The 57,671-nt window shown below is 37.5% G+C and carries 49 protein-coding genes and 1 tRNA gene (1 of these 50 running past the window's edge); 36 read left to right on the top strand and 14 right to left on the bottom strand.

Annotation, left to right across the window (positions count from 1 at the left end):
• The 12 genes from HCG49_RS18515 to HCG49_RS01705 form a co-directional block, all read left to right on the top strand.
• Window positions 1-578 carry the 3' portion of a M56 family metallopeptidase gene (locus HCG49_RS18515; RefSeq protein ID WP_240938610.1) on the top strand. 1,786 nt of this gene lie to the left of the window's left edge, so the window shows 578 of its 2,364 coding nt (coding positions 1,787-2,364); its start codon lies beyond the left edge, outside the window; its stop codon occupies window positions 576-578.
• Between the two features lie 15 nt (window positions 579-593).
• Entirely contained in the window at window positions 594-1,754 is a 1,161-nt protein-coding gene (locus HCG49_RS01755) for a tetratricopeptide repeat protein (RefSeq protein ID WP_168467853.1), read from the top strand.
• Window positions 1,755-1,797: 43 nt separating this feature from the next.
• Window positions 1,798-2,274: a hypothetical protein gene (locus tag HCG49_RS01750; RefSeq protein WP_168467852.1), complete on the top strand. Its 477-nt coding sequence runs from the start codon at window positions 1,798-1,800 to the stop codon at window positions 2,272-2,274.
• Window positions 2,275-2,458: 184 nt separating this feature from the next.
• Window positions 2,459-3,013 (top strand): crossover junction endodeoxyribonuclease RuvC, encoded by a 555-nt coding sequence (gene ruvC, locus HCG49_RS01745; RefSeq protein ID WP_168467851.1) that lies wholly within the window; start codon window positions 2,459-2,461, stop codon window positions 3,011-3,013.
• A 43-nt stretch (window positions 3,014-3,056) separates the two neighbouring features.
• Entirely contained in the window at window positions 3,057-3,422 is a 366-nt protein-coding gene (locus HCG49_RS01740) for a four helix bundle protein (protein WP_168467850.1), read from the top strand.
• Between the two features lie 269 nt (window positions 3,423-3,691).
• Window positions 3,692-4,819, top strand: coding sequence for a radical SAM family heme chaperone HemW (gene hemW / locus HCG49_RS01735; RefSeq protein WP_168467849.1), 1,128 nt, complete (start codon window positions 3,692-3,694; stop codon window positions 4,817-4,819).
• Between the two features lie 359 nt (window positions 4,820-5,178).
• Window positions 5,179-5,928: a cyclase family protein gene (locus HCG49_RS01730; RefSeq protein WP_168467848.1), complete on the top strand. Its 750-nt coding sequence runs from the start codon at window positions 5,179-5,181 to the stop codon at window positions 5,926-5,928.
• Between the two features lie 142 nt (window positions 5,929-6,070).
• On the top strand, window positions 6,071-6,694 hold the full coding sequence (locus HCG49_RS01725; RefSeq protein ID WP_168467847.1) for a DUF4230 domain-containing protein: 624 nt from the start codon (window positions 6,071-6,073) through the stop codon (window positions 6,692-6,694).
• 40 nt (window positions 6,695-6,734) lie between these two features.
• Entirely contained in the window at window positions 6,735-7,130 is a 396-nt protein-coding gene (locus HCG49_RS01720) for a Dabb family protein (protein ID WP_072764934.1), read from the top strand.
• 53 nt (window positions 7,131-7,183) lie between these two features.
• Window positions 7,184-7,540, top strand: a complete 357-nt coding sequence (locus HCG49_RS01715) for an MmcQ/YjbR family DNA-binding protein (protein WP_168467846.1) — start codon at window positions 7,184-7,186, stop codon at window positions 7,538-7,540.
• A gap of 42 nt (window positions 7,541-7,582) precedes the next feature.
• The gene (locus HCG49_RS01710) at window positions 7,583-9,355 is read left to right on the top strand and encodes a MutS-related protein (protein WP_168467845.1); all 1,773 of its coding nucleotides are present in this window, start codon (window positions 7,583-7,585) and stop codon (window positions 9,353-9,355) included.
• 85 nt (window positions 9,356-9,440) lie between these two features.
• Window positions 9,441-10,442: a metal-dependent hydrolase gene (locus tag HCG49_RS01705; protein WP_168467844.1), complete on the top strand. Its 1,002-nt coding sequence runs from the start codon at window positions 9,441-9,443 to the stop codon at window positions 10,440-10,442.
• Window positions 10,443-10,539: 97 nt separating this feature from the next.
• Here HCG49_RS01705 and HCG49_RS01700 read toward each other — a convergent pair whose 3' ends face one another.
• The 3 genes from HCG49_RS01700 to HCG49_RS01690 all read right to left on the bottom strand — a co-directional run bounded on the left by HCG49_RS01700 (window position 10,540) and on the right by HCG49_RS01690 (window position 14,952).
• On the bottom strand, window positions 10,540-12,486 hold the full coding sequence (locus HCG49_RS01700) for a M56 family metallopeptidase (RefSeq protein ID WP_168467843.1): 1,947 nt from the start codon (window positions 12,484-12,486) through the stop codon (window positions 10,540-10,542).
• 2 nt (window positions 12,487-12,488) lie between these two features.
• Entirely contained in the window at window positions 12,489-12,854 is a 366-nt protein-coding gene (locus tag HCG49_RS01695; RefSeq protein WP_168467842.1) for a BlaI/MecI/CopY family transcriptional regulator, read from the bottom strand.
• A gap of 709 nt (window positions 12,855-13,563) precedes the next feature.
• Entirely contained in the window at window positions 13,564-14,952 is a 1,389-nt protein-coding gene (locus HCG49_RS01690; protein WP_168467841.1) for a dipeptidase, read from the bottom strand.
• Window positions 14,953-15,051: 99 nt separating this feature from the next.
• On the opposite strand from HCG49_RS01690, the gene HCG49_RS01685 reads away from it, so the two are divergent.
• The 7 genes from HCG49_RS01685 (at window position 15,052) to HCG49_RS01655 (ending at window position 25,869) form a co-directional block, all read left to right on the top strand.
• Window positions 15,052-15,133, top strand: a tRNA-Leu gene (locus HCG49_RS01685).
• Between the two features lie 387 nt (window positions 15,134-15,520).
• On the top strand, window positions 15,521-16,120 hold the full coding sequence (locus tag HCG49_RS01680; RefSeq protein ID WP_168467840.1) for an RNA polymerase sigma factor: 600 nt from the start codon (window positions 15,521-15,523) through the stop codon (window positions 16,118-16,120).
• A 252-nt stretch (window positions 16,121-16,372) separates the two neighbouring features.
• Entirely contained in the window at window positions 16,373-17,572 is a 1,200-nt protein-coding gene (locus tag HCG49_RS01675) for a FecR family protein (protein ID WP_168467839.1), read from the top strand.
• A 174-nt stretch (window positions 17,573-17,746) separates the two neighbouring features.
• Window positions 17,747-21,115: a SusC/RagA family TonB-linked outer membrane protein gene (locus HCG49_RS01670; RefSeq protein ID WP_205764322.1), complete on the top strand. Its 3,369-nt coding sequence runs from the start codon at window positions 17,747-17,749 to the stop codon at window positions 21,113-21,115.
• An 11-nt stretch (window positions 21,116-21,126) separates the two neighbouring features.
• Window positions 21,127-22,749, top strand: a complete 1,623-nt coding sequence (locus HCG49_RS01665) for a RagB/SusD family nutrient uptake outer membrane protein (protein ID WP_168467837.1) — start codon at window positions 21,127-21,129, stop codon at window positions 22,747-22,749.
• 17 nt (window positions 22,750-22,766) lie between these two features.
• Window positions 22,767-23,138: a hypothetical protein gene (locus HCG49_RS01660; protein ID WP_168467836.1), complete on the top strand. Its 372-nt coding sequence runs from the start codon at window positions 22,767-22,769 to the stop codon at window positions 23,136-23,138.
• A 910-nt stretch (window positions 23,139-24,048) separates the two neighbouring features.
• Entirely contained in the window at window positions 24,049-25,869 is a 1,821-nt protein-coding gene (locus HCG49_RS01655) for an endonuclease/exonuclease/phosphatase family protein (protein WP_168467835.1), read from the top strand.
• A gap of 4 nt (window positions 25,870-25,873) precedes the next feature.
• Here HCG49_RS01655 and HCG49_RS01650 read toward each other — a convergent pair whose 3' ends face one another.
• Entirely contained in the window at window positions 25,874-26,296 is a 423-nt protein-coding gene (locus tag HCG49_RS01650) for a hypothetical protein (RefSeq protein ID WP_168467834.1), read from the bottom strand.
• 818 nt (window positions 26,297-27,114) lie between these two features.
• Here HCG49_RS01650 and mobC point away from each other — a divergent pair.
• Both mobC and HCG49_RS01640 read left to right on the top strand, forming a co-directional pair.
• Window positions 27,115-27,504: a plasmid mobilization relaxosome protein MobC gene (gene mobC / locus HCG49_RS01645; RefSeq protein WP_168467833.1), complete on the top strand. Its 390-nt coding sequence runs from the start codon at window positions 27,115-27,117 to the stop codon at window positions 27,502-27,504.
• Window positions 27,501-29,786: a relaxase/mobilization nuclease domain-containing protein gene (locus HCG49_RS01640; protein ID WP_168467832.1), complete on the top strand. Its 2,286-nt coding sequence runs from the start codon at window positions 27,501-27,503 to the stop codon at window positions 29,784-29,786. Before mobC ends, HCG49_RS01640 begins: the two co-directional genes overlap by 4 nt.
• Before the next feature lie 241 nt (window positions 29,787-30,027).
• Here the strand turns inward: HCG49_RS01640 and HCG49_RS01635 are convergent, their stop codons facing one another.
• From HCG49_RS01635 to HCG49_RS01600, 8 genes are all read right to left on the bottom strand, one after another.
• On the bottom strand, window positions 30,028-30,885 hold the full coding sequence (locus HCG49_RS01635) for a hypothetical protein (protein WP_168467831.1): 858 nt from the start codon (window positions 30,883-30,885) through the stop codon (window positions 30,028-30,030).
• Window positions 30,860-31,861 (bottom strand): type IV toxin-antitoxin system AbiEi family antitoxin, encoded by a 1,002-nt coding sequence (locus tag HCG49_RS01630; protein WP_168467830.1) that lies wholly within the window; start codon window positions 31,859-31,861, stop codon window positions 30,860-30,862. The genes HCG49_RS01635 and HCG49_RS01630 overlap by 26 nt, the downstream gene beginning before the upstream one ends.
• A gap of 146 nt (window positions 31,862-32,007) precedes the next feature.
• Complete coding sequence (locus HCG49_RS01625) at window positions 32,008-33,231, bottom strand: site-specific integrase (RefSeq protein WP_168467829.1); 1,224 nt, start codon at window positions 33,229-33,231, stop codon at window positions 32,008-32,010.
• A gap of 461 nt (window positions 33,232-33,692) precedes the next feature.
• Window positions 33,693-34,172, bottom strand: coding sequence for a DUF4625 domain-containing protein (locus tag HCG49_RS01620; protein WP_168467828.1), 480 nt, complete (start codon window positions 34,170-34,172; stop codon window positions 33,693-33,695).
• 54 nt (window positions 34,173-34,226) lie between these two features.
• Window positions 34,227-35,000, bottom strand: a complete 774-nt coding sequence (locus tag HCG49_RS01615) for a DUF4625 domain-containing protein (RefSeq protein WP_168467827.1) — start codon at window positions 34,998-35,000, stop codon at window positions 34,227-34,229.
• Window positions 35,001-35,027: 27 nt separating this feature from the next.
• A complete protein-coding gene (locus HCG49_RS01610) occupies window positions 35,028-37,355 on the bottom strand; it encodes a TonB-dependent receptor (protein WP_240938609.1) in 2,328 nt (775 codons plus the stop codon).
• Window positions 37,356-37,673: 318 nt separating this feature from the next.
• Window positions 37,674-37,916, bottom strand: a complete 243-nt coding sequence (locus tag HCG49_RS01605) for a hypothetical protein (RefSeq protein WP_168467826.1) — start codon at window positions 37,914-37,916, stop codon at window positions 37,674-37,676.
• A gap of 708 nt (window positions 37,917-38,624) precedes the next feature.
• Window positions 38,625-39,350: a class I SAM-dependent methyltransferase gene (locus HCG49_RS01600; protein ID WP_168467825.1), complete on the bottom strand. Its 726-nt coding sequence runs from the start codon at window positions 39,348-39,350 to the stop codon at window positions 38,625-38,627.
• A 365-nt stretch (window positions 39,351-39,715) separates the two neighbouring features.
• Between HCG49_RS01600 and HCG49_RS01595 the strand changes: the two genes are divergently transcribed.
• Window positions 39,716-39,880, top strand: coding sequence for a hypothetical protein (locus HCG49_RS01595; RefSeq protein ID WP_168467824.1), 165 nt, complete (start codon window positions 39,716-39,718; stop codon window positions 39,878-39,880).
• A gap of 443 nt (window positions 39,881-40,323) precedes the next feature.
• Here HCG49_RS01595 and HCG49_RS01590 read toward each other — a convergent pair whose 3' ends face one another.
• Window positions 40,324-40,740 carry a hypothetical protein gene (locus HCG49_RS01590; RefSeq protein WP_168467823.1) on the bottom strand — a complete coding sequence of 139 codons (417 nt, stop codon included), beginning with the start codon at window positions 40,738-40,740 and terminating at the stop codon, window positions 40,324-40,326.
• 81 nt (window positions 40,741-40,821) lie between these two features.
• On the opposite strand from HCG49_RS01590, the gene HCG49_RS01585 reads away from it, so the two are divergent.
• From HCG49_RS01585 to HCG49_RS01565, 5 genes are all read left to right on the top strand, one after another.
• Window positions 40,822-41,997 carry a tyrosine-type recombinase/integrase gene (locus tag HCG49_RS01585; RefSeq protein ID WP_168467822.1) on the top strand — a complete coding sequence of 392 codons (1,176 nt, stop codon included), beginning with the start codon at window positions 40,822-40,824 and terminating at the stop codon, window positions 41,995-41,997.
• An 800-nt stretch (window positions 41,998-42,797) separates the two neighbouring features.
• The gene (locus HCG49_RS01580; RefSeq protein ID WP_168467821.1) at window positions 42,798-43,274 is read left to right on the top strand and encodes a hypothetical protein; all 477 of its coding nucleotides are present in this window, start codon (window positions 42,798-42,800) and stop codon (window positions 43,272-43,274) included.
• A gap of 823 nt (window positions 43,275-44,097) precedes the next feature.
• Window positions 44,098-44,652, top strand: coding sequence for an ASCH domain-containing protein (locus tag HCG49_RS01575; RefSeq protein ID WP_168467820.1), 555 nt, complete (start codon window positions 44,098-44,100; stop codon window positions 44,650-44,652).
• A 192-nt stretch (window positions 44,653-44,844) separates the two neighbouring features.
• Window positions 44,845-45,489, top strand: a complete 645-nt coding sequence (locus HCG49_RS01570) for a hypothetical protein (RefSeq protein ID WP_168467819.1) — start codon at window positions 44,845-44,847, stop codon at window positions 45,487-45,489.
• Between the two features lie 220 nt (window positions 45,490-45,709).
• On the top strand, window positions 45,710-46,807 hold the full coding sequence (locus HCG49_RS01565) for a toll/interleukin-1 receptor domain-containing protein (protein ID WP_168467818.1): 1,098 nt from the start codon (window positions 45,710-45,712) through the stop codon (window positions 46,805-46,807).
• A 352-nt stretch (window positions 46,808-47,159) separates the two neighbouring features.
• Here HCG49_RS01565 and HCG49_RS01560 read toward each other — a convergent pair whose 3' ends face one another.
• Window positions 47,160-48,215 (bottom strand): IS110 family transposase, encoded by a 1,056-nt coding sequence (locus HCG49_RS01560; protein WP_026810350.1) that lies wholly within the window; start codon window positions 48,213-48,215, stop codon window positions 47,160-47,162.
• Between the two features lie 195 nt (window positions 48,216-48,410).
• Here HCG49_RS01560 and HCG49_RS01555 point away from each other — a divergent pair, with 195 nt between their 5' ends.
• From HCG49_RS01555 to HCG49_RS01515, 9 genes are all read left to right on the top strand, one after another.
• Window positions 48,411-50,714, top strand: a complete 2,304-nt coding sequence (locus tag HCG49_RS01555) for an ATPase (RefSeq protein WP_168467817.1) — start codon at window positions 48,411-48,413, stop codon at window positions 50,712-50,714.
• A complete protein-coding gene (locus tag HCG49_RS01550) occupies window positions 50,714-50,965 on the top strand; it encodes a hypothetical protein (RefSeq protein ID WP_168467816.1) in 252 nt (83 codons plus the stop codon). The genes HCG49_RS01555 and HCG49_RS01550 overlap by 1 nt, the downstream gene beginning before the upstream one ends.
• 144 nt (window positions 50,966-51,109) lie before the next feature.
• Window positions 51,110-51,757 carry a hypothetical protein gene (locus tag HCG49_RS01545; RefSeq protein ID WP_168467815.1) on the top strand — a complete coding sequence of 216 codons (648 nt, stop codon included), beginning with the start codon at window positions 51,110-51,112 and terminating at the stop codon, window positions 51,755-51,757.
• 136 nt (window positions 51,758-51,893) lie between these two features.
• Window positions 51,894-53,363, top strand: a complete 1,470-nt coding sequence (locus tag HCG49_RS01540) for a TlpA family protein disulfide reductase (protein WP_168467814.1) — start codon at window positions 51,894-51,896, stop codon at window positions 53,361-53,363.
• Window positions 53,364-53,600: 237 nt separating this feature from the next.
• On the top strand, window positions 53,601-54,068 hold the full coding sequence (locus HCG49_RS01535; protein WP_168467813.1) for a DUF423 domain-containing protein: 468 nt from the start codon (window positions 53,601-53,603) through the stop codon (window positions 54,066-54,068).
• Between the two features lie 72 nt (window positions 54,069-54,140).
• Window positions 54,141-54,743 carry a hypothetical protein gene (locus tag HCG49_RS01530; protein ID WP_168467812.1) on the top strand — a complete coding sequence of 201 codons (603 nt, stop codon included), beginning with the start codon at window positions 54,141-54,143 and terminating at the stop codon, window positions 54,741-54,743.
• A gap of 147 nt (window positions 54,744-54,890) precedes the next feature.
• Window positions 54,891-55,697, top strand: coding sequence for a hypothetical protein (locus HCG49_RS01525; protein ID WP_168467811.1), 807 nt, complete (start codon window positions 54,891-54,893; stop codon window positions 55,695-55,697).
• Between the two features lie 271 nt (window positions 55,698-55,968).
• A complete protein-coding gene (locus HCG49_RS01520; protein ID WP_168467810.1) occupies window positions 55,969-56,724 on the top strand; it encodes an NERD domain-containing protein in 756 nt (251 codons plus the stop codon).
• Window positions 56,725-57,106: 382 nt separating this feature from the next.
• On the top strand, window positions 57,107-57,580 hold the full coding sequence (locus tag HCG49_RS01515) for an alpha/beta fold hydrolase (RefSeq protein WP_240938608.1): 474 nt from the start codon (window positions 57,107-57,109) through the stop codon (window positions 57,578-57,580).
• Window positions 57,581-57,671: the final 91 nt, after the last annotated feature.

Below are 57,671 nucleotides of genomic sequence, written 5' to 3'. Positions count from 1 at the left end.
TTAGTGTTATGTTTATCATTGGTGAAGACGGTTCTATCGGAAATGTTAAGATGCGGGGCCCGGATAAGCTCTTGGAGGACGAGGCAGCCCGTATCATCTCCCTTTTGCCTAAGATGACTCCAGGGGAGCATGGCGGCAAAGCTGTACGTGTGCCCTTTTCCATTCCGATCACTTTTAAATTGGAGGGAGAGAACAAAGAATCGTCTAGAACTATGGAAAATCAGGAAGATATTGACATTCCCTTTGCCGTAGTAGAAAAGGTGCCTGTTTTTCCAGGTTGTGAGAATGCGGAGGATAAAAGGGTATGTTTTAATGAAAAGCTGCAGTTACACATTGCCGAAAATTTTAAATATCCCGAAGAAGCTCATAAAAAGGGCATACAAGGTAGGGTTAACATTGTATTCTTAATTCAAAAAGATGGGAGTATAGGAGGTATACGCATGCGCGGTCCAGATAAAATATTGGAAGAAGAGGCAGCTAGGATTATATCCCTTTTACCAAAGATGACCCCAGGGGAATACAGAGGAAACAAAGTTAGTGTGCCGTATGTCATTCCGATTACGTTTAATCTTCAATAAGCGTCGAAAAGTCTAATGAATCAATCCATTTTGTTGAAAAAAGCATTCCTAATTTTATTCTTGATAGTTTTCCTTGCTAAGGGAAATGCCCAATCCATTTCTATGGCGGTTCCCGATAGTCTATATGCTACCGGGAACTATACCTTGGCTATAAATGAATATGCCAAAGTAGGTTCTTCCAATGCTCAATTGCAAATTGCACGGGCCTATAATGCCATAGGGAACTACGATAAGGCTTTGCTACAATATGAAAGCCTAGTGCAGAAAAATCAATCCTTAGAAATGGCTAAATATGAATTGGGCAGGTTATATCTTAAACTTAAAAAATACCCAAAGGCCAAAGAAGTGTTTTCCCAACTGACCGAAAAAAACAAGCTTAATCCAGAATATTTTTACTATTTGGGAGAGTCTTTAAAGAGCTTGGATATTTTCCCCGAAAGTATAATAGCGTATAAAAAATCGATAAAAATTGATAGCACCCATTTGAGAAGCCTGTTTCAATTGGGGAAATACTATGTATTACAAAGGGAGCGGGACTCGGTAGTTAAATATGTAGATCAAGGACTGCGTTTTTATGAGGATGATGTTAGTCTTATTAATCTAAAAGCACTGGCCTATTACAATGACCATTTGCTATGGTGGGCCATACCCTTGTTTGAAAGATTGGTGGAATTGGGAGAAGATAAAGAGTATATCCATGAAAAAATGGGGCTAGCTTATTTATCCTCAGGTAAGTTTAAGGAGTCTAAAGAGTCCTATTTTAAGCTACTGCAATTTGATGAAGATAATCCAAAGGCTCTCTACGGACTAGGGACAGCTTATTGGAAATTACAGGAACGCGACAGTGCCGAGGCCTACATTAAAAAATCTATAGAAGTACAAAAGGTGGTATTGGATAAAGAATATAATGCCTTGGCGCGATTGGCCATGGAGCAAAACGATTTAAAATTGGCCATAAAATATTATAAAAAAGCGTATCAAGAAGACCCGACTGCTTACCTATATAAGTACGAAGAATGTTTATTAACGGACCAATACTATAAAGATCCCAAAATGTCCTTACAATGCTATAAGGCCTATCAAGAAAAGTTTGGTTCTCAAAACGACTATTTTTCAGAATTTGTAGCTAAAAGATTATCTGAAATCAAGGAGGAAATTCATATGAAGACGTACTAAATTGATCAAAATATCGTATTTTCCGCTCAGTAACCCAATATAAATGAGGAAAGCTACGGTTTTATTGTGTTTTTGTCTCTTCGTTTCCTGTGATTGGTTTTTTTCCAAGGAAGAAAAAACCCAACAATTGGTACAAGAGGAAATGCGCAGCATTAATTTTAATGAGGTAGACCGGTACCCATTGTTTAGCGACTGTGACGAAATGTTGGAGAAAACCGCGCAATTAGAGTGTTTTCAGACCATTTTGATCGCCCATTTTTCCGAAACCCTACAGGAGTTCGAGTTCCATTTTGTTTCGGAAAGTAGTATTACCATTTATGTAGATTTCCTAGTAGATAACCAGGGGCAGATTTCTGTTTTAGAGGTAGAAAAAAACACCTTGTTAGATCAGCAGATTCCCGAGTTCAGTACTATTATTACCCAAAGCCTTAAAGGCTTGCCCAAATTATCCCCGGCCCTGAAAAGAGGGGTTCCGGTGACGGCAAAATTTAGAATTCCCATCATCCTAAACGCCATTTAATTTCCTTGGGGATGCCTGCCTTCTTGGCGTTGGCATTTTTATAGCTTATTTTTGAGGCCATAACCGTAAAGTTTTGGGATAGCAGGGCTACTCTAGAAACTTTATGGCACTAGGATCCCAAAAAGACATTGTCGTCTTGGGCAAGCATAAAAACTAATTTATAAATATTCAAACCGTCTCTCCTTTGTCCAACGAAAAGATCATCTTGGGTATAGATCCAGGAACTACAATTATGGGCTTTGGCCTTATAAAGGTGGTCAATAAAAAAATGGAATTTGTTCAGATGAACGAATTGCTACTCAATAAATATACGGACCCTTATATTAAACTAAGGCTAATTTTTGAGCGCACCATAGAACTTATAGACACCTACCATCCCGATGAGATAGCTATAGAGGCGCCCTTTTTTGGAAAAAATGTACAGTCCATGCTAAAGTTGGGGCGTGCCCAGGGAGTGGCCATGGCAGCCGGACTATCGCGACAAATACCGATTACCGAATACCTGCCCAAGAAAATAAAAATGGCTATTACCGGCAATGGAAATGCCAGTAAAGAGCAAGTAGCCAAAATGCTGCAAAGTGTATTGGGTCTAAAAACTCTGCCTAAAAACCTAGATAGTACCGATGGCCTGGCAGCAGCCGTGTGCCATTTTTATAACGAAGGCCGAATAGAAATAGGCAAAAGCTATAGCGGTTGGGATGCTTTTATCAAGCAAAATGAAAATAGGGTGAAAAAATAGTATGGGACAATTAGCAATAAACAATAATCAATAAACAATAAATATGGGTAGTCAAAATAACCCTCTATCTGATAAATCATATGCTTTTGCGTTGAAAGTGATTGATTTATATAAAGATATTGTGAAAACAGAAAAAGAGTTTGTATTATCCAAACAACTGTTGAAAGCCGGAACATCTATAGGGGCTAATATTGCTGAAGCTAATGGTGCAATTTCGAAACCCGATTTCTCATCCAAGATATCAATAGCATACAAAGAAAGCTTAGAAACTAAATATTGGCTTAAATTATTGAGAGACTCCCATTTTATCCCTGTAAACACAGCGGATAAATTAATTTCGGATGCCGATGAGCTATCAAAAATAATGTTCTCCATTCTAAAGACCACTAGAATCGATTCTGGAAAATAATTGGTTATTGATAACTGTTGTTTAGTAATGCAAACACCTATTACTGGCTCAAATATATGAGCTATCAAAACTAATGTTCTCCATTCTAAAGACCACTAGAATCGATACTGGAAATTAATTGGTTATTGATAACTGTTGTTTAGTAATGCAGACACCTATTACTGGCTCAAAGAAATGAGTTGTCAAAAATCATGTATTTCAACCTTAAGTTCACTACAATAAACAATGAAATAATTGTTTATTGTTAATTGATAACTGTTAATTGTATTATGAGCGGCATATACATACATATTCCTTTTTGCAAGCAAGCATGTCATTATTGCGACTTTCATTTCTCCACTCAAATGGGGAAGAAGGAAGCCATGGTATTGGCCTTACAAAAAGAGCTGGAGCTACGAAAAGATTCTTTTGCAGAAGAGACGGTACAGACCATCTATTTTGGAGGGGGTACTCCTTCTGTGCTCGAGACCGAGGAAATAAACGCTTTGATCGCTACGGTCTATGCCCATTATATGGTGGCAGCGAATCCGGAAATTACCCTAGAAGCCAATCCGGACGATTTGTCCAAGGCCAAAATTGAACAATTGGCGGCAACGCCAATAAACCGTTTAAGTATTGGGATTCAGTCGTTTTTTGAAGACGATCTAAAACTGATGAACAGGGCCCATAATGCGGAAGAGGCCGAAGCTTGTATTACTATGGCAAGGACCTATTTTGATAATATTTCTATCGATTTAATTTATGGGGTCCCGGGAATGACCAAGGAACGCTGGATATCGAATATAGAAAAAGCCTTGGCCTTTCAAATTCCGCATATTTCTAGCTATGCCCTGACCGTAGAGCCAAAAACGGCCCTGAAAAAATTTATTGATAAGGGACTTATTGGCCCTGTAGATGATGCCCTGGCCCAGGAGCACCATCATATTTTATGTGAAAGGCTACAAACGGCCGGCTTTATCAATTACGAGTTCTCCAATTTTGGGAAAGAAGGCTACTTCTCCCAAAACAATACTGCCTACTGGCTAGGAAAGAAATATTTGGGTATCGGGCCCTCTGCGCATTCTTATGACGGTGTACAGAGAGGGTGGAATATTAATAACAATCCCCAATATATCAAGGCCATCAACCAAGGCCAACTCCCTATGGAAGTAGAAGAGCTTTCTAAAACAGACCGTTATAACGAGTATATAATGACTGGGCTCCGCACCATTTGGGGGGTGTCCTTAGAAAGAATCAAGGAAGAATTTGGGGCAGAATTCTATGACTACCTGCTAGAGGAGGCAAACAATAAAATTTCGAAAGGACTGCTCATTATAGAACAAGGCCACTTATTGGTATCGAAAAAAGGCAAGTTTTTAAGCGATGGGATTGCTGCCGACCTTTTTCGGGTGAATTGATCCTATCTTTAGTTTGATGTAGTACCTACCCGCTTTTTAAAGCCGAGGGGTGTTTCTTGTTGCCTATAAGTTGGTGTTCCTAAAAACACCCTTAACTAGACAAAATTTTCTAAAATAAAGATAGTATCAAGGTGTTTAAAGAAATCGTATTTGAAAATTTTGATGTATTTTTAAAGATTTGAGGCTGTTTGAAAGGGTTTTTGCCATTAAATTGTTAAAAAATAGCGAAGAATGGCTATAAACGGAATTTGGTCACTGAAATAAATGCAGCGAAAAAGTAAATCATAAAATCATATACAATACCCTGCTGAAACGGCTTTGGCATAATTAGGAAAAATACTGTAATAAGAAAAACATACATGATCACAACGATAAAAATAAACACCAAAAACTACAAGATTGACCTTTCCAAACCTTTGGATATCTCCATGCCGTTACAAGGCAAGGACTCCAATGTAAATGCCTGGTACGTTGGTCCGCCTACGATAGAACCACATAAGGAAGGAGAGTTTGTAGGGAAAGTATCGGAAGGGGCATCGATAAATTTTAACAATATACATTTTAACCCACATGCCCATGGCACCCATACCGAATGTGTGGGGCATATCACGGAAGAATTTTATTCGGTGAATAAGAGCCTGTCCAAATTTTTCTTTTTTGCTGAGTTAATTACGGTTGCTCCGGAGAAAAAGGGAGACGATTTTGTGATTTCTAAAAAGCAGTTGCAATATGCCTTGGGGAATAAAAAGAGAGAGGCGGTAGTCATTAGAACCATGCCCAATCTGAGTGATAAGAAGTCGCGTCAGTACTCCCATACGAATCCGCCCTATCTCTTAGAAGAAGCGGCACAATTCCTGGTCAATAAAGGGGTAGAGCATGTATTGATTGACCTTCCTTCCGTAGATAAGGAAAAGGACGAAGGGGAGCTATTGGCCCATAAGGCCTTCTGGAATTTTAATGGGAAACTAAGGGAGCAGGCTACTATTACCGAATTTATCTATGTGGCCAATACTATTGCCGATGGTCGCTACTTTTTAAATATACAGCTCGCTCCTTTTGAGAACGATGCCAGTCCGAGTAGACCAGTGTTGTATAAAATTGAGGATTAATTCCGGCAAGATTAGGACATGCAAGTGTAGGGGAAAAGCCACTACAAAATGCTTCTTAGGGGTATGAAGTTCTTGGCAGACCTAAGTGTCACCAAAGCAGTGAGTTTTTTATACCTTTATAGAGAAGCAATAGCTAAAACGTATGAATGATATCATAGATCTTTTTCTGGGGCTTGTTTTAGGGGCTGTAACCATGTACTGGTTATTTTCTTTTTTTAGGAAAAAGAAAAACAAAGAGCTTACCGAACAACAATCGACTATTTTGCTCGATAAAATAAAACGGGTCTGTAAACTTATTTCCGTCGAAGGCGATTTTGCGGAAATCTATAGATACGAAAATACCAGGGAACATTTTCTGAGTTTGGTGAGCAGCAAAAAAAAGGCACTTATTATCATTAATGCCAAGGCACATATAGGGTTCGATTTAAAGAAAGTCCATATCCATGCCGATAACGAAAAGAAAAAAATCATCCTATCGAATTTTCCCCGGCCCGAAATTCTGTCGATAGAGCCAGAACTACAGTTCTACGATATTAAAAACGGATTGTTCAATACCTTTAACCCAACCGACCTTACTTCTCTGAACAGGGAGGCCAAAGAACATATTAGGGATAAAATTCCCCAAAGTGGATTGATGGAAACGGCTAATAAAGAAGCCTTGGAGGCGGTTCTATTAATAGAAACAATAGTGGAAACCATAGGCTGGAAGTTAGATTATACGGCCTTGGAACTAAGTGAACGCACCAAATCGTTAATGGAAGACTAATGTTTTATATTTACATGAGATTTAAATTATATTGCAGAGAATGAAAAAAACACTTTTAAGTATCCTATTTTTAGCCCTGACCGTATCTAGTTATGGCCAACAAGAGAAAGACATGAAAAACTTTGACCCTAATTTTGTGCATACCGTATATTTCTGGCTTAAAAATCCGGATAGCGACACCGATAGAAAGGCCTTTGAAACGTCCTTGAAGAAATTTTTAAAGGATTCCAAATATGCAAAAACCAATTTTATCGGCTTTCCGCCGCAAGCGAGTCGCGATGTGGTAGATGGTTCTTTCACCTATTCTTTGGTGGTAACTTTTGATTCTGCCGAAACGCAGCAAAAATACCAGGATGAAAAAGCACATAAAATATTCATAGAGGAATCTAGCGAACTATGGACCAAGGTTATTGTGTATGATTCTACCAGTATTTAGGATTGGTGCATGATTACTTATAAGAATGCCTAGCATCTGGTTAAAAGAAGAACATGAATATAGAGGCGTTTAGGGAGTATTGTATTGCAAAAAAGGGGGTGACAGAAGAATTTCCCTTTGATGCGCAAACCTTGGTGTTTAAGGTGATGGGGAAAATGTTTGCCCTGGCCGCCTTAGAAAGATTACCTTCCCAGGCCAATTTAAAATGCGATCCGCAGCGCGCTATTGAACTAAGGGAAACCTATGATGGTACCATTATTCCTGGCTACCATATGAGTAAAGTGCATTGGAATACCCTATATCTAGAAAATTTATCGCCTGCATTGGTACGGGAATTGATAGACCATTCCTATGCCTTGGTGGTAGCAGGACTCACAAAAAAGCTACAGGCCGAACTGAATGCCCTTTAAAACCACCTATAAAAATAACGAATACCCCTTTTAAATATCCCCATGGATCATCTACTATCATTTTATAAAAACCGGCTAGCAACACAAAATGTCTTGCTCCAAAAGGTTAAGAAAGAATTACTATTATCGAGTATTTTAAGGCTGGTCGTTTTTGCCGTTGCATCTTTAAGTGTGTATTTGTTGATAGGGAACACCCAATTGGTGTTTGGCCTCATTATCGTGGCTATCGCCTTGTTTTTGTTTTTAGTAAGCAAACACACCGACCTACAATACAAAAGGGATAAGATTTTGGCCCTTATTGCTATTAACACTACCGAAATAGAAGTGTTGGAACGAAAATTCCACCACTTGCCAGACGGCAATGCGTTTAAAGACCCCTCCCATGGTTTTAGTCAGGATATAGATTTGTTTGGGAAAGGTTCCTTCTTTCAATACAGCAACCGTACGGCTTTGCCACAGGGGAGTCGGGCCTTGGCCGATATTTTGACCGAAAATGCCATAGACGGTATAGAAGGAAAACAAGAGGCTATTGAAGAACTCTCTCAAATGACCGATTGGCGACAAGAGTTTTCGGCTATTGCCACTTTGGTAAAGGCCGATGCTTCTACGAAGGCCATTGGGGTATGGTTAAAGGAGTATGTACCTTATGTTCCTAAGGTGATGCGCTATGTTCCCAATGTGTTTTCTTTAATATCAGTGGCCCTTATAGCGGGTTATTTAACCGGCCTATTACCAGGGTTTCCTATATTTATCACCCTTTTTGTAGGGCTGGTGATCAGTGGGGTTTATATTAAAAATACCGGTAAACTGGCCGCCGATACAAGTACCCTACAAAGTACCTTTCAGCAATATCAGAAACTCATCTTAAAAATTGAGGAGGTTACTTTTAAGTCGCAGCTTCTTAGTGAAAAAAGAGACGCTGTAGTTTCCAAAGATCAAAAGGCCTCTAAGGTACTCAAAGAATTTTCTAGGATATTAGGAGCTTTGGATCAGCGCAGCAATATGATTTTTGGTCTTTTAGGAAATGGTTTTTTCCTGTGGGACCTGCGCCAAGGGTATAAATTAGAAAAGTGGATCGCCGATTACGGTACCAAGGTATCGCCCTGGTTTAATACCATCGCCTTTTTTGATGCCTACAACAGTTTAGGGAATTTTGCTCACAACCATCCAAATTATAGCTATCCCAAGATAGTCAATGAAAACATTGTATTAAACTCTGCTAAGGCCTCGCACCCTTTGTTAGACCCTAAGAAAGCCGTGCCTAATGATATCGATATCTTAAACGAACAGTTCTTTATTGTTACCGGGGCCAATATGGCCGGAAAAAGTACTTTTTTAAGAACCGTCTCCCTACAGATTGTAATGGCCAATGTGGGGCTTCCAGTGTGTGCCGCCGAGGTGTCTTACAATCCCATAAAACTAATTACCAGTATGCGTACTACCGATTCCCTTACAGACGATGAATCGTATTTCTTTTCTGAATTGAAACGCTTAAAATATATAGTGGATGAAATTCAAAAAGACCGTTATTTTATTGTCTTGGACGAAATTTTAAAGGGTACAAATAGTATGGATAAGGCCATTGGCTCTAGAAAGTTTGTAGAGAAATTGGTGGGCTCTGGGGCAACAGGTATTATTGCGACCCACGATTTAAGTTTGTGTGAGGCTTCGGATGATTTACCACAGATACGGAACCATTATTTTGATGCCGAGATCATAGACAATGAACTGCATTTTGATTATACTTTTAAGGATGGGATTTGCCAGAATATGAATGCCTCCTTTTTATTAAAGAAAATGGAAATTGTAGAATAAGGCACACCCCTTTGGTTAAAGCGATGAATAAAATTGAAGCAGTTACTACGATAGGTAGTTTTTTACTTTTGCATATAGATTAAAAATGGATTCTTTAACACAAATAGTACTCGGTGCCGCGGTAGGCGAGGCCGTTTTAGGAAGGAAAGTAGGTAATAAGGCCATGTTATACGGGGCTATTGCCGGGACTATCCCAGATTTGGATGTGATGGCCAAACATTTTACCGATAGTGTTTCGGCGATTGAATGGCATAGGGGCATTACCCATTCTATTTTCTTTTCCGTTCTTTTTGCGCCCCTTTTTGGTTGGTTGATCTCCAAATTGGAAAGAAAACTGCCCGCGACTTGGAAAGACTGGTCTTGGCTTATGTTTTGGGGATTGTTTACACATCCTATTTTAGATGCATTTACCACTTGGGGAACACAGCTTTTTTGGCCTTTCGATCTAAGGTTGGCATTTCAGAATATCTTTGTTATCGATCCTTTGTACACCCTGCCATTTCTCGTTTTTCTTATATTGGCCATGCGGCAAAAACGCGATTCGCCCAAGCGATGGCGATATAATGCCATGGGCTTAGTTGTGAGTAGTTTGTATATGGGGCTGACGCTAGTGTTAAAGGGTGTGGCCTATATGAAAATTACCGATAGTTTAGAGGAGCAGGGGATAGCATACCAACAAATGGATATCAGGCCTGCCCCTTTTAATACCATTCTATGGTCGGCCAATATAGATGCCGGGGATTTCTACCTCATAGGGAACTATTCCTTTTTTGATACATCGCCCATGGAATTTGTCCGCTATCCTAAGAACCATCACTTACTAGGCGCCTTGGATGGAAACGAAAAGGTAGAACGCTTAAAAAAGATTACGGGCGGCTGGTTTACCATCAGTGAAAAAGAGGGGCAGTTGTATTTTAACGATCTTCGTTTTGGGTTAATGAGTTTGGAAGCTAATGAGGAACAGTTTGCCTTTAATTATAAGCTACTCCCAAACAATGGCGATTTACTCGTAGAAGAAACCCCCAAATTGAAAAGAGACGGAAAACGACTTTTATCGGCTCTTTGGGAACGAATGTGGGGAATATAAGCACTAATCTCGTAGAGATTTTTTATAACAAAAATAACCTTCTAAATGAAGGTTATTTTTGTTTTCAATAGGTTATTTCTTTTAACCATTGCGAGGCTTAGTTTTTCTGTTTTATAGGTTTAGTAGAGAGTTTTACCGTGGGTTGGTTCCCGTTGGTTTCCTTTACCTCTATATTGAGGTGCTTGTTCTCCTTTAAAATTTTAAGGGCCTCTTCATAGGAGATGGCTTTATTGTCCTTATAGAATTTAGCGCCTTTTTGGTGCAGTTCTTTAAAATGCTCCGTAGGGGAAACCATTGGAGGTGGGGGTGGTGGTATACGGTTGTCGCCATCGATCACGATGACCTCATACATATTTCCATCCTCGTCTTGTTTCTTTATTACTTTTGCGTCCTTGCCTTTCTCATAGTTTTCTATGGCTATTTCGTACTCCCTTATTTCTTCTTTAGTAGCATTGGCCGGAATAGGAGGTGGTGGAGGGAGTAGGACATGTTTTCTAAGGGTGGGATGCTCCCCTTTTATTTTTGGGGCATGGCGATCTTTGTTTATAATAATAACCTCTTTGGTCATTTTCTGGCCATGATTTCTTTCTATATGCTTTTCATATTCTACGGATTCTTCTTCCAGGGCAATGGCAGGTAACGATGGTGGCGGCGGTGGAAAATTAGGATAAGGTTCTGCTTTCTTTTTTTGTGCCTTGCTCATGATGCTATAGATATACTCCATCCGATCGACTTCTTTTTTAAGGATGAAGAAATTGCCCTTTGATTGTGCCTTGTATTTTTTAGCGAGTGTATTAAATTCCTTGATTTCACTCTTTGTGGCCTCTCTTTGTTGTTTATACTCTTCAATATCAATGGTCGCTACGCCATAGTCTAGTAATATAGCTTCTACTTTTTTAATGATATTGACTGGAGTTTCTTTATCAACCTGGATTCTGGATTTGACGAGTTGACTCCTTTGTTTCTTGCTAAGGTTCTGGTTATACCTTAGTAAGTGCGATGTTAAATCTTCAATCTTAACCAGATCATTTTTGATCAACAGCTGTCCATTTTTATTTATTAATATTAAGATTTCGTGTTCTGTGGTATTTTGGGCAATGAAATCATTAATTGTTTCCTGAGCAGACTGTTGTGCTTTTAAGGTATCGGGAAAAAGAACTTCCTCCCTAAGCTGTTTAATTTCTTCAATCTCTTTAGTACTAAAACTATACAGTAAAAGGGCTAATAAAGGCAATAGCAATAAGCTTTTTAGCCAGATGGCTTTTTGTGATGTTTGTGTTTTCATGATGACGATTCGTTTTTTGATTGATGAATAATGAATGGCATTTGCCAAGGATGGTGTTATAGCATTTGATGAGAATGCCAACACTAAATTTTGATAGGTAGGGACAATTGCCCCTTTGTTTAATACGGCTTGATCTGCTAAAAACTCGTGGTTGAGCTTTACCAAATGTTTAGCCCAATACACTAAGGGGTGAAACCATAGCACTATTTGAAGCAGTTCTAAAAGCAATATATCCAAGCTATGTTTTTGCCGGGCATGGGTTTCCTCGTGCCAAAACACTTCTTGTGGAATTTCATTGTTCTCATAATTTCTTTTGTTAAAAAAGATATAGTTGAAAAAGGTATGGGGCGCAATGGGTTCTGTTAAAAGTACATGAAGTATACTGCCTGTCCTTTGCTTGGGGTTATTGTGGATACTGCCGATGAGGTTTTTTAGGTTTAGGAGAAATTTAATGGCGAAAATCGCTGCTCCCAAACCATAAAATCCCCATAAAATAATAGGCAGTAGATTGGTCTCTTCCGGAGTTGCTAGCTGTTGTAGCGTCCCGTAATGGTCTATAAGCGGTTGATTCGCCATTGGCTGTGCTACTACGGTGATGTATTGGGTAAACGTAATTAACGGAATGCCCATGGCGATAACAAAGGCCGCTAATAGGTAATACCTTTTAAAATGATGGATATGCACCTTTTCTAAAACCAATTTGTAGAAGAGGAGTAGGAGGGCCAAACATGCGCTAAATTTTAAAAGATATTCCCACATGGCTATTTATTTTTAATTTCGCTATCGATTAAGGATCTTAATTCTTCTAGTTCTTCCTTGCTAAGGTCTGTTTCTTGGGCAAAGAAGGAGGCAAATTGGGAGGCGCTATTGTTAAAAAAGTTTTTGATGAGTCCGTTCAGGTGTTTGGAGAAATAATCTTTCTTTTTTACTAAGGGAAAATATTCCCGTGCATTGCCCAAAAGCTTGTATCCTACAAATCCTTTGTCTGCCATACGCTTTAATAAGGTAGCCACGGTGGTGGTCGCTGGTTTGGGCTCTGGGTAGACTTCCAAAAGATCCTTCATAAAAGCCTTTTCTAACTTCCAAAGGTGGTTCATTAATTCTTCCTCGGTTTTTGATAGTTTCATGGGAGCGGTATAAGATATTGTTCTACAAACATAGAACAATAATTTTAATTCTACAAACATAGAGTTGTTTTTTTTAGGTTGAGTATAAAGTTATAGGATTAGGGGTGAGGTTGTTAAAATAGCTATTTGAGGGGTGAAGAGAAAAATAGGACATACTCACGGCCAGATAACTCGGTAACAGGATAACAAGATAACTTCCTTACTGGTTACCGTTTACTGATTACTTTGTTTTAGCAGGGCTTGTTTAAAAACTGGTCCCTAAAGTAAAATCATCCAGATTCCCCCTTTGAAGGGGGAGTAAGGGGGATGTTGGAATGTCTCAATAAGAAATCAGGTTCATGAAATACTATAGAATTCCATATAACCTTAATCAAGGTTTTTTCTGTTTACTTGTTACCGTTTACTGATTACTTTGTTTTAGCAGGGCTTGGTTATAGGGTGTTCTTTTTTATCTCATTGTTCATTGAGAATGACTGCAGCCTTGGCCAACGCGCCGTCTGGCTCCTCGCTCCAAATGCAAATCGTTGCATTTTCCGTTCGGCCCTCTTTCATCTCAATGGTAATTGTTCACTGAATCCCGCGTTAGCTATTGCAGCGGCATCCTTTTTTAGGGGCTGGTGCGCCTAAAAAAGATATAGCGGAAAGAGCGACCCGATAGGGGAACGCCCAAAAAAAAAATCCGCTCTAAAAAGAACGGATTTTAAAAATTTTATTTGGACAATTCCGTAAAATGCTGATAGAAATACGGGATGGTTTCTATGCCTTTTAGGTAGTTCCATACGCCAAAGTGCTCGTTGGGCGAGTGAATGGCATCGCTATCTAGGCCAAAGCCCATAAGGATGGTTTTGCTCTGGAGTTCTTTTTCGAATAGGGCCACGATAGGGATGCTACCGCCACTGCGCTGTGGAATAGGCGTTTTTCCAAAGGTGGTCTGATAGGCCTTTTCTGCAGCCTTGTACCCATTATTATCTATCGGCGTTACATAACCTTGGCCACCGTGATGTGGTTTAACCACTACTGTAACCCCTGCTGGGGCAATACTTTCGAAATGGGTTTTAAAGAGTTGGGTAATTTCTTCCCACTCTTGGTGCGGTACCAAACGCATGGAAATTTTGGCATAGGCTTTACTGGCAATTACCGTTTTGGCACCTGCTCCGATATAACCGCCCCAAATTCCGTTTACATCCAAGGTAGGACGTATAGAGTTGCGCTCGTTGGTGGTATAGCCTTTTTCGCCATACACATCATTGATGTCCAGTGCTTTTTTATAGTTTTCCAAATTAAAGGGCGCTTTTGCCATGGCAGCACGCTCTTCTTGGGACAATTCTTCTACCTTGTCGTAAAATCCAGGAATCGTAATATGGTTGTTCTCGTCGTGCAGGGAGGCAATCATTTTTGTCAACACATTGATAGGGTTGGCAACGGCACCCCCATAGAGACCAGAATGAAGGTCGCGATTGGGGCCGGTAACTTCTACTTCTACATAACTAAGACCGCGTAAACCGGTGGTGATAGAAGGCACGTCTTTGGCAATCATGCCGGTATCGGAAATAAGGATAATGTCATTGGCGAGTTTTTCCCTGTTATTGGCGACAAACTCGCCCAGGTTTTCGCTACCTACTTCTTCTTCCCCTTCGATCATGAACTTTACGTTGCAGGGCAATTGGTTGGTCTTGATCATAAGTTCAAAGGCCTTTACGTGCATGTACATTTGGCCTTTGTCATCACAGGCCCCACGGGCAAATATGGCGCCTTCGGGGTGGATTTCAGTGTTTTTGATCACCGGTTCAAAGGGCGGAGAATCCCACAGGTCTATAGGATCGGCCGGTTGTACATCGTAATGGCCATAGACCAATACGGTAGGCAGGCTAGGATCTATAATCTTTTCGCCGTATACAATAGGATACCCTTTGGTCTCGCAAATCTCTACGGTATCGCAACCGGCCTCTAAAAGCGCGGTCTTTACGGCTTCGGCGGTATTAAGGACATCTTGGGAGAAGGCAGGGTCTGCACTTACGGAAGGAATTTTAAGGAGTTCTATCAATTCATTGATGAATCTGTCCTTGTTTTTGTTCAGGTAATCAGTTACTTGTTGCATAGTTTTATTTGTACAAAGGATAAATTTACAAAAAAAATAAACTTTTTTGCCAAGAAGTCTTTTCGTTTTAAAATAAAGGTATATATTTGCACTCGAATTGCAGGCGTGGTGGAATTGGTAGACACGCTAGACTTAGGATCTAGTGCCGCGAGGTGTGAGAGTTCGAGTCTCTCCGCCTGTACAAAGGGAAAGCCGACTTTTAGGAGTCGGCTTTTTTCGTTTAGGTACAACATAGGTACAACATTTTTGGGAGTTGAGATTCTTGGCCACGCGATCCATTTTCCAGATAATTTAAACTATCTCCCTCCCTTAATCCTCGACATCTAAAGAGCTATCCCCATTGTAGGGATACACCGGACCCGGTTCAGTCAGCACCTTATTCAGCCCTGGCCTATCGACTGGTCAGATAATTCATCACCTATTTCTCTCATGCTTCAAAAAACTTAACAATTAAGTTCCTAAAATAATTTGTAGATTTCGCACATTATTTAAATCGACGCATAAAATACCAATAACAAAGCCCGGAATTCTATAAAATTTGGCGAATTTTTCAATAAGGAATAGGACAATGACTAATAATGAGGATAATTTAAAAGAGTTACTCGTATTAAAACTTAAAGAGGGGGATAAACGGGCATTTCAAGAGCTCTTTGAGAGGTATCAACCAAGTATTTATGCCTATAGCCTTGCCATTTTAAAGTCCAAGCCGCAAGCAGAAGAAATCGTACAGGACGTATTTCTAAAAGTTTGGTTAAACCGTGAAAAACTAGATCCTTCCCTGTCTCTAAAAGCTTATATTTTTACTATTGCCAGGAATTTGGCTTTTAATCTCCTCGTCAAAAGCGCAAATAATAAACAACTAAGGGAAGCCATTTTCTATAAAAGCCAAGTACAGTATAATACAGCCATAAACAAATTTGTGGAAGACGATTATGAGCAACTTAAAAATCATGCCATTGAAAAATTACCTCCCAGGTGCAAGCTTGTTTTCCAGATGTCCAGGAACGACGGTAAAAGTTATGAGGAAATTGCCCGTGATCTAGATATTTCGGTAAATACCGTAAAATACCAAATCAACAAAGCTCTAACCACCATAAAGGAATTTCTTTCCACTAACGGGGATATCGTTTTTATTTTAGCATTCTTAATTGAAAGTGCCAGATATTAGAAGCCATTTAAATCTCTCTTTTAAAGCGCTCCGAATACTAAAAGCTTGTAAAAAAACGAGATAAAAACCTGTTTCTCAAATATTTTTCGAATTTTTAAATTCCTTTGCCACACTCCATAAACATTATCTTTCCGTCTTTTTTTCTACTTGACTTCCTGCCTTTTTGAAAAATAAATTAAAAAATAATTCTGATAGACATAGTAGTCGTTCCTGTTTCAACTGTATTATATGTAACGAAAATCTATTTGACCAATGAAACAAGGGCAACGCATAAAACACTTAATAAACAAGTTTGTACAGAACAAATGTTCCCCTGAAGAAGTAGAAGAATTAGTGGCATACTTTAAAAAAGAAGAGCTAACAGAGGATTTTTTACAAGTAGAGGAGGTTTTAGAAAATTTGGACATAATCCCTAAATTGGACAAAAACACCTATCATAGAATACAGGACCAAATCCTTTCCAAGGCTGAAATGATAGAGAACAAAACTAAAAGGAAACCATATAAAAACAAGAATCTTCTTAGTTATACTGCAGTGGCAGCTGTACTGATCGGATTAATGGTGAGCGTAATTTATTTCCGATCGTTTAAAGAACGTTTTTATAACGATTCCCAGGAAAACTACAAAGCTATTGCTGTAAAGGAATATATTTTATTAGAAACTGATGATGGAAAGTTACAGGAATTATCCGAGCAAGGAAATCTTGATTTATTGGATAAAAAAGGAAATATAATTGGAGGAAAAAAAGGAAATAAATTAGTGTATAAGAAGGCCGAAGCCTTAACCGAAAAAGTAAACTACAATACGATTCGCATCCCGTACGGAAAGCGTTTTGAAGTACAATTATCAGATGGAAGCCAGGTTTTTCTTAATGCTGGGTCCTCTTTAAAATATCCCGTGAATTTTCCCAAAACAGGCAAAAGAGAAGTTACTTTAACAGGAGAGGCTTTTTTTAAAGTAACCGAGGATAAAGAGCGCCCTTTTGTTCTTACCACAAAGAATATTCAAATTGGAGTTTTGGGCACTGAATTTAATGTTACAGCCTATGGTGAAGATTCCATAACCAATGTAGTTTTAGTGGAAGGTTCGGTAAAGCTGAAAACTGGCCAAAATCTACAAAATGGTGCGATCCTTAAGCCTGGTCAGCTTGCCAGTTTGGAACTAAATAACAACAGCTTACATATAAGCGAAGTTGATACTGAAATCTATACTTCTTGGATGCAGGGCGGATTGGCCTTTGTGGAAATTACTTTTGAGGACATCCTAAAAAAAATGGAGCGACATTATAATGTAAAAATAATCAATGAGGATAAAAATCTGGCCAAGGAAAAGTTCAACGCAAAATTTGCCGATGAACCTCTGGATAGAATATTGAATTATTTTAAGGAGACCTATGGATTAGAATTTACCAAAGAAAACCAGAGAACAATAATTATTAACCAAAAAACTTAAGTGAAATGAAAAGAAACTGAGAAAAACCATAAAAGATGGGGAATGTTGTAGCATCCCCCACCAATAATTGTGGTCAATTAAAAATCTAGTATCAATTAACATCACTACTTCAAAAGTATGAAAAATCTATTCTATTGTATAACAAGATATCGCTTGTTTAAACTTGACTTAAAGATGAAGCTAACAGCACTGTTGCTCATAATAAACTTTTTTGGCATACAGGCCAACCCTTCTTATTCACAGAAAACCGTAACATTGGACCTAGAGGGGGTGAAAATTTCCCGACTACTTGGCATTTTAGAACACCAGACCGATTACCTATTTGCCTATAAAATAAACGATGTGAACTTGGATAGAGAGGTGCACATAAAGGCCAACAAGGAGAAAATCCATGCTGTTTTAGAGAAGGTATTTAGAAATACCGAGACCACGTTTAGGATTTTCGGTAACCAGATATTTCTTTCGAGAAAACAGAACCCATCCTTAACTTTCGACGACGTTCCTTTAATTATACAACAGTCCTTTACGGTAACCGGAACGGTAACTGAAGCCGATACTGGTCTGCCCATCCCGGGAGCCAATATCTTGGAAAAGGGAACCTATAATGGGGTTATGACGGATTTTGATGGGAACTATTCCATTGAGGTCTCTAACAATGCTTTCCTTGAAATAAGTTTTATTGGTTTCACCTCCCAACAAGTTAAAGTAGACAATCGGAACAAAATCGATATAGTAATGGAAACGGAAACAGCGGCACTCGACGAAGTGGTTGTTGTAGGTTATGGAGTGCAGAAAAAACAAACAATGACGGCCGCTGCCTCTGTAATGAAAATGGATGACATTAAATCCTCATCCTCCACGAACATAACATCTACACTAGGAGGAAGAGTAAGCGGTGTTTTAATTCAACAACAAGGAGGCGAAGCCGGTTATGAAAATCCTAAGATTATGATTCGTGGTTCTAGTTCACCTAACTCTTCTGATCCTTTGATTGTTGTAGATGGCATTGTTGGACGAAGTATGGGACAACTTACTTCAGACGAAATAGAGTCCATGACTATTTTAAAAGATGCTTCAGCTGTAGCACCATATGGGGCACGAGGAGCAAATGGGGTAATCTTGATAAAAACAAAACGAGGAAAAGCTGGAAATAATCAAGTCAATTACAATTTTAAAGGTGGTTTTGGAGAACCAACCCGCCTTCCAAAAATAGCATCTTCCTATGATCATGCACGTTATATGAACGATGCATGGCGGAATAAAGAAATGGATTTAGGAAATGAACCAGGCCAATATGGTATTTATTCACAAGAAGAGTTACAGAAATTTAAAGACGGTTCTGACCCTTACGGTTACCCAAATACAAATTGGCAAAAAGAAGTACTCCTACCTCGCGCGTGGCAGGAGCAACATGGTCTTAATGCGAGTGGTGGAAATGAAAAAGTACAGTACTTTTTAGGGTTAGGATATAGCAATCAAGATGCTTTATATGGCGATGTTCGAACAAATACACCTTCTACAGGGTTTAAACGATATAATGTAAGGGCCAATATAGATGCTAATCTTGTAGATAATTTATTGAAATTATCAGGCAATATTGCATTGCGTCAAGAAGATCGAAATACAATTCCTTCCTCCACAAACTTCATTTTTCATAACATGTATCGGAATCCACAAACCGATCCTGGGCGTTTTCCAGATGGTAAGCTGGGGAAAGTATCTTTAGGACATAATCCTATTGGATTAATTACTGAAGGAGGGTATGTTAATAATAAGAAAACTTCCATCAATACTAACTTTATTGTAGATCTATCTATTCCTAATGTAGAAGGGTTGAATGTTAAGGGAGTCTTTGCTTTTGATAAAGGCTTCAGCTATCAAAAGAAATGGGAGACACCTATTAATTATTACATTTGGAACAAAACCTTAGAGCAATATGATGGTAGTAGCCCTAATCGGGAAGGTTCTGATTTAACTGAGTCTTTTGGTAATAGTCAGTCTTATTCAGCCGAACTCCAGGTAAATTATAATAAACGTATTGCGGACGATCATCAGATTGGAGCCTTATTCCTATATTCTGTTTCGGAGGATAAGTCTAATAATTTTTGGGCCGCTCGTTATAAATATCTGTTTTCAACCATTCCGCAACTTTTTGCTGGGCCTGAAAAGGATAAAGATAATAGTGGTTCTGCCACCGAAAGTGGAAAAATTGGTACGGTTTTCCGTTTAACCTATAACTATAAGGAGAAGTATATGGTTGAGACTAATGGTCGGATTGATGGTTCCGAGAAGTTTCCAAAAAATCGACGTTATGGCTTCTTTCCATCGGTATCCGTTGCATGGAGAGTTTCTTCAGAGCCATTTATGCAATCTATTAACCATGTTTTAAACAATCTAAAGTTAAGAAGCTCTTGGGGGTTAGCAGGTGCTGATAATATAGGGCGTTTTAGTTATATGTCGGCTTATGGAGTGGGCAACAATGCTGTATTCGGTGGGCAATCACCAAATATTGCCATGGGTTATACTGAAACACGGTTTGCAGACCCCAATATTACCTGGGAAACATCTGAAATGTTCAACGTGGGTATCGATGCCGCTTTATTCAGAAACAAGCTAACATTTGAGGCCGATTACTTTTATAAAGTTACCCGTGACATTTTACTTGCTCGAACAGATATACCTAATATTCTAGGTTATAAAGTGCCTGCTGCGAATGTAGGTGTTGTTGATAACCGAGGTATTGATCTAAATATTACCCACCGCAATAATATTGCTGACTTTAACTATTCTATTGCTGGAAACCTTACTTGGGCAAGAAATAAAATCATTGATTTATTGGAACCCGAAGGTCAGAAAAACAACCCACGTCAAAGAAGAACAGGGCATCCGATGGGTCAGTATTTTGGTTACGAGGCATTAGGCCTGTATAAAACAAACGAAGAGGCCGATAATGCCCCTCAAATGCAGTTTGGTCAGGCAAAAGCTGGGGATATTAGATATAAGGACCAAAATGGAGACGGAATAATTAATGCTGAGGATAGAGTGGCTATAGGTAGAACCGACTATCCGGAGTTGATCTTTGGTTTAAATCTCCAAGGGGAATATAAAGGCTTCGATTTAGGGCTATTCTTCCAAGGGGCAGGAATGACCAATTTAATTTATGACGGCTTTCTAACACATCCTTATTTAGAAGGGCGTGGAGGAACACTTTTTGATCACCATATCGGTAACTCATGGACACCAGAAAATCTAAGTGCAGAATTTCCTCGGTTATATTATGGCGGTAGTCCTATTAATCGTGAAATATCAACCTTTTGGTTGCGTGATGCGTCATACCTCCGGTTAAAAAATATAGAATTAGGATATGATTTTAAAACAACAGCATTTGCTCAGTCTAATCTAATCAAAGGATTTCGAATATATGCAGCTGGACAAAACTTAGCCACCTGGTCCGCTGTGAAATACCTTGATCCGGAAGTACGTAGCAATACGATTTACCCGCAAATGAAAACCTTCACCTTAGGTGTTAATGTAACATTCTAAATATAAAACTTATGAAAATTATAAATTATTCTATTCTACTCCTCCTTTTATTCTTTGCAACCTCGTGTAGTGATGTGCTTGAGAAAAGTCCATTAAACGAGATTTCTGACGATGCCTTTTGGAATGACCCTGTTCTGGTATCCTATTATATAAATGACCTATATGCGAACCTACCCTTACAACAATACCAATTAGGAGAATCGCGTACAGATAATTCGGTGCACTCGCAACGCGATAAGTGGCGCGCTAGTTCTTTTTTATATAATTATAATTTAGAAAATGCAGACAATCCCTCGGAAGTAACATGGAGAACATCTTATGAAAATATTAGGAAATTTAATCGTTTTTTAGAAAAAATAGAACTTTCTTCGTTAAGCCTAGAGGAAATTAATTCTTATAAAGGAGAAGTTTATTTTCTACGTGCTTTCACCTATTTTGAATTGGTAAAAAGATATGGTGGCGTTGTCTTGTTAAATGAGGTACTTTCCTTAAAAGACAACTGGGAAATACCACGTAGCACAGAAGACGAAACATATGACTTTATATTTCAAGACTTAAAAAAAGCATGCGAACTTCTACCTGACTATTGGGAAGGAAAAGATAAAGGACGGGCTACAAAAGGAGCTGCATGGGCATTACGATCCCGTGCCGCACTCTATAATAATCGTTATGATCAGGCAATTGAAGCGGCAGAGGAAGTATATAAATTCGGTTATAATTTGGTTCCTGGACAAACACCAGAACAATATCGCTCTATTTGGTGGACAACTAACAAGGATAATTCAGAAATAATCTTTGACAAACAATTCAGCAACCCTGATGTATCGAACGCCATGTTAATTTATCATATGGTTACTTATATCAATGATCCATACGGTGACAGAGGATGGGGTGGTCTTGGTCCTACTCAGAATTTAATCGATCAATATGAATTAAAGGATGGTAGTCAGGCTCCACAGTTTAGCGGTAAACCTGAAACCGAAATTTTCGATATTCATGAAAGTGGGATATATGAAAATCGAGAGCCTCGTTTTTACGCTTCTATCGTTTTTCACGGCGCAAATATTTGGTTGAATGGCGATAAAGGACCAGTAGCCGTAGATCGTTATACCATGGATACCCCTGATAAAGGAGATGGATCCATGACCGGTTATAATGTTTGGAAATGGATTGATTATGACAACTACAATTACCCTTATGCTGGTTCTAGCAGTAAAGACCACAGTATAAATTGGATATATTTCAGGTTGGCAGAAGTTATTCTGAATGAAGCAGAAGCTCGTGTGGAAAAAGGCGATATCACAGGCGCATTAACCGCTGTTAATAAAATACGATCTAGAGTAGGACTGCCTAATTTAACAGAAACGAACCAATTAAAATTACGTGAGTTAATACGTAAAGAGAGACGAATAGAACTTGCCTTTGAGGATCATCGTTTTTGGGATATTCGTCGTTGGCGAATCGGAAATAAAACAAATCAAGGGGTGATGTCTGGTGTACGGTTTATATCCCCAACTAAATTTTACATTTCCAATACGGATACCCGAACCTGGGACGACCGGTTATACTACCATCCAATACCTCGTTCAGAAATCGTCCGAATGAACGTTTTAGAACAGAATCCTGGATTTTAACTCTTTAAAAATAATAAATGAAAACAATAAAAAACATATTCACTGTCCTTCTTGTTTTGGTCATGGTAGGCTGCGAAAACATAGAAATTGAAGACGTTTCAACTTTTGATAGAACTGAAATTTTGTCATTTAAAGCATATGGGAAAGATAAAGGGTCAATTCTTATTGGTAAGCCGATAATAAACCCTGAATCAGGAACGATTGTCGCTAGTGTAAAAAAAGAGTCTGATTTATCTGAAATTTTTGCTACTTGTACGCTAACTTCAGGTTCAACTATTTCACCCGCTTTAGATGGGTATCGTAATTGGTCCACGGGAAGTCATACATTCACGGTCACTTCTGCAAGTGGCAAACGAACTAAAACTTGGACAATAAATCTTGAAAAATAAATATTTTATTGTGCCTAGTACTTCTTGTAGTCAACTATACAATTCAGTTTTGAACCTATGGGAATTAAGCTATTCCTATAGCTATATTCTTATGAATATAACAATCCAATACTTAGTGGGAATAAAGTAGAACCCTATGAATTTATTAAAAGTGTAAGGACAATCATGAATAGTTAATTCATGGACAGAAGAAATAGGTCATATTACAAAGGAGACCGGAATAGCGGTCTCCTTTATTTCTTTTGCCTATGATGGAGAGTAAGATATTTCGTCGGCAGGGGATTCTGTAAAAGCCATGAAGGCCATTTCAAAGGGCATGGGATCCGCATTATATATCTTGAAGCCATTATGCTTTATGGAATAACCTGATGCAGAGCTTATCGAAGACGATGAGCGATCTGTTCAGATTGAATCAAGAGGAAAGTTTATAAAGAAATTAGAGCAGGTTGTTAAGCTTTTAGTTAAATTGTTATTAGTAAATACACTTCCTATAACTTGTTTATGCCGCGACTCTTATAAAATTACAAAACTGATTAACAGTAGTACTAATACCTATGGTTTTTGATTGAATGCTGTCCTAGTTTGTATTCAAACGACGATTGCCAATAGAAAAGTGAACAGTTATTGTCAGTAACAGAAAAACAATTACTCTATAAAAAGGGAAATATGGCTTTTATTAAAAAAAGACTGATTGGAAATAACCTTTCCTTTTACGGATAATATAATGGTAAAAAGTAGTATTCACACTAAACATAATTACTAAACACTCTTCCTCGAAATTAATAAAGCGAGGCTCTCATAAATACTTCTTATTTTTAACGCGATAGTATTTATTTTTATTCTGCAAACTCCTTTCAAATAATGAAAGGACAACATATTTAAATAAAAAATAATTTATAAAAAACCAATTATGAAAATAATATTTTATATGCAGATCTGCATCTTCCTATCAGTCAAGCTTTGCATTTCACAAGCCAATACCCAAGATAAAGAAAATAGTTATATTCATTTTAATTTTGACAATAACTTAAATAGTGGTAATTATAAATTCGAAGGCGATAATTATGCTTTTGTAAAAGGTATCAATGGGAAATCCTTAACCTTTTCGCCCAATGAGGATTTTGACCATTTAGTTTTAAATAACTTAATTTTAGATGGTACTAAAGATTTCTCTGTTCAATTCTGGGTCAGGACATTTTCAAAAAAACCTACTGTTTTAATATCACAAAAAGAATTTTCGGACAAGAGTATTAATTCACAAAAAAATAAGGGTTGGGTATTGTACTCTTCTGGGGGAACATTTGCATTTAGTATTGGTTCCGGTGATAAAAGGTTAAATTATGAAAGAGAAAATGGCGACAAAATGCCTATATCTGATGGGGAATGGCACCAAATAACAATGACGTATAACAAAGAGACCTCTGAAGTTCGCTTATATTACGATGGGCATAATAAAGCTATTTATAATGTAGGGTTTGATTTTTATCATAATAAACCATTGGTTATAGGGACAAAGAAAAATGGTTTTGATTACAACAATAAATTGCTGCCTCAAATTAAGGATGGAGCTGTAAAGTTACAGGCTTTAGTAGATGAATTTAACTCCTTAGGCGTCGGAACCCTAAAAAATGATGAATTTCTTGACTTGGTCGTCAATCCTGATCAAATTTTCACTAGTAAAAACACCAATGTAAAGACTAAAAAACCTGATTCTAACCAATCTAATTTGTTAAAGCGTGTAAATGAAATAAGAAAAGAATTGTTGAAAAACCCATACACTGTTTTTCAAATTATGGAGTTAACCGAGCTAAAACCTATAAGTAAAATTTATTATTTGGATAACGGAAAGGTCTGTATTCATAAGGAGACAGCACAGATGTTTAGCCAACAGACTCAATTATTTCCTTCTGAATTTGAATTAGATGAACTTTATATTTGGGATAAAGACCTTAACGCATCGGAAGTACTAGATACTTATAGAAAATATAAAAATTCCACTGCGTTCAAATTTGAGCCAAAATTGGATTCCTTAAACATAGGCAATTGGAATATATGGCACGGTGGAAAACACTTTACAATTGAAAATGATAATTGGGATTCACGCATGCGTATTGTTGAAATGATTAAAGAAAAGAATTTAGATGTGGTTTTACTACAGGAAACCTATTCATCGGGAGATTTCATAGCTGCTGAGCTAGGTTATTATTTTGTTACAGCATCTGACTGGGATTATTGTTTTCAAGGATCAAACATCTCCATTATTAGTCGGTATCCTATCAAAGAAGTATACGTGCCATTGGAAGCTTCATTTATGAATTTAGGAGCCAAACTAATCTTGAGTGAAAGTCAAGAAATATATGCTATGTCGAATTGGTATGGGATGACCTCTTTCCCTAAGGTTTATGATTTCCATAAAGACAGGTTTAGTGCTACAAATGTAGTCCCGGCAGTATTTGGAGGTGATTTTAATGCAGTTCCCCATACCGATGGTGGGGACAGTCCTGCTTCATTAAAATTGTTAAATAATGGATTTACTGATGCCTATCGCAGTTTATATCCTAATGTAAAAGAATACCCTGGATTTAGCCATATTGAGGACGGAAGAATAGATCAGATTTATTACAAAGGAAAGGGTATTAAGAATTTTTCGACTGAATTAATATCGGAATGGCCAAACGGATTCCCTTCAGATCATTTTTTAATTATTTCAAAATTTAAGTTAAATTATTAAGCTTTTATTTATTGGACTGGGTTCCGAATGCATTAGCTTGTTCCACACTTTTTGCATAGACACTGGACGAAGATATTTCTATTCCTGTTTTCAAATGGTATATGCGGATAGAGACTGAGGATTCGTTAGAGCTATAGTCCGACAACAAATCGTGATTTGGAAGAGTAATAGGGCCAATCCCCTCGGTGATTACCTTTCCCTCAATGTTGATGAGATAGTCGCAACCCGAATCCTCATTTAGTTTTAAAAGTTGTTTCCGGTCCATGTCGAAACTTATTTCTCGTGGCATGAGCCTATTTCTACGGATGTCGTGTATCTCAAACAAGGAATCGCCCAATATCTTTCGGAACTCATTTAGGGCAGTAGGATACAGTCTAGAATTAGAAAATCTAGAGTTGGTTCTGGCATCGTAAAAGCCATTTGCCATGCCCAAAGTCCAAATATTTCCCCGAATCGAAAAGAATAGTGTATTTGGCAGTGTTACATGATGTAAGTAATTGTAACAATAAGAATGCAAACAACACCCTGATAGTGATTCCTGAAAAAGAGTTCATATAGCGATTTATAATTTTATCGTTTGCGTTCTTGTGGTAACTAACGAAATAAAAGTCCTTTAATAAAACGTATAAAATTACACAATACTATACTCAGTTCCGTCTATCCCGCTATTGAAACTAGTATTTTATCCGTTCCCCAATGCAGACGCCATATGGTGCAAAATACCAAGCCACTACGGTTTATTTAACCCCAGGTTTATTTATACTTTAGGTAGTAATTATTCTTATAATATATACCAAGCCCCTGCGGAAGTCGGGCCAACCTTCCGATATTATTTTTTCCCCTTCCCACACTTTACATCGATCCGCCTAGGAAGGTTTTTGGCGGCCGATGTTCCCGACCCCCTCGGGGCCGCACAAAAGCACAAGGGGAGAAAAACCCCTTGCCCTTTTTCTCCCTAGCTATGAAATCGTGTCCATTGTACCGCGTTTTCCACTATTTCAAACAAATAGAAAGACCAGATAAACTGATAGACTGTACTTATATGGTTCTATATGGTTTGATGTGGTTTATAGTTTTAAAATACTGTATGTAAGTCTTTTATGATTTATTTTGGTTCTTTATATTTATATAAGATTATCCGTTTTTAACGGATAGCAAGTTATGTTTTGCGTTACGCAAAATACCTACTTCTAACGAAGTGAAAAGGCTGCCCTAGGCAGTAGGTTAGGTTAAAATGAGCGAGAAATGATAATCAATAAAGTCGGTAGAAAACAGTTGGGAGACAGAAAGCGAAAGCATACTATTATGCTCCGGTTCAATACAGGGGAGCTGGAAAAAGTGAAGGCGCTTTTAAAATCCTATAATGTCGATTTTCAAAGAAGAGGCGCCGTGGGCCCTTTCTTAAGAAGGCTCATTCTGAACAAGGAAGCTGAAAAATCGGAGTGTCTACCCGGAAACACCCCTAAGGTCAGGTACCAACTGAACAAAATAGGAACGAACATTAACCAATTGGTGAAGGTGGCCCATTACAAGAACAGACGAAGCCCCAATGCAAGTCTTGTACGTGAGGTGCAAAAGGCCAATGAGCTGATAACCGCATTGATAACGACCATAAACAATACGAACCTGCAATGATAGCACGACTGCTTTATCGGAAAAATGTACAAGGGGTACTGAAATACGTGCTGGGGAAACCGGAATGTACCGTATTGGGCTTTCATAATACCTATTCGGACACGGATACGGACCTTAAGCTTTTCGAACAGGTGCTTTTCTATCTAGGCAACCGGCATGAATCCGAAAAACGCTACGTACATGCCTCCCTGAACCTTCCCCGTGGCGAACATTTGGATGATGAAACCTTTTTGGCATTATCCAAAGCCTATATGGAACATATGGGCTACGGGCAACAGCCTTTTATCGTGGTACGGCATCACGATACCGAGCACGAGCACGTTCACATTGTCTCCAGTACCATCGTGGAGGACTGTAGTCAGATCAACCTTTCCTTTGATTTTAGGAGAAGCATGGCCGCCCAGAAATACCTGGAGAAGCAGTTTGGACTTTCCCCCTCTCCGGAAAAAAGGACGGTCAAGGAGCTCCCCAAACACGAAACTCCCCAGTTCAGGCATCAGGATATCAACGGGGTTCGATTCTATATGCAGGATATCCTAAGCAACACCCTACATAAATATAAGGTAAGGGGTTTTGATGAACTCGCCAAACTATTGGAAAAGCACCATATTCAACTGAAGGTCGTAGAACGCTCGGGTAGGGTAGGGGTATCCTATGGCATTGCCGCAGAGAACGGGTACCGGTCCCGTTTCATTAGCGGCTATACCGTACACCCACAATTGTCCGGCCCCAAGCTCCGACAAGTCTTTGAGCGCAATAAGCAATCGGTCCTATTGCCCATGGTAAGGAAGCGATTGGAAAAGCAGTTGCGTACGACCTATAAGCTTTTTAACACCATCCACCCCGAGCACCTTCCGAACATCCTAAACTCCTACCAAAAACTGGATTGTAGGCTGACCTGCGATGCGCAGGGACAGGTGGTGGATTTCACCATTTATGATAAATCGGGCTATGTACTGCGCAGCGACGAGATTGCCAGTGACCTTGGTATCAATGAGAACCCTGACTTGTTCCAAACTGAATACACTCAAATGGACCCAGAGAGCAAGCAATTGGAATTGGAGGTCCAACGTTGCCTAAGGGAAGCTTACCAAAAGACCTATAGGGATTTGAGGTACAAACCCTTGTTCTCTGAGCATATCGCTGCTAGCTCTCTAAATGCCTTGGCTAGGGAAATGATGAAATCGGAACGCTTTCTGTTCCTTAAGAAATACCTGCATACCGATAATCAGACCTTGTGGAAGGTGATCGCATCCCACTTCCATCCATTAAGTGAGGAAATGTGTACTTCAGCTTATAACAAAGAAAAGCAGCAGTTGCAAAAGAAGTCCGACCTTATCCAGCGGGCCAGGGACCAGCTGTTCACCAATACCCTGGACCAAAGGGAAGTCCTTGGTGAGCTTGTCCAAAGTCTGGGTGCAAGGTACGATAGGGGCACCCTGACCTATGCGAATTCCAAGCTGCACCAAGTGCCGATCGATCTCGGCAATACCCTACTTCAGACTACAATAAACCCATATTCACCTCTTGGTTTTCTAGGTGAAAATGCAAAGCTATTGGAAGGACTGCTGGATAATAAATCAGCCAAAAAGATTAAACCAAGTCCGACCGCCCTATTCCTTCCCATGGTATTTCCGAAACTCTATAATGCTATGGACCGGCCCTATAGGGAGCGGTTCGATACCATGGCCTTGAAAGCCTACCATCTTCATGCCGAACGCATGCAGGGGCCCTTTGAGAAATCACCAATGGACTATATTACTTTTTTCAATGCCAGAGGATTTTATTTTGAGCAGCAGGAAGGAGAACTCAGAGTGGGCTCCATGTATTCCAAGTATCCGGTAACAGTCGCCCTTTCAACGAAAATGCAAAACTATCTACAATCGTCTCCTGAGTTGAACAGCACCTTGGCTACTCAGGCGATCATCCTAGAGAATATCATAGCCCAAGGACAGGACAATTTAAAAAGCCTTTGGATGGGCCATTTAATGGAACGCGGGCATTATAAGCGGGCAGCCTATAAGTATATATCGGACGGTATAACACCCAATTTACCGACCGAACTAGTAGAGCACCACATGGCAAACGGATTCAAGGAGGCCTTGGTGGCCGTTGCTAGGGAGCGGGACCGTCAAGCACAGGCTAGCATGCTCCGTGCAGGGTGGAATGCCCTGGATACGCTCATGGGTAGTACAACTTGCAAAGAGGAAGAAGTCTTTAACGGGTTTAAGGATGAATTAACGGATTATTCGAAGCATAAGGACAGGGGGCTTTCGATCTAGAATTCAAAAAAAGCCATTCCGTTATTGGAATTGGCTCCCTTCGGATGATTTTTATTGTGGATAGAGGAAAAAGTGGTATTGCACAGCCAGCCAAGACAACATTGCGCTCTAAGAAGTTTCATTTTAACGCTTGCCTGGCCAGCGAACTAGACTTAACTGTCGGAACCGCTAAAGAAACTCCACAGGATAAATGCGCAGTTAAGTTATGGCAAGTTTTGGGGTGGGGTGGAAAACCAAATTTTTAATCGCCTTGAAAACCGAGTCGCATTTCCAATAATGGTCTAAGACTTTCCTCAATGGTAGTGTCGGCCAAATTCGCCATAATCTTGGCCATTTGACTAGTATGGATATCCATCGTATTTTTTGCTAGAAGATTGGAGAGCCTACCATGGAGTTTGTCGTTCCTGATCGCTATTTTTTTCATTTCACGCCCCATCACACGGGCGGCGATTAGATTAAGTCCAAAATCATCGTAGCCAAATAGGTCTGAATGATACTCATAAATCTGGTCGGTGTACATATTAAAAAAGTGGGATAGGATGCTAAGGATATCCTTTAGGTCATCTCTTCTGATTTCAGGACGGTCTTCCCATGCGATGAGCTTTAGGATAATTATTCCAGGCAAAGAGCAGAACTTAAATCGATGTTCCCCTTCCAATTCTACTTCGGGCAGTCCGCTATCATAGATTTCCTTGAAACCGGGCATATTCAAACTGGTTAGTCCTGTGCCTTCAAAATTCACCTTTACATTTTTATCTACAATGCTTCCGAAAGGAAGTAGGTCAATCTGCATTCTTCCCTGCCACAACAGTACGAAATTATTCTCTTTTGAAGGTTGAAAGTGTTCTATTTCAACAAGATATTGTTTTAGGTTTTCAAAAACTCCCTTGTCTTCTATGAAGATCGCAAAATCGATATCCCTAGTTATCCTACTAGGTGGAATTTGGTGGATGGCCGTCATCCATAGATCACGGGCGACTGCACCTACTAGATAAAAATCGACTTGATGTTTTTTAAAAGCGCGCTCCAAGGCAGCCAGCATTTCGGAGAAATCCGGACGTTGGTGGAGTTGTTTAAAATTTATTCTGTAGGTACTCATTATATATTTTTTGAGCGGTTTCGGTACATCTTCTATCTCCTTGCATCATTAGATCGGCGTAAGCGAGCAATGGATCAACGGCGTTGGTATCTTCAATATCGACTTTCCAGAATTTTTCATAGATCTTGATATTGCCACCTTCATCGGGAATAAGTCTATAATTCTTCATTAGTTCGTTTCTTGGTTCAGTGGTGTAGAGTGTCAATTCTTCAGGACGTAAGTAGTTGGTATAAATATCCCCAGCAGGCTCGCCTCCCCAGAATGTTTGCCCCTGTTTTAATTTAAGGTCCTTCCAATTAAAAAAAGTATCCTTATCAACAAATCGATATGTTCCAATGGCCAGATTTGGTTTTAAATTTTTTTCATAGGCGATAATCCATTTTTCGAGCAACTTTTTTTTGTTCTCCATAATATACGTATCCTTCGTAAGTGGAAACAGAAACCCTTCATCTTTTAGGCCGTTAAAGATGTTTGTGATGTTGCCAATTCCTGTATCCGTTCGTTCCGCTATTTCACGATAGGTGTTGTTGGTCCAAGTATCGTCCAATAAGAATTGGTAAACAACCTTTAACCCGGTTTTGGTAAATGCCCTGTTGGTAGTTTTTTGTTTGATTGTGATCGGTTCGTTGGCATCCAGCCAAAGAAAGATTTCTTTTTCGTTTAGGTAAATATTACCGTTAGCCTCAAGATAGGCGATGTTCCTGTTACGGAGTTCTTGTTTTATTTTGGGGAATATGCTTTGTGCAACAATCATAAAAGGATAATATTCCTTGGCGAATGCCTCTAATTTGGGCAGATGGATATTCCTCAGCTCTTTTTTAATTTCTATACTAAGCTTGATAGTGCGGTCGCCCAGTGTTAGGGCTATCGTACCATCTAAGACTTTATCTGGGGCGTTATCAAGCCATTTGGCTTCGATTTCACCTGTTTTCTGAAGGTTGGCCAATGCGTATTGCACAATTCCTTGATTGCTCATTGTTCATTTAATTTTTATGTTCACGTTTTCGTGAACATATATAAATAATGAACAAAAGTACTTAATTATTTTCAAATGAAAGAGCATAGCTAAAATATTAGCTGGCTTTCCTATATATACGCGATCTGTAGTACGGCTTCAATGGACTAAAGACCGATTACCAAATCCAGTGCTTCGTCCAAGTCTTTGTTGATGAAATTCTGTTGATATTCTATAGTAGTCTTAATATCGGAATGATTGTAGAGCTTCTGTAGTACCTGTAGCGGAATTCGGTCCCCTGAGATATTGCCAAAGGAATGACGGGCAACGTGCATACTGAGTTTTTTGGTAATATTAGCTCTATGGGCAATTTGCCGCAAGTTTCTATTGAGCCTTTTGTTTCCCGTTTTGGTTAGTCTCAGGATATCTTTTGGGTCGGTGGTGGCATTTTTTAATTCGGGAAAAATATAATCCTTTTCTGAAGTTTTATTCGGGCGGTACTCATCCAAAATTTTTTGAAGCTTGTTGTGAATTTTAAGCGATAGGTTTTTATGATTTTTGCTCATCGTATAATATATTCGCTCTCCCTGCACGTTTGCCCATTTCATTGTAAGTGCATCTGCAACTCGCATTCCAGCAAGATAAAAACTAAAAAGAAAAACATTTCGTGTATGGTGTTGCTTGGGGTCATCGGAAAGATCCAGGTTTTCCATAATTGTGATTTCCTCGGCGGTTAGGCCAATCTTTATGGATTTAGGAATTCTTATCTTGATCTTGCCTTCGGAATTACCAAAAGGATAAAGGTCCTTGGAAATCAAATTTTGATGGGTGGCTCTGTTGTACAAGGTCCGGATAAAAATCAGGTTGTTAACGATGGTTCTTTCTCCAATGTTGTTTTTACTGCTTCGTAAATAGGATATGAAGCCTCGTAGGAATTGTGGTGTTATAGCTTCGAACGTCAAGTTCTTGGCCTTGGGATATCTCTTAATCCTATTGAGTAGGGGACGTTCTGCATTGATTCTGGAATACTTTTTATTTCGTTCCAGTTCTTGTAAGTGAGATTCTGCAAATTCGTAAAAGGAGTGATTCTTATTTCTGTTCTGAATCTTACTCTTAATCTCTTCTATTTGAGTGATGGGACTGTTGTCACTTTCAATATCTAAAAGCGATTTATTGATTTCTGCTAGTTTAGCTAGAATAAAATTGTTTAGTCGTTTATAGTTTGGATGAGTTTTCTTAACTCTGTACTTTTCTGCGTCCCAATTTTGTTTATCAATGTATTGTCCTAGGTACATAAAGGTACATTTCCTATTTTTGGTAATACGTATGCAAATAGGATAAAGTCCAGCTTTATTTTTCTTCTTTCGAAGCGTTACCTGAATGGTTGCCATGGTCTAACTTTATATAAATATACAAAATTTAGGTACAACATAGGTACAACAAATGGCGGTTTTACAGGTCTTTATATGGTTTTATATGGTTTGTGTAAAATTATAAAACACTAAAAAACAAATAGTTAGCGGTTTTTGGAACCGTATTATTGGAAACTTAGGATCTAGTGCCGCGAGGTGTGAGAGTTCGAGTCTCTCCGCCTGTACAACGAGAAGCCTCTTGAGAAATCAAGGGGCTTTTTTTATGGCCTTCAGTTTTTGTGTTTCGGGACGCGCGAAGCCTGTCCTGAACGCAGTCCAAGGAAGTCTCGGGGTTTATCCTGGGCCTGGTCGAAGGGCCTGTAAAAGCGAAAGCCGACTGCTAGGAGTCGGCTTTTTTTATGTGGTACAACAATGGTCAAACATTTGGAAAATTCGAGGATCAGCAGTAAAATCTGCTTCCTTGATACATAAAGTATAAATTATTCAATAATTTTTATATCCACCGAAGTTCTACTTTGCCAACCGGTTTCATCGGTGACCGAAAATGCGCAATGGTAATCCCCGGTATCTGCATCCTTGGGAATGGTAAAGCGGATATTGATCTCATGGGTAGTTGGACTATTGGGTATGGTATAGTTTTCCATAAAAATCACCGGATTGACGGCCTGCTTTATAGCACTTAATTCGCATTTTTCGCCTTGGTCGTCGTGGGTATGATGGTCAAAATTATGGTGAATGTCCAAACTATAGGCGGCCAGAGCCTTATTATCTGCTACCATGGCTCTAAAATTATACGTTTGCCCTTTAACAAGTTGTGAACATGCTTGGGGAAATCCGTCCTCATAATTGATGCTAATGGTGGGTTTTTCTAGGTCCTTGTCCGAACTGTCCTCTGTGGAGCAGGCCCCGACCAGTAGCAGTGCGAATAATAAGGAATGGTATTTTGTGATACGTTTCATGCTGTACATTTTAAACCACATAGCACAGTAGGGGTGCTATGTGGCATGGTTATTTTATTGCTTGGTTATCGCTATATGTGTTTCGTACTCCACAGTGTTTCCGTTTTCATCTTCTACGGTAAAAACCATATGGTATTCGCCTGCAGGAGCCGTAGCCGGTACGTCTATATGCTCATGAAATTCTATCTGTGTCTTCCCATGGTATTTGGCCTCATATACTTTATTAAAGGTCCATTCTTCTTCTCCTTCTGCCGGCGTAATTCCGTGGGCATGTACATCTAAGACGATGTTGTGTATGCCTCTAACAGCGTTTATGTTGAATTCTGCATGGAAATCCTTGCCTCTTACTACGGTAGCGTCTATATGGAATTCGCTTAATGTAATAGGGTCTAAAATCTGGATATGGCCTTCTACCTCGGTAGTATTTCCCAATGCATCGGTTACTGTTAGTTCTATATGATATTCGCCAGCGGGAATATTGGCGGGTACATCTACATGTTCGTGAAAACTAGGGTTGATGACCTGATATTTAGCCTCGGTAAATTCCTGCTCATAGTGCCATGCTACTTCGCCCTCGGCCGGATTGTTATCATGGGCGTGGATAGACAGTGTAATACTGCTTACAATGGCTTCGGCATTGATTGTTGCCTCTAAGTGAATGTCCGATCCTTTATAGGCTACTGGATCTGTGGAATGCGTACTTCCTTCCCCGTACTCAAAACCGGTGATGGTGGGAGCGTTTAGGGTGCTATTCTCGTCCTTTTCACAAGATTGAAAAATGAGTCCGACAAAAGCGATAATGGCTAAAAATTTGAAATTTGATTTCATAAGGGTTGTTTTAATTATTAATGATTACTATTTATTTAAGGGTATTGTGAAGGACACGGATATGTTTCTACCCGGCTCCGGTACGTCTATTAAGCGGTAAAAGCTGGTATGGTCGTAGTATTTGGTATTGAGTACATTGTTAAGCTTGATCCTCATTTGGGCGGGCAGCTTATTTTTAATAATGGCCAATTCTGTTGAAAAGGACATATTTAGTATGTTATGGCCCTTGGTTTGTTCTTCGGGCGGGACAATTTCGGTTTGCGCCGCGGTGATCCTATAATCTGCTATCAACTGAGGTCTTCTTAGAAAACCGATTTTTTTAAATTCATAGCTAGCAGAAAACAATCCCGACAATGGCGGTGAAAAAGGCAGGGTAAAGTCTTTTTTAGCCCCACTGGTCTGCCTAGAATATACATACTCCCCGGAAGCCTCTAATTGCAGCGCATTGAATAGGGTAGTACTGGCCTTAATTTCTCCTCCCATTCTAAAAACCTTGCTTTGGGTATACTCGTAAATCTGAAGGGTCTCGAAGTATCTTGGGGTGGGATTCAAGTAAATAAAATTGTCAAAAAGGTTTATAAATGGACTTACCCCCACACTGAATTTTTTGGTGGTATGGTCTATTTCTATATCTAATTGATAGGATTCTTCAGGGTCTAGGGCCAAATTTCCTTTTTCATAGCGGTACATATGGTAATTGACACCGTCCGAGGCCAATTCATTGGCCAGTGGCATTCTAAAGCTCTTTCCCAGGTTAAGCTTATAGGTAGTATTTTTTCTAAGGTAGCTTATCCCTGCGGAGGCGCTGATATTTCCAAAATCTAAGGTTTTGTCCTGCGCTCGTTGCAGGTGTACGGAAGAAGTGCTGCCATCGCTATTGTTAACGGTAGACGGATACCAGTCATAATAGGATTTGGTGGCTAAAAACCCATAGTCGTATCGCAGTCCGGTTTGGAAATGTACATTGGGTCGCCACTGAAATTGGTTGTATGCGAATACTCCGGTAGTAAAGCGGTTATAGGCCGGAATTAAGAATCCCCACCCACCGATGGTATTTTGCTGTAGCTCCATATTGACCCCGCCGACGATAGTATTCTTCTCGTTTGGTTTAAAGGAGTCCCTTGCATTTAGGGAGTAGGTGGTTTTATGGAATGCCCGCTCCTTGCTATCGGATGGTTTGGGCATATACCCATGGGGAACGGGTTCTGAATGCTCTTCTCTTTTATTGGATTGAAATCCAAGATCGAAGTGGAAACTATGCGCCCCGTTTGCTACAGAAGTGTTATTGGTAATTTTAAAATGGTTTACCCCGTGGTAAGGAAGGTCAATATCCCTATTAGAACGGTCATAATCTATCTTGGAGGTTCTCACTTCCAAACCGTGGGCATTGGCAAAAAATCCGTTTTTGGCATATACGTTACTGATGGTTGTTTCGGACTTTAGATTGTTATGAATATACCCTAGGCTAAAACTTGCATTGGCTTCTTTCCCTGCGGTATTTCTTAAATGGCGATCGTGCAAATCAAAAATATAGTTGTCATACTTTATTTTATCGGTGGGCACCTTATAGTCACCATAATCGCGGTAGGTTAATCTGCTTCTATAGAACCATTTTACCCTTCTGCTTTGTATGCCTGCCGAAATGCCATAGAGGTCGTTATTGCTTTCGGCCAATAGGTTTAATTCTCCGCTCATGGAATTTTGAAAGGGAATATTGGCCGGTTGTATATCTACCACTCCGGCAATGGCATCGGAACCATACAATAGGGATGCGGGCCCTTTAATGATCTGGATATTTTCTATGCCGTACTGGTCTATTTCCAGGCCATGGTCATTGCCCCATTGCTGGGCTTCGTGTTTTATTCCGTTCTGTACCACGGCAACCCTATTAAAGCCCAGGCCTCTAATCACGGGTTTAGATTGGCCAGAACCTATGTTAATAGTGCTTACCCCAGGGATTTTCTTAAGGGTCTGCATAAGGCTGTTTTCCCTGTTTTTCTCCAAGAATTCTTTAGAGACGGCATGGGTAACCGTAGGGAGTTCCCTAGCGGCCTGTCTTTTAGTTTTGCCATGTACTTCTACTTCGTCCAGGGCTGTTGTGGTCTCGGTTAAGGGCACAATAGCCTCTTTCATTCCTGGGCCTGCCGTTACCTTTAAAGTATCGGCGGTATAGCCTATATGGGACACTGTAAAGGTATGCGTGCCTTCATCGACATTATTGATAATGAATTCTCCCGTCGAGGATGAAATGGCAAAGGATTTTTCTCCAATAATGTTGGCGCCTTCTACTGGTTCTTGGGTACTGGCATCGATCACAGATCCTTTTATCTTAAAAGAATCTTGCGCGCACGCCATTGAGCATATGGCAAAACAAAGCCACATGCACCGAATTTTATGGGTCATGATTTAAAAACTATAAGATTTATATATTGGTCCCTAGGAAGGGGGCAAGACAAAATCTATACATATAGGAATAGGAGTGTTTAGGATGAGGTTGCTAGCAACTGCCTAGCCTTGTCGCTAGTACATGTTCATGGCAAATACATCCTTTAGCACAACAGTTAAGAGACAGGTTTATAGGTGTTTTATAAGGTATAGATGCCCTATAGTAGCCTAGAAACGGCAATTAGCTGCGCCAATGGCACTCTTAAAAAATAAAATGTATAGAAATATTTAGGATAAAAAAGGAGGGGGGCGAGAAAAGAGCTGGTCGGTGGCAATAGTACCACAGCTCATAAAGCTATAGTGGATCTTTTGCGCTGCTTGAACGAAAAACTCCGTGTTTTCAATAACAAAATCCTGTACCTCCGGGCTAATGGCAGGCGTTAAATTATGGGTAATGGCCTGGTCGCAAATCATACAATGCAATGCATGATCCTTATCGTCCGTGTGAGAAAGCACATGAAGCCCTGCCATTTTCATCGAAAGGAAAAGGACAAGGAATATATAAGAAATGCTATATTTTAGACGACCATTTTTCATCAGACGCAAACATAACAAAATACACGAATTAAGCTGTTAATATAATATTAATTTATGTAGGGGCACGGACCATGGTGCATCTTGCGGTAATAACGGCTACCGAAAAGATGGCCGTTTAGGATGCGGTTTACGAAAATGGCCGATATTAGAATATTGATAGGGTTACAAATGTTATTTTGGGCGTTCCCTCCTTCGTCGGGCGGGCACTCCGCTATATCCCTCGCTCCACTTCGGGGATGCCGCTGCGGTCCCTAACGCGGGAATTCTTTGAACAGTCAACAATTAGCCATTGGGTGGAGGAAAAGAGAGGAGAGACTACTCTTAAACAAGCTCTGAAAATTGCGGAATTAAATTTCTAAAAACGGTGAACACTCATCGGGAAAGTTCACATTATGATGTAATTGGTTATTAGTGATAGGAGTATGGTTGAAAGCGAATTAAGGACCCTCTTCTGAAGAGCAGGTAACGCATTACATTCAGACCTACCTTTTAAGCTTGGTTGAAAATGCATGAGCGACCCTAAATTTTGAGTGGGCGTAGCGGTATAAAGTAATATAGTAGTCCACTTCTAAAGCGTCTTTTGGTGGTCGAACCTCTCTTTTGTTGGGTCCATAAATGCTGTGTTAAGTCACCCCCTCTCCATTACCACGCCTCTACTATTAAAGCAGGACTATCAACAGCGTACGGTTCCTGATTAAAATTCCCATAGTAGTTACAATTGTCAAAACCGGCCTTATTTAATAAAAGCGCTAGTTCCTTTTGTAGCAAAGGCAACAACTCAATACTGTTTTCAATTATTTCCTGAGTCGATTTTACGCTTAAAAGCGTGTTAAAATCAATTTTATTTTCCGACTCACAATAATCATAATTTCGTTCAAACGTAATTTCATCATTTTCAATAAGAGGTAATTGCTGGATGTTTTTTTCGATGATTTTATCGTAATTGACTATTTGTAGCAACAATTTTCCATTTGATTTAAGTACAGCTTTTGATTGTCTTAAAAAATCAAGGATGTCATCCAATGAATTTAAATGGACTAAGGTATTTCCAAAACAAATGATGCCGTCTACTGAGTTTTTATCAATATGAGCATCTAATTGAAGCATGCTTAATTGTTGAAATTGAATGGATTTAGACTGGTTTTCCAATTTTTTTGAAGCTGCCCGTATCATTTCGGCATCCATGTCAATTCCTAATACGTTCTTGTAATATTTAGATAGCGTAAAAGATAGCGTGCCAATTCCACATCCAATATCTAAAATTGTACAATCACTCTCTGGTATTTTTAAGTTGATGAAATCAACTTGCTTGACATTTATTTTAAAAATATGGTGATAATAGGGCGCTATTTTCTGATAGAAACTCATATTAATTATTTTATCAGTAAAGATAATTATTACAACCTAGGACACATGTCAAAAACGCGTAGGATTATCCATTTAGGCAAAAATATCGTAGCGTCTATTTAGTAAGGATGTTATAGTCCCACAAGCTTTAATTTGGGCTCTAAATGCTTTTTTTTTGGCATTGAAGGATTCGGCCGATGGCTTGGTGATTCTGTTATCAACGCAGTTCTTTTTTTTAAAATAAGGAGCAGTCAACAAATTATAATCCTGTAATCCAATCTAGGGGCCTAATCGGCTCATTTTGGAGTTGAACTTTACCTTGAATGGATAAAGTCGGGCAAAGATTAAATACACTTTGAACGGTTACGTAATTGCTGTAGGTACCTATGGCTGGCTACACAGAAAAGGCCAAGGAAGTCGCGGTAGAGGTTGGAAAAGGAAGGGTAGATAGGGGAGGAACGGCCTCTGAGGTGCCACTTGCCAAGGACTATATAGATAAGGTTATTGACAAGGGACGTATTGGCATAAAACGAAAATCTGCCAGGTGCTGAAAATGATTACTACCGTGATATGAGCAAAATTTTATTTGTTTGGTATATGGCGTATTGGACGTTAGTTTGGCCACCTTTTTTTGGGGGAGATACAGTTTCCGTTTTCTATTATATGATTAAAAATGGAATCCTTTAAGATTTGTCAAAAAGTCAAATCTCCCGATAATCCCGCCGATGTGCTGAGGCGAAACTGTGAAGGAATTCTGGTAGGTCCGTCCATGACGGTTTTTTGGAAAGTGGGTATTTTATGGTTGTGGGACATGTAGAAAGATTTTAACGGATCCATTAAACTGCTTTTGAAATAAATGATGGGGAAGTTCTAGAGTGGGCTTAGGGAGATAAGCGTTGGATGCGTTACAGAAGCTGAAGGAGGTGTAGTGATAGTGGCCTTATTGGCGTATGATTCGTTCCGTTTATATATAGCAATGGAAGAAAGGAGGGCGTTATTTTTTGTTTTTTATTATTTCAATATCCCATGGATGGAAGTGCAATTTGTTCATATAGGACTGTTTTTTGACAATGAGCATTTTTTCAATTCCTTTTTCTACGATGGGTAAAAACCCGTAATCATAGCAAAAGAAGTAGGTTCCTTTGCTAAAGGGAAAAACATGGGTGAACAGTTCAAATTTATACCCTAATTTCATTAAAATACTTTTCTCTACGGTAGTTTTGCCACCGGGGCAAAATTGAGCCATCAGGCTTCTATTGTGTCGTAGGTCGCTATTTATTTGTCTCATGGTTTGTTCGTGCAGTGGCCGATGGGCGTTGTGGTGAGTTGTTCTACACTGGCTACCACAAAATTTTTTATCGGATCTTCCTATCAGTTTTTCTTGGCATACCAGACAATATTTTACTTCCATAACCATCTTTTTAAACGTTTATAAACGCATATATACATTTAATACAACTAAAAGGTAGCTTTTTTTAGGGAGTTTTACTACATGAAACCGTTACCAACCGTTGTACTGAAAAGAAATTCTTTAAAAGGTCAGGATCGTATTTTTGTGATTTTTGACTACAATGCTGTTTTTATCGAAAGGATCAAAGCATCCAGGAAATTTATATGGAGTGCTTCCAATCGGTTTTGGTACATCAATTTTTCCCAAGAAAATATGGAATTGATAGAGCGATCTTTTCATGGTATTGCCAAAGTGGTCAAGGACCATTCTATTTATGAGGAACCACCACAAACTACCGATACCCTAAAGGGGATCCAACTAGGCAAGAAGGAAGCATTAATAAGATCGTTTACCTCCTATTTAAAAGGTAAGCGATATAGTGAGAGTACGGTCCGGACCTATTACCATCTTGTTGCCGATTTCTTAAACAATGTATCGGACATTCCTTTTGCAGATTTAACCAATAGGGACGTGGAACGATTTATTGAAGAGATATATGTACCAAAGAACTACAGTATCAGCACCCAAAGACAATTTATTAGTGCTTTAAAACTGTTCATATTGTTTTTTCCGAACACTAAGATTAAAAACCTTGAATTAACACGACCCAAACGCTCCAAATTTTTGCCTACCGTATTGTCTCAAGCAGAGGTTATAGATTTACTGCGGTGTACAAAGAATTTAAAGCACAGGGCCATATTGGCAATGATATATTCGGCCGGACTGCGAATAAGTGAACTTTTAAATTTACGATTAAAACATATTGACATAGACCGAAGGCAAGTTATTATAAAGAACGGTAAGGGCAGAAAGGATAGGAATGTAATTTTAGCCGGTAGTTTAATTCCCCTTATCTTGAATTATTTACAGACCTATATGCCCATGGTGTATTTTGCTGAAGGAAAGCCCTATAAAAGTTACAGTGCCGAAAGTGTACGTGCCTTTTTAAAAAGATCTTGCAAGGCAGCCAATATTTCAAAACACGTAACCCCGCATACCTTACGGCATAGTTATGCTACCCATTTATTAGAGAACGGCACCGACATACGGTATATTCAAGAACTATTGGGACATGCTAAACCAGAAACGACCATGTTGTATACCCATGTAGCAAAGACCGATTTAATGAAAATAGAGAGTCCGCTGGACATAGCCTTAAAAAGCATGCTAAAAGATGATACACCAGGGGGTGGCATACGCTTATCAGAAAATTATTAAGCCTTTATGCAAAGAATTATTTTTTTTTCCCTTTTCCAAACGATAGAAAAATATTACATATATTGTAGTTTATTTTTAAAGAACACTAAAACCAAAATTGTTATTCCCATGATTTTATGCTGTTATCCATCTAACCACCCGATAAACAGTACACATTAGACGGATATAACGAGTTGGCAAACATAAGCAGGAGTCACCCCTAACAAACTTTCTCTCCAGTGGAAAGTAAATGCCTTTTTTTAGGCTTTTTATGGATTAAAGAAGGGATAATTGCTCCCGTGTAGATGCCTTTTTCAGTAGAATGTCACCCTAGGTCTTGAAAGTAACCTGGCAAATCAAAGGGTTGAGCAATTCTGACCCTTGACATAGATTCTCTACTAATGAAAATGAGTTCCAATTTTGGAGTTTTTATGGATTAAAACAAGGATAATAGATACTGTGTAGATGCCTTCATAACAACAATGTAACTTTTCGAATTGAACAATTGTGACCCGTCAAGCGATATGAACGGCCGGGTCATGTCGATTACCCCTATTGGAATTTTTTGAATTATTACGATTTGCCAACAATGCATATGGTTCATTTTGCCGTATAGCGTGTTGAAAAATGTTCTTACAAACAATATATTTCCTAAATTGAGACATTGTTTCGGCGCCCTCCGCTATTTTGCTATCGAGATTTTGCTAAAATATAGCGGATAAGTGGGCAAAACTGCTTCGCTGCGGTCGCCTTACTTAAAACAAAACGAAACCATATACGAGAACGTTGTACGTAATTTAACCGAACATAAACTATAAAGAATGAAAAAAACAATTTTAACTCTAATTTTTGCTTTAGTGACAATTACATTCTGTAATGCTCAAAAAATTGAAATAGAAAAAGTATTTGGCGGATACAAATATTCCCAAAACGAAAATCAAATGACTATGAAGGATTTGGTCAAAACAATAGCATCTAATCAACAAGCATTTGATTTAATAAAAAAAGCACAATCGAACAATACTCTCGCCTCAATTATTGGATTTGCTGGTGGCGGACTTATAGGCTGGCCAATTGGAACTGCTATTGGAGGCGGTGATGCAAACTGGACTTTAGCTGGAATTGGTGCTGGATTAGTTGCAATTGGAATCCCGATTTCATCAAGTGCGAATAAAAAAGCAAAACAAGCAGTAGAATTGTATAATTCATCGCTGAATTCAACTTCATTTTATGAATTTAAGCCTGAATTTAAAGTAATAGCTGATGGAAATGGATTGGGAATTTCAATGAACTTTTAAAAAACTACGTACAACAGTGTGTATAATTAAGCAAGGCTACCTAGTAGAAAGAAAAATATTACTGGAATTAATGGTCAAGGAAGTCTGAGACTAATCGAGCAAACCAGTTTTGCTGGCCGCCAAGAGTGCTTACCCCCACGCATCATCCCATTGTAAGCACGCCAAGGGCACAAAACTGGTCAAACCTTGCCAAATCATACACAAGAACGTTGGCAAACATAAGCAGGAGTCACTCTTAACAAACTTTCTCTCCAGAGGAAAGTAAATGCCTTTTTTAGGCTTTTTATGGATTAAAGAAAGGATGATAGACCCTGTGCAGATGCCTTTTTCAGTAGAATGTCACCTTACGTCTTGTAAGTAACCTGGCAAATCAAAGGGTTGAGTAATTCTGACCTTTGACATAGATTCTCTACTAATGAAAATGAGTTCCATTTTTGGAGGTTTTATGGATTAAAACAAGGATAATAGCTCCTGTGTAGATGCCTTCATCAGAACAATGTAACCTTTCGAATTGAACAATTCTGACCCGTCAAGCGATATGTACGGCCGGGTCAAGTCGATTACCCTCAATAGAATTTTTTATACACTTACGATTTGCCAACAATGCATATGGTTCATTTTGCCGTATAGCGTGTTGAAAAATTTTCTTACAAACAATATATTTCCTAAATTGAGACATTGTTTCGGCGCCCTCCGCTATTTTGCTATCGAGATTTTGCTAAAATGAAGCGGATTACTGGGCAAAACTGCTTCGCTGCGGTCGCCTTACTTAAAACAAAACGAAACCATATACGAGAACGTTAGCATTAATACCCAACAACAAATGAGAATAATAACTATAATTCTATTATTGTTTTTAATTAGCTGTAAAAACGAAAAACCTGACAAATCTGTTTATGACATTTGGGAAACTTATATTGAATCGCATTCGGAATTCAGAAATATGGAAATGCCAGATTATTGGCATTTCCATAATAATAGAGAAGACGCTAACAGATTGGCGGAGTTAATATTGTCTGGAAAAAAAAGGGCTATGTCTGAGCCATACTCTTGGTATGAGAATGGTACTATGGAATTGGACACAATTGGAGCGAAACATATTATAATAGATTTTGATGGCAAAGCTCAAGCCATAATAGAAATAAAGAAAATAGATACAATTCCATTCAATAAAATTTCCAAAGACTTTGCAGTATTAGATATGGGTACAGATATTGAACCTCTCAGAAAATGGAGAAAAGCGCATTGGGACTTTTTTTCAACTGCAATGGAGCAAGACGGAAAGAAACCTACGGAGGAAATGCTAATAGTTTGCGAATGGTTTGATACAATCTGGAAGAAAAATAGTACTAATGCTAACAAAGGCTATAACAAATAGGGCAATAAGTACTAAATTTAATGGCTTGGGCGTATTTGCCAAGTCCGCCAAATCTTTTGGATTTGGCAATTAATAAAGAAAAATAATCACAAAACAAAAAGCTCTGGCTACGAGCGCAAACGGAAACAAAAAGATTTCCTTACCTGCCCTACTTGCCAAAGCCGAGACGTTGGCAAACATTATGACCCGAATATGAAAATCATACTAATTATTTCGTTGGCCCTTTTAACAATTCCCCCAATTTTAGGTCAGGAAAATCTGGATTTGAGAAGTGATGGATTAATTTCTAAAACATTCAGCGAGAAAGAAATCCAAGGATTGGAATCAATGGTGCGATATGTGGACAATTTGGTTACAAAAGGAAAAAACCAGCCTGATATCAATAATGCCTATCATCTGTTTTTTGAAAAAATCGCGCAATCGACGGAGTACAACGTTCCTATTAAAGAAACTGAAAAATACCAATTCCTGAAAAATCTAGATTCCGTTCAATTCTCAGTTGTGTGGAGATTTGTAACAGACATCAATATGTTAAGTATTAGGGATACAGTTTATCGCAATCTTGATAATTTCCCACAACTGGTCATCAAACCATTTAGCATATACATGGATTATCTTGAAGAAGTTGGAAAAGAGGATTCTTATTTTAATGTATTACAAAAGAATTTTGAGGCGGCCGGCGGTTTTTCGGCTGGCGATGCATATTGGTTCCCTAGAAACCATTCGGCATTTGATTTTACAGTTCCGAAAAACAGATTGTGGGCTGTCATATTTATTTTGCGAATGGAGGAAACTTATGAAATGAAGTTAGACAGGTATCTTGCTAATAAAAAATAACGTTTGCCAACAGTACCTATAAGCAATGCGGGCTGAAGGTTTTACATTAATATTTTGTCTATATTTATGAGGAGCAAAACCTTTTCTGTTTTGTTTCAGAAATAAAAAATAACCAAATCCTCAAAGCTTATGCTAGGAGTAGGTGGGTAGGATAGTTGTCTGTCCGATCCCGCACTGCCTATAGCTGGGCCGTTGTGCATAATTAGAACAAACCGACCGAATGAAAGATAAAAATCCAACAGCATTTATTAGTTACAGTCACGATAGCAAGGAACATCAGGATAGAGTTTTGAATTTAGCTAATAAATTAAGAAGTGAAGGGATTGATTGTTTACTTGACCAATATGAAGATTCACCACCAGAAGGTTGGCCAAAATGGATGGACAGAGGTGTAAAAAAATCTGATTTTGTTTTAGTTGTTTGTACTAAAACCTATTACGACAGAGTAATGGGAGACGATGAAAAAGGAATGGGTATTAAATGGGAAAGCACATTAATATACCAACAACTATATAATGCAGGTGCAAATAACACGAAATTTATACCAATAATATTCTCTGATGGCGAATTTGAACATATACCAGAACCATTACAAGGAGCAACTTTTTATAATGTAGATGACAAAGAGGCTTTTGATAAATTATATTGGAGATTAAGAGGTGTAAAAACAGAAAAACCTGAATTAGGTAAATTACGTGAATTACCTGAAAAAGAACGAAAAACACTTTTCATTTCCGAACTAATAAAACAAAGTGATTGGGAAAAAGCAAATTGGAAAAACGGAGTGGGTTATTTATGGGCTGAAAATAATGAAAATCCACCAGTACTAATTTTGTTTTTTGAGACAATGAAACAAGGACAGGATTTATTTTTGAGTTTAATGAATAAAATTGGACAAGAGGACAAATCCGAGAGATTAAGAGTTGCAATAATTGAGGGAGAAGTTCCGAATCAGAAAAGCGGTTACTTTGTCGTAATTGACGAATACCTTAATGAAACTGAAAAAATTGTAAACTCAATGGAAGATGCAGAAGGAATTCAATTTATTGCGGTAAATAAGAGATTCCATAGAATTTTCGTTGACGGAGAGTCACCAAGTTTGAAGAAATTCAAAGAAGAATACGACAAATTTGGTTGCTATTATTTAGCACCAGGAATTCAAAACAATGACGGAAAATCGCAAAGACCTTTTGAGGTTGATTATGATTCTATGATATTTAAGAGAAAAATAGAGTATCGAAATTATGACGAGATTCCTGAATTTGGAGACCCTGATTCCATCCTAAAAACTAAAGACGTTCAGAATTATAAATTTTAAAAATAACTATGCACAACAATGGCTCCTATGAAAAGCACTAGTCCAGTTCTCTAAAGTTAATATTTTATCCTTTAACTATCTCATAATATTAGTTTTAAACGTATTGAATTATGAATGAGGCTGTGCATCATTTAAAATTCAATACCATATAACTTGCTCGGCATCCTATATGTGATCCTCGTCTTAGCAGAAGTGGTCACCAGCATCTGTATGATTATAAGTTATAATAAGCCTGGTCACTTGCTAACCGATGTGATACATGGGTAATGTCCACCTACATTGTTTTGTGATCCAAGCAAATCTACTATTCTTGGTGAGCTTAGTTATTGTATTGCCGTTCATCCTCTTAATTTTATTCCAATACCCCTATCACATAAGGGGTCTCCGTCTTTATTACAGCTAATGTTCTACTTAATAGTTTCCTAGCTACCTTTACAATGACACTCTTCACATTTTTTCCATGATGCTTGCGGTAATAGCCCTGCATCACGGGATCTGTTCGAATAGCCTGCCAAGAAGCTTCTATGAAATAACTTCGTATTAAGCGGTGAGCACGCATACTCACACCGGTATGGCGGACGGTATCACCACTTTGGTAAATGCCCGGCGCCAGACCTACATATCCGGCCAAATGTTTAATATTCTTAAAACGGCGTAGGTCTCCCAATTCACTCAAAATACCACTGGCAACTATTGGACCTATCCCAGGAATACTTCGTAAAAGCATATAATCTTTCTTGAAATGTATTTTAGTATATCGACGCAGTAATGTAGAAACATCACGAAACTCCTGATCAATAAACCGAAAGCTGCGCATACGGCTTCGCAAAACTTCATTGCCAGTATCATACTCAAAATCCAGACTATCAACCCAATCCCTAAACTTATGGCTCCAATGGTCGTTATCAAGATCCTGTGGTATGCTAATACCATAATACAACAACTGCATTTTGATATAGCTCTTGATCTGACGCATATCCTTTACCAAATCATTCCTACGACGAAACAAACTACGTAATTGCTCTCTACATTTATCTGGCACACATATACTACTCAGTCTGTCATCCTTTAATTCACGCGCTATAAGCTGCGCGTCTATTCGGTCTGTCTTAGTGTGACGCTCCTTGCCCTTTCTGAAAATATCGGCTGGATTGACAACCAATGAGCGCCAACCGTAACTTACAAAGCAACGATGTGCGTGGTACCCGCAGCAGCCTGCCTCATAGGCGGTAGACACTTCATAAGCTGGATAATGTTTGGTTACATATTCCAAAAGCAATTCCGCATGAGGCTGCATGCTAAAAGTCTTGCCGGATGAAAGATCAGTCGCACAATGTACTTTCCAACTACGCTTGTGTATGTCGATACCAATGAATAACTTAGGTGTGGCAGTAATTTGAGTGTTCATATCTTTAATTTTTAGTTCATCTTAAAGATACTCGACTTACTGCTTTTACATAGATGCTATAAGTAATTGCTTGTTCTCGCCTACTTTGGAAATTCCTGCGGAATTTCCAACTTGGTGTTTATTTGTAAAGTTAAGTGCTAACACACGCAACTACTCATAGCCGAGACCGTTGCCAGTAATCTAAAAAAAAATATCGTGAATCCAATTTACCTTGACACACATATACATACTTCTGAAAATCCAAATGAAGTCAATAATGATTACGATATTGAGTTGTTGGTTAAAAAAATCCACGAATTCAATGGGAATTCAGATTTTTTAATCTCCCTTACTGACCATAATATGGTCAACAAAAATGCTTATCAAAAAGCAGTTGCTTTAAACCTTAATATAATTCTTGGTGTCGAACTTCATATTAGGAATTATGATGGTTGTCCAGCATATCATTGTCACATCTATTTTGACACAAAAGTTATTACAGACGAAATTTTAGATGATATAAACACAAAGCTTGACGAATTATATCCTGATAAAATTGTGCGGAAGGACGACCCTCAAATTCCATCAATTCAAGATATTATTAATAAGTTCGATTCTTATGAATTTATGCTTCTTCCTCACGGAGGACAATCCCATGCCACGTTTAACACTTCAATTCCAAGAGACACACGACTTGATGGAACACTAGAAAGGAATGTTTACTATAATCACTTCGAAGGCTTTACTGCAAGAGGCGACAATGGCCTTGAAAGAACTCAAGAATATTTTAAAAAATTAGGAATTAACGAATTTGTAAATCTAATTACTTGTAGTGATAATTATACGCCAATTACATACCCAAATGGAAAAGACAAAAATCCGTTTAATCCTACTTGGATGTTAGCAGAACCAACATTTAGCGGTTTAAGGCTGTCATTATCCGAACAATCAAGACTTGTCTATTCTCCTACTAAACCTAAATTCTATTCAGAAAATATACAGTCCGTTTCTCATAAAAAAGATAATATTGAAATCGACATTGATTTAACGTCAGGTTTAAATGTAATAATTGGTGGTTCTTCAAGTGGAAAAACTCTCCTTGTTGATTCTATTGTCAAATGTCTAAATAAAAATACAGAGGAATCTATTTATGACCAATACGATATTGACCAAATTACTATTGTAAATCCTTCAGGAATGATGCCCCATTATCTTTCTCAAAATTATATAATGGGTGTTGTTAATAATATCAGTAAGGACAAAATCGAAAATATTGACATCATTAAAAGAGTTTTTCCCGGAGATGATGAAATAAAATTAAATATCAATAACGGTTTAAGAGAATTTAAAAAGAACATTGAAGAACTAATTAGATGTGTCAAGATTTTAGAAGAAGAAAGCCAAACTTTATTAACCATTCCAATCCTTTCAAGGTTATTAACTAGGTCTAATTTAGAAACTAATATTTACGATAATTTACAACCAACAGAAATCGAAAATGAAAAACTACGTTTTTCAAAAGGAATTTATGACAATTATATATTATCTCTAAATTCTTTGGAAACATTTTTGTCCAATTATCCATTCATTAATCACAATTCTAGTTTAATAGAAAATTTAAAAAATGAATTAGATAATGTTTTAGAAATTTCAAATAAAGAAAAAAAAGTAAGACAATTATTAGAGCTAAAACAAGAGTCATACAATCAAGCATTAAAACATTCAAATTCCGAAGAACAAACGAAAAGACAAAATTTCAATAAACTTCTTGAGACATTAAAGAAATATGTCCGAGCATATAAACAGTTTCATAGAACTATCAACTCAATATCAAGCTTTGCATTAAAATTTGATTCAGAAGAAATTGAATCAATGGGTCATAAATTATTTATTGAGAATGATTTTGTACTGAATACCACAAAATTTGTCGAGGTTGTAAATCATTATTTAAAAACGAAAATCACAGATTTTGATAGTATCACACCAGAATTACTTTTTGAAACTAATTTTAAAAAACAACAACCAAAAGTTCACGATTATGATGATTTCGAAAGTAAAATCTATAACAGCTTTGAAGAGTTAAATAAAAAGAAATATAAAATTATTGCCAATGATGGTCGTGAATTTGAGAGGTTAAGCCCAGGCTGGAAAACATCTGTTATCCTAGACATTATTTTAGGTTACGATAAAGATAGTGCGCCAATAATAATTGACCAACCTGAAGATAATTTAGCAACCGATTACATTAATAAAGGTTTGGTCAACGCAGTAAAGAAAATCAAAAGCAAAAAGCAAATAATTTTAGTGTCTCACAATGCGACTATTCCAATGCTCGCAGATGCACAAAATGTCATTCTGTGCAAAAATGAAAACAACAAACTTATAATCAAGTCAAGTCCTTTAGAGGGAACAATAGATGGAACGAGTGTTGTTGACTTAATTGCTTCAATTACGGATGGAGGAAAATCTTCAATCAAAAAAAGGGTCAAGAAATATAATCTCAAAAAATTTACCGAATAATGAAATTGCTATTTAATAAAGAAGACAACAACGATATTACTGTGAAAATTCAGCAGGGAACAGTACCAGTTGAGTTCACTTATACTGAAATGATAAAACAATTGTTAGAAAATAACACAATTGACGATACGGATTTTGGGAATCTATTGGATGACGAGAAAGAAAATTTAGAAGAAATGCTAAATAAGATTTCGGCAATTTTTGATGAAGAGGAAGAAGACGGAGAAGAAACTGAGCAAGCAACGGAATAAAGACTACTGGCAACAATGTGTATAAAAAATAGGCGAAACAGCAGTGAAATCAAGGTTTGTAGCTCCTATCAAAGTCCGTGTTTAACAGAAAGTTTCGTGCTTCGAAATCGCCTACTTTTCATATACTAACCGTTGGCATCAATTATGAAAAAACTATTCGCCATACTAATTTTCTTTTCCACAAGTGTAGCAAAGGCGGATTTTGTGCCTATTGACTTTATTTCTCTGATTCATAGAGCGGACAAAATTGCTTCTGGAGAAATAATTTGTGTGGACGAAAATGTGTTTGAATTAATGGTCGGTAGAAGTCTTACTTCAAAGGACAAGGTCATTACCATTAATAAATTTGAGGACTGGACTTGCGCTGTGAGATGGTCGGACTATTTTGTTGGACAAAAAATCATGGTTTTCTTAAGTGACGATAAAGATGGGCTTCATCCTATTGGTTCGGGAAACGAAGGGGAACTACCAATTTTGGAAAATAATGTATATCCGAGCTTAATGTCATGGCATTTTGACTACGGAGCTATAAAAAAAATTAAGCCGCTACCAGAATATAAAAAATTTGACTCAGAATTATATACAGGGATTGAATTGGAATTGGATTTTCTGTGGGAATATGTCAAAACGATTAGAGAATGTTTCAAATCCGAGTTGACGGATTTTTCAAGAGTAAAATCAGCAGAATGGACTTGTTCTCCAGAAAAAGCGGAGAAATTGAAAAACTCGAACAAACTTTATGCCCAGACCTTTAAAAAATTAATAAAAGATGCCAACAAGGTATATAATTAATTGCGGTTGGATTTCCTAATCGGAAATCCTTGCAATCAATTACCTTTATAACCAGGCGGACATTTTCCGTTGAAGAAGTCCGCAACTAATCATACACTAGACCGTTGTAACACATAAAGAAAAACATTATAGCTTAATGAAAAAATTACGATCATTATTTCCTTTATTTCTTTTATTGTTAATCTCTTGTAATGAGCAAAAAAATAAAGATGAAATCACTATTAGTGGGAAAGTGAATGATTTTAATGGTAAAAATGCAGAACTATATTTAGTTTATTCTCAACCAGGATCCAAAAATTTCAATAAACCTTTAGACATTGATTCAGCAGGTAACTTTAAAATTAAAGTGAGAAGTTCTTTAGCTTTAGATGCTTTTATTTTAGATAAAAAGAGTTTTGCTAATATTAATTTTATTTATCACCCAGAAGACAGTATTTATGTAGAGTTTAATTCTGGAAAAAAACCTTTGGACTTACTGAAAACAGTAAGTTTTAAAGGAGATCGGCATCAAACAAACAATATATTAGTAGCTTTTCAAATATTAAGAGAAAAAAATAATTTAGGATATGGAGCCATTTCTCCTATTTCATATAAAAAAGATGTTAGCAGCTTTATCGCAGAGATAGATTCTGTTAAGCTTAAACAACAAGAACTCGTCAATCAATTTAAAAGGAATAATAGATTGGACGCTGAAACGGAGGAATGGATTAATTTGTTCGCATATGAGACTTATTATTACTTCCTCGACAACTATGGTAATAGTAAAAAAAATCTTCCAAGTAATTATTATAATTACAATAATGATATATCGACAATGACTACGTCTAGTATGATTTCTTGGAGAAATTTAAGTAAACGAATCAATAGTTATTCTTCAAATATTATGAACCCTTATCTTCGAAAAAGATTTAATAATATAAAGGAGGATATTATTGATGGAAAAGTAAACGTTGATTCTCTAGTAGTTGAACATATTAAAGAAAATACTACGAATAGTTTATTTGCTCAATTACTTTTATCTCAATATTATACTGCGCAATTCGAAGGAAACATTGTAGAAGGGTTTGAGAAAAACAACGACCTTATTGCTGAAATTATTAGATTACCTATTATAAAAGAGAATTTAAATAATTATTATATGGAAACGGTTGCTTTTATCAATAAACCTGACATATATACAAATGAAGTTCTCCTTAAAATGAAAGACACTCCTGTAGAGGAAACATTCTCTAAAATTCTCTCTAAAAATAAAGGAAAGGTAATATATGTAAATGTTTGGGCAACTTGGTGTGCCCCTTGTATAAAAGCAATGCCGGACTCAAAAAAACTTATAGAAAAATTTAAGGATAAGAATGTTTCATTTGTTTATATATGTATTGAATCGAAAGAGGATTTATGGAAAAGGTTTGTTTCTGACTTTAATTTAGGGGGTGGTCAGCACTATTTAATGGACAAAAACCAAAGTACGTTTTTTAGAAAAACAATGGAGATTCAAGGGATTCCTCAATATTTCATAATCGATAAAAACGGAAATATAGTAGAAAGGGGTAATGATATACATCCCGGAAATAAAATTACGGAAGAAAAAATATTATCAAGGTTGTAATGATTACGTGTTACAACAATGTATAAGGCCAATAAGTTTATAAACCATTAAGGGGCATTCCAGGAAATAGAGGGCTCAGCTAGTTTGCGGCTCGGTTCGCCCACTATTTCTTAGCTAGAAGCCACAAGCAGTTTGAAAAAAACAGCTTGTTTTATTACCAGGAAATAATATTACAGTAACCGGAAAGAAACTTACTGGCCTTATACGAGAACGTTGGCAAACATTAAAAACAGTAATATGAAGTCATGGAGTTTTAAATTAAAAAACGACCCCAAAGAGGTTAGCGAGAAATTAGAATCAGAACTTCGTTCAATTGGCGGATTTGTTTTTAATATGAATCGTAAAAAAAATGATGCGGTAACTTTTAAAGTACGTAAACGGATTCTTTATGCATGGTACTGGGCATTTCAAAATTGGACTATTATTAATGGTGAATTGGTGAAAAATGATGCTGAAAATACCACCAATGTGGAAATTATTTTTAATCAACATTGGTTAATTAGATTGATAATATTTACACATATCATTTTAGGATTAGGTTTTCTTATTGGGATAATCTCAGGAATAAACATCAATCCTTATATGTACGTTCTTGGGGGAATACTTTTAGCGCTAGGAATAGTTTTATGGATTGCAATGCAAAGAAAATATGAAAAGGATATTCAAAAATACAAATCATTACTTTCCAAAATATTTGTGCTTTAGAGGAAAACGTTTGCCAACAATTGTTGGCAAACATTTGGTACGATATACAAACATCCTTTACAAAATCCTGAAATGAAACTAAATATTGTCAAATTATTGATTTTAATATTACTGATTTCTTCCTGTTCAAATCAAAAAAGGGAATTAAAGGAATATGGCTATGCGAAAAAAGAAAAAGATAGTTCAAAGGTGTCGCTTAGACTTGGAGATTTTATTACATATGGAGATTTTGTTGACCGAATTCATGAAGTAACTTGTAATGATAGTATCCCTAGAATTGTAATTGAAACAAAAAAAAATGTTAGGCATATTTATCCTACCGAATATTGTGAACCGTTCATATTTGACCCTGCAGGAAAACATTATGTGACCTTCGATAGGGGCAAAATATATCACGAAGGTATGTTGCCGGAAATTAACCTGGACTCGCTTTCTGCGATGTTACGAACGGAATTCTCATATTATTATTCATCCAATTCAACTGAGAAGCCTGACAACTTTTTTGTAATTATTGAATCTATGCGGGACGGAAAAACGGATGGAATTGAAAGTTTTGTAAATACATTGGCTATGAAATATGATTCATTGAAAACTGATATTGTTTTAAATATTTCGTTTTGGGAAGTTGTGCCACATATACCGCCACCGCCTGCAATTAAAAGTGAAACTGAATAAAAAAACGACACCACAACAAAGCTCAACCGTTGTGGTGAATATTTATAAAAATCAAGTTTAGCATGAACTTATAATAATTCATAATATTACTAATACTTAGTCCTTTATGTTTTTTTTTGAATTAAATAATAAATCAATTAACATACTATGAATAAATCTCAGTTAATTCTTTTTTTAGCAATCATATTCTGTTTCTGTTCTTGTTCAAAAAAGGAGGACTTAGTACCTGAAAAAGTGTTACAATTTTCAGAAAAAGCCATTGATGCAAGTATTAATTCGCATCCACAAAAAGATTTCACTAACACATACTTTCACTACAGCGTAACAGACGAATACAGGAATAAATTTAAATTGAACTCAATAATTTGGAGGGACAGCGATCATACTATTTCCCTTCGTGAAGCAAAATTGATAAACACATATAAAGAAAATACTGAGTATCTATTAAAATTTTGGGTGACATTCAAGGATAATAGAAAATTCTCTTACCTCCTTCAAGTGTTAGAGGAAGGTGATAAAATGGCATTAAAACGGTTTGAACCTCTTAACGCAGATATTGCTAACTCATTTTATTCACCCTCATCGAAATTCGACATTCCTGATTTTGATTCCAATAAGAGACAAATGTATTTAGCTTACATATTAATCTCCATAACGCTATTTATTGTAATTTTTCTAGCAGTTTGGAACAAAAAATATAGACTACTGTTATTAAGTATCCCTCTTATTTTTATATATGAACAAGGTATGTCCATATTTCATTATGAAGGGATTAAAATTATATCACCTAAAACACATTACGGGTTACCTACTTATGAAAATATCGATTTGTATTTTACAAGTATTTCTCTATTGACAACTGGAGTGTTTTATGCATGGTTAATTATTGTACTTTTTTTGTTGAGAAGATATATAGTACATAAGTTGAGTTTAAATAAACCCGTTATAAAGTAGAGACTGAGTAAAAATACGCCCCACAACAATGTATAAGGCCAATAAGTTTATAAACCTTAAGGGGCATTCCAGGAAATAGAGGGCTCAGCTTGTTTGCGGCTCGGTTCGCCCACTATTTCTTAGCTTGAAGCCACAAGCAGTTTGAAAAAAAACAGCTTGTTTAATTACCAGTAAATAATATTACAGTAACCGGAAAGAAACTTACTTGCCTTGTACGAGAACGTTGGCAGCAAGTTAGAATCGATAATCTTCAAGAACACTCTTACTAAAAATGGAATTCTTAATCATTATTTTAATTTTAGTTCTTTATGGAATTTTATATTATTTCAAAAAAAGAATTCTACCTAAAATTAAAGGTTCAATTGGAGAATACAAAGTAGCTTCTAGACTAAAGCATCTCAACAAAAAGGAATATCTAGTCTTAAATGATATATTATTAAAAAATGGAAACTTAACTACTCAAATTGATCACGTTGTAATTTGTAAAAGTGGAATTTTTGTTATCGAAACAAAAAACTATAAAGGTTGGATTCACGGACATCAAAACTCTGAATATTGGACTCAATCTATTTATAAGATTAAAAGTAAAATTAGAAATCCGATTAAACAAAATTGGGTTCACGTGTTTGCAATAAAAAAAATACTACCAGAATATGATTACATCAAATATTTTCCTATTGTTGTTTTCGCAGGAGATGGAAAACTGAAAAATGTGACAACAACTCTTCCAGTTATTTATAAAAATAAACTCATTAGAACAATTAAAAACTTAAATGAACAGGAAAATTTGTCATATAATCAAATGGAATTGATTTCAGATAAATTACTCAAGAATAATATAACTGACCGAAAAGTATCAAAAAAACAGATCCGAGAGAGAAATAAAAAAGAAAAACAAAAAATATGTCCCATATGTGGAAATAAACTGATTAAAAAAAGTGGAAAATATGGAAAGTTTTTTGGTTGTGATAATTTCCCAAAATGCAGTTATACTTTAAACATAAAATCAAACTTAAGAGGTGTATAGCCAAACCATGTACTGTATATCCAAAATGAAGAAGGGGCAAAAAGGCAAGAAGTATATCTAGAGAGGAAGAAAGATAGCGGTTCGATTTGTGCCAAGAGCAGGGATTCAAAAAACACTCAAGTGCATATTCTCTATACCTCCCCTAAAGCATCATTAAATTATTGTATTTTCTTTTTATTTAATTTTTTATATACCTACCAATATTATAATATTGGTACCGCCTTTTATAAATAGATAACAGTACAGTATTATTGCTGTTATCTAAAGTAATAAGCCGATAAACAGAATAGATTATACTGCTACAAATAACTGTTATTATGCAGATTATGAAATGCTTTTTCACATTATTAAAGTGAATTAATGTAAACTATATTTTATGATTATGAATTCATTAATAAGGAAGAATAACGTCAAGATATTAGGGGATGGAGATAGAGTCCTCCTTTTTGTCCATGGGTATGGTTGCAATCAAAATATGTGGCGCTTTGTCACACCTGAATTTGAAAACGACTACAAAGTAATCTTAATAGACCTTGTTGGATATGGAGAGTCTGATGCCGATGCATTCGACAAGGTAAAATACAGTTCATTAAAAGGGTATGCTAGTGATATCATTGAGCTATGTGAAGAGTTGGAGCTTAAAGAAATCACATTAATTGGTCATTCAGTTAGCTCTATGATTGGTCTTCACGTGAGTATAATGGCTCCTGAGTTGATTAATAAGCTCATCATGATTGGCCCCTCCCCTTGTTATATTAATCAGGATAATTACACAGGTGGGTTCAGTAAAGAAGATATAGATGAGTTAATCGATACCGTTAACAGTAATTATCTTGGATGTGTAGTCGGTAAGTAACAATACACAATGATTGGTAACTTGGAGTACAGAGTTTTTGGCAACAAGAGTACACAATTATTTAAAAGTACATTGATTAATTTTCATTATC

The sequence above is a fragment of the Arenibacter sp. 6A1 genome, from assembly GCF_012272855.1.
In the GTDB taxonomy this organism is placed as follows: Bacteria; Bacteroidota; Bacteroidia; order Flavobacteriales; family Flavobacteriaceae; genus Arenibacter.
Note: the sequence above shows the minus strand (reverse complement) of the source record. Positions and strands in the feature narration are given on the sequence as shown.

Bases quoted from the DNA above. Each gene is read 5' to 3' on its own strand.
- HCG49_RS01755 (WP_168467853.1), top strand. From the start codon at position 594: ATGAATCAATCCATTTTGTTGAAAAAAGCATTCCTAATTTTATTCTTG.
- HCG49_RS01750 (WP_168467852.1), top strand. From the start codon at position 1,798: ATGAGGAAAGCTACGGTTTTATTGTGTTTTTGTCTCTTCGTTTCCTGT.
- HCG49_RS01740 (WP_168467850.1), top strand. From the start codon at position 3,057: ATGGGTAGTCAAAATAACCCTCTATCTGATAAATCATATGCTTTTGCG.
- hemW (WP_168467849.1), top strand. From the start codon at position 3,692: ATGAGCGGCATATACATACATATTCCTTTTTGCAAGCAAGCATGTCAT.
- HCG49_RS01730 (WP_168467848.1), top strand. From the start codon at position 5,179: ATGATCACAACGATAAAAATAAACACCAAAAACTACAAGATTGACCTT.
- HCG49_RS01725 (WP_168467847.1), top strand. From the start codon at position 6,071: ATGAATGATATCATAGATCTTTTTCTGGGGCTTGTTTTAGGGGCTGTA.
- HCG49_RS01720 (WP_072764934.1), top strand. From the start codon at position 6,735: ATGAAAAAAACACTTTTAAGTATCCTATTTTTAGCCCTGACCGTATCT.
- HCG49_RS01715 (WP_168467846.1), top strand. From the start codon at position 7,184: ATGAATATAGAGGCGTTTAGGGAGTATTGTATTGCAAAAAAGGGGGTG.
- HCG49_RS01710 (WP_168467845.1), top strand. From the start codon at position 7,583: ATGGATCATCTACTATCATTTTATAAAAACCGGCTAGCAACACAAAAT.
- HCG49_RS01705 (WP_168467844.1), top strand. From the start codon at position 9,441: ATGGATTCTTTAACACAAATAGTACTCGGTGCCGCGGTAGGCGAGGCC.
- HCG49_RS01700 (WP_168467843.1), bottom strand. From the start codon at position 12,486: ATGTGGGAATATCTTTTAAAATTTAGCGCATGTTTGGCCCTCCTACTC.
- HCG49_RS01695 (WP_168467842.1), bottom strand. From the start codon at position 12,854: ATGAAACTATCAAAAACCGAGGAAGAATTAATGAACCACCTTTGGAAG.
- HCG49_RS01690 (WP_168467841.1), bottom strand. From the start codon at position 14,952: ATGCAACAAGTAACTGATTACCTGAACAAAAACAAGGACAGATTCATC.
- HCG49_RS01680 (WP_168467840.1), top strand. From the start codon at position 15,521: ATGACTAATAATGAGGATAATTTAAAAGAGTTACTCGTATTAAAACTT.
- HCG49_RS01675 (WP_168467839.1), top strand. From the start codon at position 16,373: ATGAAACAAGGGCAACGCATAAAACACTTAATAAACAAGTTTGTACAG.
- HCG49_RS01670 (WP_205764322.1), top strand. From the start codon at position 17,747: ATGAAGCTAACAGCACTGTTGCTCATAATAAACTTTTTTGGCATACAG.
- HCG49_RS01665 (WP_168467837.1), top strand. From the start codon at position 21,127: ATGAAAATTATAAATTATTCTATTCTACTCCTCCTTTTATTCTTTGCA.
- HCG49_RS01660 (WP_168467836.1), top strand. From the start codon at position 22,767: ATGAAAACAATAAAAAACATATTCACTGTCCTTCTTGTTTTGGTCATG.
- HCG49_RS01655 (WP_168467835.1), top strand. From the start codon at position 24,049: ATGAAAATAATATTTTATATGCAGATCTGCATCTTCCTATCAGTCAAG.
- HCG49_RS01650 (WP_168467834.1), bottom strand. From the start codon at position 26,296: ATGGCAAATGGCTTTTACGATGCCAGAACCAACTCTAGATTTTCTAAT.
- mobC (WP_168467833.1), top strand. From the start codon at position 27,115: ATGATAATCAATAAAGTCGGTAGAAAACAGTTGGGAGACAGAAAGCGA.
- HCG49_RS01640 (WP_168467832.1), top strand. From the start codon at position 27,501: ATGATAGCACGACTGCTTTATCGGAAAAATGTACAAGGGGTACTGAAA.
- HCG49_RS01635 (WP_168467831.1), bottom strand. From the start codon at position 30,885: ATGAGTACCTACAGAATAAATTTTAAACAACTCCACCAACGTCCGGAT.
- HCG49_RS01630 (WP_168467830.1), bottom strand. From the start codon at position 31,861: ATGAGCAATCAAGGAATTGTGCAATACGCATTGGCCAACCTTCAGAAA.
- HCG49_RS01625 (WP_168467829.1), bottom strand. From the start codon at position 33,231: ATGGCAACCATTCAGGTAACGCTTCGAAAGAAGAAAAATAAAGCTGGA.
- HCG49_RS01620 (WP_168467828.1), bottom strand. From the start codon at position 34,172: ATGAAACGTATCACAAAATACCATTCCTTATTATTCGCACTGCTACTG.
- HCG49_RS01615 (WP_168467827.1), bottom strand. From the start codon at position 35,000: ATGAAATCAAATTTCAAATTTTTAGCCATTATCGCTTTTGTCGGACTC.
- HCG49_RS01610 (WP_240938609.1), bottom strand. From the start codon at position 37,355: ATGGCGTGCGCGCAAGATTCTTTTAAGATAAAAGGATCTGTGATCGAT.
- HCG49_RS01605 (WP_168467826.1), bottom strand. From the start codon at position 37,916: ATGGCAGGGCTTCATGTGCTTTCTCACACGGACGATAAGGATCATGCA.
- HCG49_RS01600 (WP_168467825.1), bottom strand. From the start codon at position 39,350: ATGAGTTTCTATCAGAAAATAGCGCCCTATTATCACCATATTTTTAAA.
- HCG49_RS01595 (WP_168467824.1), top strand. From the start codon at position 39,716: ATGGCTGGCTACACAGAAAAGGCCAAGGAAGTCGCGGTAGAGGTTGGA.
- HCG49_RS01590 (WP_168467823.1), bottom strand. From the start codon at position 40,740: ATGGAAGTAAAATATTGTCTGGTATGCCAAGAAAAACTGATAGGAAGA.
- HCG49_RS01585 (WP_168467822.1), top strand. From the start codon at position 40,822: ATGAAACCGTTACCAACCGTTGTACTGAAAAGAAATTCTTTAAAAGGT.
- HCG49_RS01580 (WP_168467821.1), top strand. From the start codon at position 42,798: ATGAAAAAAACAATTTTAACTCTAATTTTTGCTTTAGTGACAATTACA.
- HCG49_RS01575 (WP_168467820.1), top strand. From the start codon at position 44,098: ATGAGAATAATAACTATAATTCTATTATTGTTTTTAATTAGCTGTAAA.
- HCG49_RS01570 (WP_168467819.1), top strand. From the start codon at position 44,845: ATGAAAATCATACTAATTATTTCGTTGGCCCTTTTAACAATTCCCCCA.
- HCG49_RS01565 (WP_168467818.1), top strand. From the start codon at position 45,710: ATGAAAGATAAAAATCCAACAGCATTTATTAGTTACAGTCACGATAGC.
- HCG49_RS01560 (WP_026810350.1), bottom strand. From the start codon at position 48,215: ATGAACACTCAAATTACTGCCACACCTAAGTTATTCATTGGTATCGAC.
- HCG49_RS01550 (WP_168467816.1), top strand. From the start codon at position 50,714: ATGAAATTGCTATTTAATAAAGAAGACAACAACGATATTACTGTGAAA.
- HCG49_RS01545 (WP_168467815.1), top strand. From the start codon at position 51,110: ATGAAAAAACTATTCGCCATACTAATTTTCTTTTCCACAAGTGTAGCA.
- HCG49_RS01540 (WP_168467814.1), top strand. From the start codon at position 51,894: ATGAAAAAATTACGATCATTATTTCCTTTATTTCTTTTATTGTTAATC.
- HCG49_RS01535 (WP_168467813.1), top strand. From the start codon at position 53,601: ATGAAGTCATGGAGTTTTAAATTAAAAAACGACCCCAAAGAGGTTAGC.
- HCG49_RS01530 (WP_168467812.1), top strand. From the start codon at position 54,141: ATGAAACTAAATATTGTCAAATTATTGATTTTAATATTACTGATTTCT.
- HCG49_RS01525 (WP_168467811.1), top strand. From the start codon at position 54,891: ATGAATAAATCTCAGTTAATTCTTTTTTTAGCAATCATATTCTGTTTC.
- HCG49_RS01520 (WP_168467810.1), top strand. From the start codon at position 55,969: ATGGAATTCTTAATCATTATTTTAATTTTAGTTCTTTATGGAATTTTA.
- HCG49_RS01515 (WP_240938608.1), top strand. From the start codon at position 57,107: ATGAATTCATTAATAAGGAAGAATAACGTCAAGATATTAGGGGATGGA.